50 protein-coding genes and 4 tRNA genes (2 of these 54 cut by a window edge) are annotated in these 57,671 nt (G+C 37.6%); 42 read left to right on the plus strand and 12 right to left on the minus strand.

From position 1 onward, the window contains the following. Together V3Z67_RS11740 and V3Z67_RS11745 are read right to left on the minus strand one after the other, a co-directional pair. Positions 1–1,354, minus strand: partial view of a sialate O-acetylesterase gene (locus tag V3Z67_RS11740; protein WP_330443492.1) — the 5' portion only. Its footprint begins 29 nt before the window's first position; only the first 1,354 of its 1,383 coding nucleotides appear in the window; the start codon lies at positions 1,352–1,354; its stop codon lies beyond the left edge, outside the window. Further along, positions 1,347–2,447 carry an SGNH/GDSL hydrolase family protein gene (locus V3Z67_RS11745; protein WP_330443493.1) on the minus strand — a complete coding sequence of 367 codons (1,101 nt, stop codon included), beginning with the start codon at positions 2,445–2,447 and terminating at the stop codon, positions 1,347–1,349. The genes V3Z67_RS11740 and V3Z67_RS11745 overlap by 8 nt, the downstream gene beginning before the upstream one ends. Before the next feature lie 266 nt (positions 2,448–2,713). Here V3Z67_RS11745 and V3Z67_RS11750 point away from each other — a divergent pair, with 266 nt between their 5' ends. Further along, the gene (locus V3Z67_RS11750; RefSeq protein WP_330443494.1) at positions 2,714–3,424 is read left to right on the plus strand and encodes an SRPBCC family protein; all 711 of its coding nucleotides are present in this window, start codon (positions 2,714–2,716) and stop codon (positions 3,422–3,424) included. A gap of 10 nt (positions 3,425–3,434) precedes the next feature. Here the strand turns inward: V3Z67_RS11750 and V3Z67_RS11755 are convergent, their stop codons facing one another. The 4 genes from V3Z67_RS11755 to V3Z67_RS11770 form a co-directional block, all read right to left on the minus strand. Further along, positions 3,435–3,605 carry a hypothetical protein gene (locus V3Z67_RS11755; RefSeq protein ID WP_330443495.1) on the minus strand — a complete coding sequence of 57 codons (171 nt, stop codon included), beginning with the start codon at positions 3,603–3,605 and terminating at the stop codon, positions 3,435–3,437. Between the two features lie 78 nt (positions 3,606–3,683). Beyond that, entirely contained in the window at positions 3,684–3,950 is a 267-nt protein-coding gene (locus tag V3Z67_RS11760) for a SemiSWEET family sugar transporter (protein WP_330443496.1), read from the minus strand. Between the two features lie 81 nt (positions 3,951–4,031). Further along, positions 4,032–4,295 carry a hypothetical protein gene (locus V3Z67_RS11765; RefSeq protein WP_330443497.1) on the minus strand — a complete coding sequence of 88 codons (264 nt, stop codon included), beginning with the start codon at positions 4,293–4,295 and terminating at the stop codon, positions 4,032–4,034. Between the two features lie 153 nt (positions 4,296–4,448). Continuing rightward, complete coding sequence (locus V3Z67_RS11770) at positions 4,449–4,709, minus strand: hypothetical protein (protein WP_330443498.1); 261 nt, start codon at positions 4,707–4,709, stop codon at positions 4,449–4,451. Between the two features lie 361 nt (positions 4,710–5,070). Here V3Z67_RS11770 and V3Z67_RS11775 point away from each other — a divergent pair, with 361 nt between their 5' ends. Continuing rightward, a complete protein-coding gene (locus V3Z67_RS11775; RefSeq protein WP_330443499.1) occupies positions 5,071–5,934 on the plus strand; it encodes a hypothetical protein in 864 nt (287 codons plus the stop codon). On the opposite strand, the gene V3Z67_RS11780 is transcribed toward V3Z67_RS11775, so the two are convergent. Further along, the gene (locus tag V3Z67_RS11780; RefSeq protein ID WP_330443500.1) at positions 5,920–9,648 is read right to left on the minus strand and encodes a metallophosphoesterase; all 3,729 of its coding nucleotides are present in this window, start codon (positions 9,646–9,648) and stop codon (positions 5,920–5,922) included. The genes V3Z67_RS11775 and V3Z67_RS11780 overlap by 15 nt on opposite strands. Positions 9,649–9,674: 26 nt before the next feature. Here V3Z67_RS11780 and V3Z67_RS11785 point away from each other — a divergent pair, with 26 nt between their 5' ends. Continuing rightward, positions 9,675–10,859: a Pycsar system effector family protein gene (locus V3Z67_RS11785; protein ID WP_330443501.1), complete on the plus strand. Its 1,185-nt coding sequence runs from the start codon at positions 9,675–9,677 to the stop codon at positions 10,857–10,859. Between the two features lie 7 nt (positions 10,860–10,866). On the opposite strand, the gene V3Z67_RS11790 is transcribed toward V3Z67_RS11785, so the two are convergent. Further along, entirely contained in the window at positions 10,867–13,242 is a 2,376-nt protein-coding gene (locus V3Z67_RS11790; RefSeq protein ID WP_330443502.1) for a GAF domain-containing protein, read from the minus strand. Positions 13,243–13,365: 123 nt separating this feature from the next. On the opposite strand from V3Z67_RS11790, the gene V3Z67_RS11795 reads away from it, so the two are divergent. The 3 genes from V3Z67_RS11795 to hemL are packed head-to-tail and all read left to right on the plus strand — an operon-like array spanning position 13,366 to position 16,447. Further along, the gene (locus tag V3Z67_RS11795) at positions 13,366–14,253 is read left to right on the plus strand and encodes a 1-aminocyclopropane-1-carboxylate deaminase/D-cysteine desulfhydrase (protein WP_330443503.1); all 888 of its coding nucleotides are present in this window, start codon (positions 13,366–13,368) and stop codon (positions 14,251–14,253) included. A gap of 5 nt (positions 14,254–14,258) precedes the next feature. Then, entirely contained in the window at positions 14,259–15,158 is a 900-nt protein-coding gene (locus V3Z67_RS11800) for a glucosaminidase domain-containing protein (protein ID WP_330443504.1), read from the plus strand. Between the two features lie 2 nt (positions 15,159–15,160). Next, on the plus strand, positions 15,161–16,447 hold the full coding sequence (gene hemL / locus V3Z67_RS11805; RefSeq protein ID WP_330443505.1) for a glutamate-1-semialdehyde 2,1-aminomutase: 1,287 nt from the start codon (positions 15,161–15,163) through the stop codon (positions 16,445–16,447). A 53-nt stretch (positions 16,448–16,500) separates the two neighbouring features. Here the strand turns inward: hemL and V3Z67_RS11810 are convergent, their stop codons facing one another. Both V3Z67_RS11810 and V3Z67_RS11815 read right to left on the minus strand, forming a co-directional pair. After that, complete coding sequence (locus V3Z67_RS11810; RefSeq protein ID WP_330443506.1) at positions 16,501–16,857, minus strand: hypothetical protein; 357 nt, start codon at positions 16,855–16,857, stop codon at positions 16,501–16,503. A gap of 83 nt (positions 16,858–16,940) precedes the next feature. After that, complete coding sequence (locus V3Z67_RS11815) at positions 16,941–17,381, minus strand: hypothetical protein (protein ID WP_330443507.1); 441 nt, start codon at positions 17,379–17,381, stop codon at positions 16,941–16,943. Between the two features lie 108 nt (positions 17,382–17,489). Here V3Z67_RS11815 and V3Z67_RS11820 point away from each other — a divergent pair, with 108 nt between their 5' ends. The 4 genes from V3Z67_RS11820 to V3Z67_RS11835 all read left to right on the plus strand — a co-directional run bounded on the left by V3Z67_RS11820 (position 17,490) and on the right by V3Z67_RS11835 (position 20,884). Further along, the gene (locus V3Z67_RS11820; RefSeq protein WP_330443508.1) at positions 17,490–17,861 is read left to right on the plus strand and encodes a hypothetical protein; all 372 of its coding nucleotides are present in this window, start codon (positions 17,490–17,492) and stop codon (positions 17,859–17,861) included. A 145-nt stretch (positions 17,862–18,006) separates the two neighbouring features. Further along, complete coding sequence (locus V3Z67_RS11825; protein WP_330443509.1) at positions 18,007–18,834, plus strand: MbnP family protein; 828 nt, start codon at positions 18,007–18,009, stop codon at positions 18,832–18,834. A 47-nt stretch (positions 18,835–18,881) separates the two neighbouring features. Further along, on the plus strand, positions 18,882–19,925 hold the full coding sequence (locus V3Z67_RS11830; RefSeq protein WP_330443510.1) for a cytochrome-c peroxidase: 1,044 nt from the start codon (positions 18,882–18,884) through the stop codon (positions 19,923–19,925). A gap of 5 nt (positions 19,926–19,930) precedes the next feature. Beyond that, a complete protein-coding gene (locus V3Z67_RS11835; protein ID WP_330443511.1) occupies positions 19,931–20,884 on the plus strand; it encodes a transporter in 954 nt (317 codons plus the stop codon). A 52-nt stretch (positions 20,885–20,936) separates the two neighbouring features. On the opposite strand, the gene lysS is transcribed toward V3Z67_RS11835, so the two are convergent. Continuing rightward, complete coding sequence (gene lysS / locus V3Z67_RS11840; RefSeq protein ID WP_330443512.1) at positions 20,937–22,631, minus strand: lysine--tRNA ligase; 1,695 nt, start codon at positions 22,629–22,631, stop codon at positions 20,937–20,939. A gap of 139 nt (positions 22,632–22,770) precedes the next feature. Here lysS and V3Z67_RS11845 point away from each other — a divergent pair, with 139 nt between their 5' ends. Both V3Z67_RS11845 and lipB read left to right on the plus strand, forming a co-directional pair. Continuing rightward, positions 22,771–23,511: a hypothetical protein gene (locus V3Z67_RS11845; RefSeq protein ID WP_330443513.1), complete on the plus strand. Its 741-nt coding sequence runs from the start codon at positions 22,771–22,773 to the stop codon at positions 23,509–23,511. A gap of 113 nt (positions 23,512–23,624) precedes the next feature. Continuing rightward, the gene (gene lipB, locus V3Z67_RS11850) at positions 23,625–24,353 is read left to right on the plus strand and encodes a lipoyl(octanoyl) transferase LipB (protein ID WP_330443514.1); all 729 of its coding nucleotides are present in this window, start codon (positions 23,625–23,627) and stop codon (positions 24,351–24,353) included. An 11-nt stretch (positions 24,354–24,364) separates the two neighbouring features. On the opposite strand, the gene V3Z67_RS11855 is transcribed toward lipB, so the two are convergent. After that, positions 24,365–24,970 (minus strand): ribonuclease HII, encoded by a 606-nt coding sequence (locus V3Z67_RS11855; protein WP_330443515.1) that lies wholly within the window; start codon positions 24,968–24,970, stop codon positions 24,365–24,367. Positions 24,971–25,173: 203 nt separating this feature from the next. Between V3Z67_RS11855 and V3Z67_RS11860 the strand changes: the two genes are divergently transcribed. The 30 genes from V3Z67_RS11860 to V3Z67_RS12005 all read left to right on the plus strand — a co-directional run. Continuing rightward, positions 25,174–27,096, plus strand: coding sequence for a S8 family serine peptidase (locus V3Z67_RS11860; RefSeq protein ID WP_330443516.1), 1,923 nt, complete (start codon positions 25,174–25,176; stop codon positions 27,094–27,096). Positions 27,097–27,338: 242 nt separating this feature from the next. Beyond that, positions 27,339–30,419 (plus strand): SusC/RagA family TonB-linked outer membrane protein, encoded by a 3,081-nt coding sequence (locus V3Z67_RS11865; protein ID WP_330443517.1) that lies wholly within the window; start codon positions 27,339–27,341, stop codon positions 30,417–30,419. 12 nt (positions 30,420–30,431) lie between these two features. Beyond that, complete coding sequence (locus V3Z67_RS11870; RefSeq protein WP_330443518.1) at positions 30,432–31,949, plus strand: RagB/SusD family nutrient uptake outer membrane protein; 1,518 nt, start codon at positions 30,432–30,434, stop codon at positions 31,947–31,949. A gap of 17 nt (positions 31,950–31,966) precedes the next feature. Further along, positions 31,967–32,809 carry a hypothetical protein gene (locus tag V3Z67_RS11875; protein ID WP_330443519.1) on the plus strand — a complete coding sequence of 281 codons (843 nt, stop codon included), beginning with the start codon at positions 31,967–31,969 and terminating at the stop codon, positions 32,807–32,809. A gap of 32 nt (positions 32,810–32,841) precedes the next feature. After that, the gene (locus V3Z67_RS11880; RefSeq protein ID WP_330443520.1) at positions 32,842–33,693 is read left to right on the plus strand and encodes a hypothetical protein; all 852 of its coding nucleotides are present in this window, start codon (positions 32,842–32,844) and stop codon (positions 33,691–33,693) included. A 152-nt stretch (positions 33,694–33,845) separates the two neighbouring features. Next, on the plus strand, positions 33,846–35,768 hold the full coding sequence (locus V3Z67_RS11885) for a putative porin (protein ID WP_330443521.1): 1,923 nt from the start codon (positions 33,846–33,848) through the stop codon (positions 35,766–35,768). 77 nt (positions 35,769–35,845) lie between these two features. Next, entirely contained in the window at positions 35,846–37,207 is a 1,362-nt protein-coding gene (locus V3Z67_RS11890; protein WP_330443522.1) for a pyridoxal-phosphate dependent enzyme, read from the plus strand. 26 nt (positions 37,208–37,233) lie between these two features. Beyond that, positions 37,234–37,767, plus strand: coding sequence for a 3'-5' exonuclease (locus V3Z67_RS11895; protein WP_330443523.1), 534 nt, complete (start codon positions 37,234–37,236; stop codon positions 37,765–37,767). A 38-nt stretch (positions 37,768–37,805) separates the two neighbouring features. Further along, a complete protein-coding gene (locus V3Z67_RS11900) occupies positions 37,806–39,074 on the plus strand; it encodes a DUF2851 family protein (RefSeq protein ID WP_330443524.1) in 1,269 nt (422 codons plus the stop codon). 30 nt (positions 39,075–39,104) lie between these two features. Beyond that, positions 39,105–39,332, plus strand: coding sequence for a hypothetical protein (locus V3Z67_RS11905; RefSeq protein ID WP_035135473.1), 228 nt, complete (start codon positions 39,105–39,107; stop codon positions 39,330–39,332). Positions 39,333–39,360: 28 nt separating this feature from the next. Further along, complete coding sequence (locus tag V3Z67_RS11910) at positions 39,361–40,245, plus strand: ComEA family DNA-binding protein (protein WP_330443525.1); 885 nt, start codon at positions 39,361–39,363, stop codon at positions 40,243–40,245. Between the two features lie 16 nt (positions 40,246–40,261). Beyond that, positions 40,262–41,404: an acyl-CoA dehydrogenase family protein gene (locus tag V3Z67_RS11915; protein ID WP_330443526.1), complete on the plus strand. Its 1,143-nt coding sequence runs from the start codon at positions 40,262–40,264 to the stop codon at positions 41,402–41,404. Between the two features lie 162 nt (positions 41,405–41,566). Further along, on the plus strand, positions 41,567–42,919 hold the full coding sequence (locus V3Z67_RS11920) for an alpha-amylase (protein WP_330443527.1): 1,353 nt from the start codon (positions 41,567–41,569) through the stop codon (positions 42,917–42,919). Between the two features lie 74 nt (positions 42,920–42,993). Continuing rightward, positions 42,994–43,188 (plus strand): 30S ribosomal protein S21, encoded by a 195-nt coding sequence (gene rpsU / locus V3Z67_RS11925; protein WP_035135481.1) that lies wholly within the window; start codon positions 42,994–42,996, stop codon positions 43,186–43,188. Between the two features lie 71 nt (positions 43,189–43,259). Next, entirely contained in the window at positions 43,260–44,162 is a 903-nt protein-coding gene (locus tag V3Z67_RS11930; RefSeq protein WP_330443528.1) for a tyrosine-type recombinase/integrase, read from the plus strand. A 27-nt stretch (positions 44,163–44,189) separates the two neighbouring features. After that, complete coding sequence (gene hpf / locus V3Z67_RS11935; protein ID WP_330443529.1) at positions 44,190–44,492, plus strand: ribosome hibernation-promoting factor, HPF/YfiA family; 303 nt, start codon at positions 44,190–44,192, stop codon at positions 44,490–44,492. Positions 44,493–44,583: 91 nt separating this feature from the next. After that, a tRNA-Thr gene (locus tag V3Z67_RS11940) sits at positions 44,584–44,657 on the plus strand. A 36-nt stretch (positions 44,658–44,693) separates the two neighbouring features. Beyond that, positions 44,694–44,774, plus strand: a tRNA-Tyr gene (locus tag V3Z67_RS11945). Between the two features lie 32 nt (positions 44,775–44,806). Next, a tRNA-Thr gene (locus V3Z67_RS11950) sits at positions 44,807–44,878 on the plus strand. A 56-nt stretch (positions 44,879–44,934) separates the two neighbouring features. After that, a complete protein-coding gene (tuf, locus tag V3Z67_RS11955; protein WP_035135485.1) occupies positions 44,935–46,122 on the plus strand; it encodes an elongation factor Tu in 1,188 nt (395 codons plus the stop codon). Positions 46,123–46,184: 62 nt separating this feature from the next. Continuing rightward, positions 46,185–46,255 (plus strand) — tRNA-Trp (locus tag V3Z67_RS11960). A 16-nt stretch (positions 46,256–46,271) separates the two neighbouring features. Beyond that, positions 46,272–46,469 (plus strand): preprotein translocase subunit SecE, encoded by a 198-nt coding sequence (secE, locus tag V3Z67_RS11965; RefSeq protein ID WP_157481341.1) that lies wholly within the window; start codon positions 46,272–46,274, stop codon positions 46,467–46,469. A 10-nt stretch (positions 46,470–46,479) separates the two neighbouring features. Continuing rightward, positions 46,480–47,031 (plus strand): transcription termination/antitermination protein NusG, encoded by a 552-nt coding sequence (nusG, locus tag V3Z67_RS11970; RefSeq protein WP_330443530.1) that lies wholly within the window; start codon positions 46,480–46,482, stop codon positions 47,029–47,031. 68 nt (positions 47,032–47,099) lie between these two features. After that, entirely contained in the window at positions 47,100–47,537 is a 438-nt protein-coding gene (gene rplK, locus V3Z67_RS11975) for a 50S ribosomal protein L11 (protein ID WP_035135491.1), read from the plus strand. 21 nt (positions 47,538–47,558) lie between these two features. After that, on the plus strand, positions 47,559–48,248 hold the full coding sequence (rplA, locus tag V3Z67_RS11980; protein WP_330443531.1) for a 50S ribosomal protein L1: 690 nt from the start codon (positions 47,559–47,561) through the stop codon (positions 48,246–48,248). A gap of 22 nt (positions 48,249–48,270) precedes the next feature. Next, a complete protein-coding gene (gene rplJ, locus V3Z67_RS11985; RefSeq protein WP_330443532.1) occupies positions 48,271–48,792 on the plus strand; it encodes a 50S ribosomal protein L10 in 522 nt (173 codons plus the stop codon). Positions 48,793–48,855: 63 nt separating this feature from the next. Next, the gene (gene rplL, locus V3Z67_RS11990) at positions 48,856–49,230 is read left to right on the plus strand and encodes a 50S ribosomal protein L7/L12 (protein ID WP_035135497.1); all 375 of its coding nucleotides are present in this window, start codon (positions 48,856–48,858) and stop codon (positions 49,228–49,230) included. A gap of 130 nt (positions 49,231–49,360) precedes the next feature. Continuing rightward, positions 49,361–53,173: a DNA-directed RNA polymerase subunit beta gene (rpoB, locus tag V3Z67_RS11995; protein WP_330443533.1), complete on the plus strand. Its 3,813-nt coding sequence runs from the start codon at positions 49,361–49,363 to the stop codon at positions 53,171–53,173. A gap of 72 nt (positions 53,174–53,245) precedes the next feature. Then, the gene (rpoC, locus tag V3Z67_RS12000) at positions 53,246–57,544 is read left to right on the plus strand and encodes a DNA-directed RNA polymerase subunit beta' (RefSeq protein ID WP_330443534.1); all 4,299 of its coding nucleotides are present in this window, start codon (positions 53,246–53,248) and stop codon (positions 57,542–57,544) included. Positions 57,545–57,550: 6 nt separating this feature from the next. Next, positions 57,551–57,671, plus strand: the 5' portion of a protein-coding gene (locus tag V3Z67_RS12005) for a DUF3467 domain-containing protein (protein ID WP_035135501.1). Its footprint extends 191 nt past the window's final position; only the first 121 of its 312 coding nucleotides appear in the window; its start codon is at positions 57,551–57,553; the stop codon falls past the right edge of the window.

Here is a 57,671-nt window from a genome sequence, read left to right on the forward strand (position 1 = left end):
ATCCTGCACCGTTAAATAAATCGGGCTTAGCGGTGTTGTGCCATGCATAACGTACAGTAACCGGTTCTTTTACCTTTTTGGATGAAACTACTACAGTATTGTTTTTTATGGTTGCAGTTGCAGGGTAAAATTTACCGTCTTTTCCGGCTACTTCAAACAGTTCTGATTTCCTGGAAGAAAAATACAGTCCTTCGGCATAATCAAAACGTATGGTTACTTTGTTTTTACTTATAGTGATGTCCTTATAAAGCGGACCATATACCACTCCTGTATCAATACCGTATTGTGATTTTAATACAAGGTTACCCAGTCTCTCGCCTACGGTTCTCTTATCACGCGGGTGTATATCATCGGTAGGGCTAACATCACCTACAACCACCATTCCTGTCTTTGGAACTTCGTTAAGTACTTTACGTTGTGAGTTACGTATTATTACACCTCCGTAAGTATCGTTCTCATAGTTAAACGGTGCTATTTGTATAAAATAGAAAGGGAAATCATCTCCCCATGCCTCACGCCATGATTTGATAAGTCCTGCCAGTGTTTTATCGTATACAGTACTACCTACATTGCTTTCTCCCTGATACCATATAGCACCTGCAAGTTTAAAGCCAACAAATGGATTTATCATGGTGTTATAGGTACGCCCCGGTTCTGTAGGGCCCCATGCAACCGGAGTAAGTTTTGCGGCAGCTTCGGCAAGTATAGGGTCTTTGGCAATATAATCTTCAGGCATCCATATCTCTGCCGGAGTACCACCCCAGCTGGAGTTAATAAGCCCTATTGGAACATCTTTCAAATCTTTTTGTAAACGCTCGCCAAAAAAGTAAGCTACAGCACTAAAGTATTTCATGGTTTCCGGAGTACATTCCTGCCAGTTCCCTACAATATTCATTTGAGGTGAAGTACCTGCTACCTTTGGAGCCGTAAAGAAACGTATGTTAGGATAATTTGCTTTTGCAATTTCAGCCTCGGCATTGTCTATTCCTATTGAGGCCGACCATTCCATATTTGACTGCCCTGAACATAACCATACCTCACCAATCATTATATTTTTAACGGTAAGTTCATTGTATCCTTTAAAATGCAGGGTATAAGGTCCGCCTGCTTCAGGAGTTTTGAGTTTTACTTCCCAGTGTGCCTGATTATCGGGCTTGATTTTAATTTCTTCTTTAGACCAACCTACCGTAAGGGTAACATCTTCAAAAGGACTTGCCCATCCCCAAATGGTAACTTCACTGTTGCGTTGCAGTACCATGTTGTCTGAAAAAAAGGAAGGCAGTAATACATTTGCTTTTGCTGTTCCTGTAATTAGCAGAATGAAAAGCGATAAGTAAAAGCTTATTTTATTCATTTAAAAGTGATTTTAAGAATGGAGCTAACTCGTTTGCCATTTCCTGATGATCTTTTACATCAGGGTGGTAACCACAACCGTGAGGAGTGATGTCGCTAAATTCAAAAAGCTGAACCGGTTTATGTTTTTTATCGTCTTTATAAGCTTCCTGTACACGCTTAAGGCAATTAGCAAAGATTTTGGCTTTTTCTCCTTTAACCATTGGACTGGTTAATAATACGATTTGTGTGTTAGGGGAGTGGCTATAAACGGTTTTAATAAAGTTTACATAGCTTTCCACATACTTATCAGTATTAAACGGAAGCCTTTCCTTTTTGCCATCTCCGTCAGAGAAATCATTAGTGCCAAGTGCAATACAGGTAATATCGGGGTTGAACCCGAATTTATAAGGAACTGTTTTATCTGAATTGTTCAGGTAGATGTTCTCGTAAACATCGGGCATTATTTTTTCCTTTTCGTGCTCATCGTTCCAGTTACGGTAAATACCGATACCTGAAACCGAACTTAATACAAAATCGGCATCAAGAGCTCTTGAAGTAACAGGGCCATATGCAAAATAAGCATTATGCTGGTCAAACCATTCGCCTGTACCACACGGAATCTCTTCGGTTTCATTACCCATACCACAGGTAATAGAGTCTCCTATAAATTCAATTTTCTTTTTCCCTTTTTCTTTTTTGGTTTTTACAATATTTCCTTCGGCACCAGAGAAGATAATATTTCCGTTTCCGGCTTCGGTAGCTTTGTAAACCGTTACCTTATGAATGTCGTTTTCACCACTTGGTATGTTTATAAAAACATTGCCGGGTTTGATGTTTACTTTTTCTTTCCCCATGTATTTACCGTCAACCTCAATAACTATATAATCATACTGGTTGTAGTTGTTAAGTGACTGTGCATTAATGGTGCATTGAGAGCCTTTATAGCTAAAGGTAACAGATGATCCCGGTCCTACCAGTATTATTCTGTTGTCTTCGGTTTTATCGGTACGCCCCTGTGTAGTGTATAAGTTGGATTTTGAGGTAGGTTTGCCTGCAGATAATGCTAATGCAGAAACCAATAGTAAACAAAGTGTTTTTTGTAGTATTCGCATGGTAATTTTTATAAGAAAGTAAATGTAGGTAAAAATGACCATTTGCTCATGTATTATAATATCAATTCGTTATAAAATTTAAACATCTCGTATATTTTGATGAGGTTATTTGTGAACTGCATAAAAAACACCTCTTAAAAAGTGTTAATAATTAACAATGAGGTGATTGGGTGGTTTTTAGTTGCTTTTTATGCTACTAAGGTTGTGTTAAAGTGATAAGAGTTTATTTTAGGCTTTAGTATTTTTAAGGTAAACAATATATACCTATGAAAAAGCTAAATGAAATAAACCTGCCTGCTGTTAAAAAGAACATTAGTGTGATGGAGCAGCTGGTATCGGTATTGGGAGGTAGTTATCTTTTATACGATTCGCTAAGGCACAAAAGAGGAGTGGCAGAATATGGAGCGGCAGCCTTTATGCTCTTTAGGGGTATTAGTGGTTTTTGTCCGGCGAGCGAATTAGGACATCGACTGTTAGATAAAAATTACAAGCATAATTCAAACGTAAATATACATACCCGAATGGTGATTGATAAACCTATTAATGAGGTATTTAATTTTTGGCGAAACCTAAACAATTTACCGCTTTTTATGGAGCATCTTAAAAGTGTGGAAACAATAAACAATACAACATCAGAATGGATAGCTGTATTACCGGGCGGACTGGGTACTGTACAATGGCAGGCAGAGGTTGTAGGTGAGGAAACTAACCGTTTTATAGGTTGGCAGTCATTACCGGGAGCCGAAATTAGGAATGCCGGGAAAGTACAGTTTAAAGATGCCGGAGAATTAGGAACGCTTATACATATTACCTTTTCCTATCATGCTCCGTTTGGTGCTATGGGGCAGGAAATAGCCAAACTGCTTACGCCTGCTTTTGAGAAAACCATAACTGAAGATATAGCTGCCTTTAAAAGCTATATAGAAACCGGCAGGGTAATAAAAACTAAAAAGAAGCAGTCAAGGATTTATTCTTAAACTGATTGGATTAGTCAGTACAAAAATCTTCCGGATTGTATTCGTGCTGTAAACCAGGACTAAATTTTTCCTTTATTCTCCTGTTTCTTGATTCGTTATCGACATGAATCTGTTCTTTACCCGAGTTTAAAATACCTTCTTTCTGTGGGTAGCTGTTGTGGTTTTTGTCTGGTTGGTTCATGGTGATATTTTTTTTGGAAGCATAAGGTAATGAATTTATTTTTAACGAGTTATGTTGGTTTTGATTGTTAATACAGACTTAACCTGACTTGCTTTTTACAAACAGTTTCATAAACAGTATTATTCCGCACAGGCTACCGGCAACAGCATTGGCTAGTATAATAGGGGTGTCTTTGCGTAATATGCCATATATAACCCACGATATCATTCCGGCAAAGAGCAGGGCGTAGGTAGCTGCCGAAAGGCTTTTTGTAGATTTTGTTTTTATAACCTTAATGGCTTGGGGTATATTAGCTCCTGTAGTTAATATGGCAGCAATGAGTCCGAGTATCTGAGTATAGTTCATTTTTCAGGATTGGGTTAGGTTAAGGGCAAAAATAAAGGCTGTTTAGACAGCCTTTTACATGGTTAATGAGTTTTGTTACCTTTACATATAACCGTCTTTATCTGGATGGTTATCAGTTCGTGTAATGTGTTTACTCTGATCGCAATAATGATGATGATGTGGATGGTGATGAGCGATATCCTTCCTTATTTGTTTAGGGAAGGTCGCAAGTTCCTGTGGATTTACTTTTGCCGGGTCTTCGTACGGTAAATATTCATACCCCCACATTTTGCCATACATGTTTACGCCTTCATTTGGTGCGCCCTGATTGCCTGGATCCTGACGCCCGAAAAATTCATTTGCCATAATCGCTTAAGATTTAATTAGTTAAATATAATAAAAAATTAACGATTTAGCAATTTTTTAATGTTAAGAATGTGTATATGTAATATAATTATTGTAAAAAGTAATAATATTTTAATACAGAAGTGTTAAAAAAAAGCCCTTTTGGGGCTTTTTCTACATGTAACTGTCTCTTTCCGGGTTATCATTAGTATTTGTAATGTTACGCCCGCTTCTTACGCCTGACTGTTTTCTATTAGTCATATGGTTTTCTCTTTCCTCTTCCAAATCGGGATTCTCTGTTTTTTTCTGTTTTGGGAAAGTTGCCAGTTCTACCGGATTTATAATTGCCGGATCGTTTGTCGGGATTAACTGCTCATCCGGATTGTTTAGTGCATTGTCGGGTTTGTTTGCCCTTTTTTTATCATCAGTTGCCATAACTTTCAAATTTTAATGGTTATTAATTTTTTGGAACAATCCTGCTATGATTGCTACTATAAATTTACTAAAAGCTTACAGTGTAAATGATAATATTTTTCCAATTAACTCATCATTAACAAGTTGTGTGTTTTGTGGGCGTTTTATCCCAAAAAAACTGCATTTTAACGTTTTTTTGGAAGAATAGTCGGCTTGTAAAAATTACAAGTGTATGTTTGTGACAGGTTAGTTACGCAGAATTATTTTTTTCCAATTTGATTTAATCATAGGACACATTGATTTTTTTAGTAGTTGTGCCATCGGCTTTTTAGCCGATGGTTTTTTATTTATAACTTTACTGTATTAATAAAGTATACAGTTTATGAAAATCGTGTTTTACCTCCTGTCCCTGTTTTTACTTTCCTGTAATTGTAATGATGCCCTGCAGGAAAAGGGTAAGCTTGAACTTAAAGAAGCTTCGGGTATTGAGTATATACACGAAACCGGAAAACTATGGGTACTTGAAGATAGCGGAAACAAAAACAGTCTTTACAGTATAGATGAGAATGGGAAAACCGAAAAGAAACTAAAAATCACCAATGCTAAAAATAAGGACTGGGAAGATTTAACTTCTGATAAGGAAGGAAACATCTATATAGGTGATTTCGGTAATAATGATAACGACAGGAAAGATCTTGCTATCTATAGGATAGATAAAGAAGAACTGGAAAAGAAAGAAGCGAAATCATCCTACAAGGTTTCGTTTTATTACCCTGAGCAAAACGAGTTTCCGCCCAAACGATCTAAAATGCTTTTTGATGTGGAAGCTTTTTTTGAACTTAACGGAAACTTCTACTTATTTACCAAAAACCGAAGCGCAAAATTTGACGGAACCTTTTTTGTTTACAAAGTACCTAATAAAGAGGGAGAGCATGCAGCGCAACGTATTGCCGAATTAAATAGTTGCAAGGTATACAGCAAGTGTGCTATTACTGCTGCAGATATTAGTTCTGACGGGAAAACGGTAGTTCTCTTGTCGTCTGACAAAGTATGGTTGATTACCGATTTTGAGAATGATAATTTCAAACAGGAAAACATGACACAATACCCTTTGGGACATATGTCCCAAAAGGAAGGTATTTGCTTTAAGGATAAGTATACCCTTTATATTGTTGATGAAAAAGACAGCAAGGCAGGTGGTTACTTATATGAGGTAGGCATGGAAAGATTATTAAAATCCGAATAATAACCCAAAGGCTACCCTGCCACCATCTGACCCATGGAAATAAAATGCTTTTGCTGTAAGGGCATCTACACCATTTATCCATAAACCACCACCGGCAGACTGGTGCCATTTTCTTGAACTATCGTTTTCTATCCATACACGACCATAGTCATATCCGCCAAATATTCCATATTTGAAAGGGATAATACTGCTTCTAAAGTTTCCAAGGGTAAGTCTTAAATCAGTGCTCTGTAAGTAAGATTCCTTACCTGTGAAACGCTGATTTCTGTAACCGCGTAAGTCATTGTCACCTCCAAGAGTAGCCGCCTGATAAAATTCAAAATTATTATTAAACAGTACATGCCCTTTAAAAGTGGTGGCAAACACTAGGTTTTCATTACGGGTAATTCTGTGGGTAAAACCAAGAACACTTTGTACATGCGGGAAATTCCTTTCAGCCTGATCTAAGCTCATGGTCCATCCACCCGATATAGAGAATAACATTCCCATGGCAGGGAGTGATTTCAGGTCGTAATTTTCAAATTTGTACTTACCGTTTATAGTAGCATACTGCCTGTGTTCCTGTAAATAATCAGGTATAACTCCCGGTTGACTTACTAAGCGGTTGTTGCTTTCCTCTACCTCAATAGTTCTGAACATGGTGTGTATTTCAAAGTAACTACCGTTTGGAGTTTCTTTAAAAAGTGCAGGGGCTACGCTAAAGGTTTGTAGTTTTACCCTGTTGTAGTTCATGCCTAACTGGTCGTCGTTATTAACGGTTTCATTTCCGTAACCAAAGTAGTTAATACTAAAGGTAGGGCTTGTAAAGTGAGCATTGAAGCCAAAATTCCATTTGCTGGCTATATTCATAAACTGACCGGTGTAATCGAGCTCAAAACCGCCTGTGGCAAAATATAGGTTGGCTTTAATGGTATGCTTGCGCGAAAAAGGTCTGCGGTTAAAACTGTTTACAGTATAGTTTGCAATCAATCCTAATTTAAATCCGTCATCAGGATTGTAACCTACAGTAGGTAAGCCGGTATAAGCATTATAGGCAGGTTTTTTAAAACTATAAGTGTTGGTTTCATAATCATCGGTTAATAACAACTTGGTTTTACCGTCTACTTCATAAGTGTTTTTCTTGCTTTTAAAGTCGTATATCTTAACCTTTTTACCATTTTCAACAATGTATTTATCGTTGTTTTGACCACCTAGTAAACGAACAAGTATTGGCTGCTCAGGTTTGCCTTTTACCTCAAAAACATCATCGTCATCAAGACCGTATATCCAAAGTTCTTTGGTTTGCTTGCGGTTATAGGTGTTGTCACTAATAAGTTCTTCGTGGTGTTTTTTGATGCTGTATATCTGTACTCTTGTTTGTCCTTCCGGAAGACGGGTAATTACAAAGTGTTCGTCTTTGTCAGTTCCTGTAATAAGTACGGTTCTCAGTAAAACAGCACGATATTCCAGTGCATATTTTTCTACATCTTCCCGTCTTTTTTTTAGGTTAGATTTAATTTTTTCAATGGTTTCATCCTGTACTTCCGGTGGAAGTTTACTAAAGGCTTCATCGATTACTTCATCTGTAAGGTTTGCTTTAAGGTAGCGGGCTTCTTCCAGCCATTCCTGTTCACTGGCATTTTTTATAAGCGCCATATCCATTGGGTAAGGCTCAAAAGCAAGCCATTTTACGCTTCTGATGTGGTCTTTGTAATCCTGCATATAGCGAAGCACGGGTACGCTCATGATAAGAGGTAATAATGTACCGCCATAATGAGGGAAAGCCTGATCACGGTCACGAGGTATAGGCCTATAAATTACACTATCATTCTCATTAAAACGCGACCAGCGCCATTGGTCAGTATGCCTGTCCCAGTCGCCAACAAGCATATCAAATAGTCTTACACGGATAAATGCTTTTTCATCTATTGTGTATTTTGAACTTTTTCTTAGATTGTCCAGTACGTCGTCGGTACTTTCAACATCATCGGGGCTGCCGAAGCTTTTAAGATTTTTAAACTCACCCATAGGGCGTTCCTCTACCATGTAAAGGGCATTGCCGTATTCAGCATTGTATTCCTGTAATGCAGCCTGTTTAGGTATGTAAAACAACTCAGGGTTTGTATGGTAAATACCCAAAGCCTCCTGCATATCTCCTATAATAAACGGAGTGTATGGATGAGAGGAGGTGTAAAAATCCATAAGGAAGGCCTCAGTAAGGGTATTGTTGAAATCATCTCCTATGTATTTGGTTTTAAAGGCAACGGTTTGCAAAAAACGGTCGGCACTTTTCTTTAGTCCTCTCATAACAAACTCCCTGCCTTGGGGATCCTGTAACCTTACCGAAAGCGACTGGTGTCCACCTCCTTCCCTAACAGGTGTAAGTCCTCCGTGTAGCGTGTCCAAATTAACCGTATTTGCTTCAATAGGAATGCTGAAGTATTTACGATAGTAATTGCCGAACAGGAATTTATAAAATCCGCTTTTTTGGGTCATCTCAGGAGTGTATACTGATGCTTTTACCTTTGCCGGGAAATTGGAATCAAACTTTTCGGCTACATATTTCTTTGGCTTTGTCCGTGTAATGTATTTTTCAAATACTTTATTCTCTACACCTTCTTTAACTGCATAGTATGTTATTTTAGAGGTGTAAGTGTCATATACATCTAATACTGCGTAACCGGAACCTCCATAAGAGAAATCCTGAGGATTTACAGTTGTTGCCGCTTCGGCTTTAGATCCTGCGCCGCTTATAATCTGGTTAATGTTGTCTTTATAGATGTATTGCAGGTTGTGGTCGTGGCCTGAAACCACTATTACGTTGTCTTTGCCCTGTACAAGGGTTTTAACTCTTTTGGTAAGAGCATTGTATTGTCTTCCCTGTATATCCTGCGGACTAGCCCCCGATGTTTTCCTGATGAAGTTTAGAACAGAACCCAGTACCGGTAACGGAATGTTGCTTTCCAGCGGGAAAAGTTGTTTTCGTAATGAGAAATACCCGCCGTGCGAACCATTACTCATTAACGGATGGTGAATGGCAAGTATAACGGTTTTATTCTGGTTTTTGTTTAACAGGCTTTCCAGTTCATTTAGCATGGCGTCGTGGGTTTTAATATCGCAATCGTCATTAATGGTAGGGTAGCGGTCCCAGTCTTCAATAAACCATTCGCTGTCAATAGCTATAACGGTAAGGCTGTCGTTTACTTTAAGGTCGTCTATTCCGCATCCGTTACCCGGCAGATAAGCTTTTTTCTGGTCAAGATAGTCTTTTACAAAATCTTCCTGTTCTTCAAGGCCTTTTAATCCGCTGTACCAATCGTGGTTACCCGGTATAAAATGAGTTGTCCCTTTAAAAGATTCAGATAGTTTTAGCTGAAACGTAAGACTTTCTTCGGCAGCTTCTCTCCCTTTTTCACCTTTTGCAGGCATGCCATGAGGGTAGATATTATCACCAAGATAAAACAGAGAGGTGTTTTTACCTGTCTCCTGTAGTTTTTCTTTGGCATAAGCCAGTACCTGTTGTGAGTTAGGGCGTGCGGCATAACCCGCATCGCCTATAAGTACAAAGCGGTGAGATATTGTATAGTTAAGTGTATCCTTTATGGGGAATTTAAAAGCTTCTTTCCCGTATTTAGCCTCATAGGAAGCACATGAAAAAAAGGTGAACACAATAAAAACAGGTAACAGGAGTTTAATATTTCTGCACCTTATAATGTTAACCAAAAAGAATTTCATAATTTGGTAGTGTTAATTGCATACTTATGAATGTTGTCCAAAAAGCCGAAAGCTACGTTTTTAACTTATTCAAAGATAAACTATCTCCCGATTATATTTACCATAATTTCATCCATACTTTACGTGTAGTAAACAATGCAGAGGTTATTGCCGGTAATGAAAATGTAACAGGAGAGGAGGAAGAAATGCTTTTGCTGGCAGCATGGCTTCATGATACAGGCTACATTGTAAGTGACTTGGATCATGAGGAAGAGAGTGCTAAAATAGCCGACGCTTTTTTAAAGGAGAATGGGTATGATGAGTCTAAAATAGCTAAAATACAGTCGCTTATTAAGGTGACTAAACTTGGGGTAGAACCTCAAACCCATTTAGAGAAAATAATTAAGGATGCTGATTGTTCGCATTTTGCCTATAAGGATTACTGTAGTCTCTCGGAACTGCTTAGGGCCGAATGGAAATTAACCCACAACAAAAGCTTTTCTGATTTAGAATGGGCTACTATAAACAGGGGAGTGCTGCTAAATAAACACCGTTTTTTTACAGCATATGCCCAAAGGGAGCTTCAGCCTCTAAAAGAAGCTAATATTACAGAACTGCAAAACGCAATCAATAAGCTGGAAAAAGGAAACAAAAAGAGTGCTAAAGAAAAAATAAACCAGAAAAAACTGGAAAAAATGGATAGGCCTGAGCGTGGTATTGATACCATGTTTAGGGTGACACTTAATAATCATACAAGGTTAAGTGATATTGCCGACAGTAAGGCGAATATCCTGCTTTCTGTTAACGCTATTATCATATCCATTTCACTTTCTACCTTAATTCCTAAACTTGATAGTCCTAACAATGCCCATCTTATTATACCTACACTGGTAATGATGCTGTTTGCAGTGGTTTCTATTGTATTTGCTATACTTTCTACAAGACCTAAGGTGACCAGTGGTACTTTTACCCGTAAGGATATAGAGGACAAAAAGGTAAATCTGTTATTTTTTGGTAACTTTTATAAAATGCCTCTTGATGAGTATGAGTGGGCAGTAAATGAGTTAATGAAAGATAGGGATTACCTGTATAACTCCATGATTAAAGATCTGTACTTTCTGGGGAAAGTGCTCCACAGAAAGTACAAGCTTTTAAGAATAACCTATACTATTTTCATGATTGGGATAATAGTATCGGTAGGGTTATTTATATATGCGTTTAAAATGATGTAGCGTAAAGTTATTTCGTAGTCATTTCTTTTAAAAGGTCCTGGTAGCTGTATGTTCCCGATGCATCAGTCTCGTCATAGATAATCTCTACTCTTAAGGCTCTTAGCCCGGTAACACCCTGTAAATCTTCTACCTCAAAATTTTCAATAGTCTTGCCCAGCATATTTTTATGCTGCAGGTATTTAATATACCTTCTGTACTCGGCTTCCTCCTGCTTTTGGGAGTACACAATGGTAATTTTACCCTGTTGTGTAATCCTTTCCTGAGTGCCTTTAATGTACGACTTGTCAATACGTTTTTTAACCACCTCATAGCGGGCATTATAAGTGCCGTCTACGTCAAAACGTTTTTCGTCCATCCTGAAACGTATTGATATAGGAGTGCTGAAAACCAGTATCAGTGAAGTGACATCAAGGTCGTATGGAAGGGTAGGGCGAAGTTTATGGTATTCATTTTCCATTTCGCACATTGCCTGTAGCTGCCATAACCTAAGATTATTTAGGTATAACGGATTATAAGACAGTTTAGGAGCTATAGACGCGCCTATGTACAGATTATGCTCCACTCCGTCGGTTTTGAAACGCTCATAGTAATGCGGGAAGAACGATTGTGCTTCGGCTTGTTTTTTATCCAGTACCTCGGCCATTTTCTTATTGATTACAGAAAGAGCATCGTCAAAGTCCTTACGATTTTCATAAACCATTTTTACCTTACCGTCAAGGCTTTCAAAATATTCTGAAATCCTTTCGTGTATCTTGGCGTTTGTAGTGTCAAAATGTCTAAGCAGTACATGGATTTCATTAATTATATATCCTTGTACTACAGCTTCGGTATCGGCTTTAAGCTCATGTTTTAAGTCTTCCTGTATTTTTTCCAGTTCATAAGTGTGCTGCTCTATAAGCGGAAGCTTTTCAAGCTCATTAATGAATCGGAACAGAACTATCAGTTTTTCTATCTGACGGATAAGGTCTTTCTCGGTCGATTCGTTACGTGCCGTAGATGAGCCTTTAATATCAATTTGTCCGTAAAGCGGATACACCTCTTTAAAGATAATTTCTTTATAGGCTAAGTCAGGGCTGTTACCGGCCTTAATATGTGCCAGTGCTTCTTCCCTAAATTTCCAGTATACACTGTTGTGTATAGCGGTGTACTCATTTTGGATAATGGCATCAATTTCGTTTTGGAGCTCAGAGTAATACCTTTCAAGCGTATCGGTAAGAAACGGAAGGATATAATTAAGCTTAATGGCATTGATACTGTTAAGCTCTTTAGGGGTAGAGGAAACCAGTTCAATAAAGCCCAGCGTCCTGTCGTTTTTAATAATAGGAGCCAGTATACAGCTTTTTATATTCTGTTCCAGTAGCCTGTCGGCAAAACGAGTGTCATCTGGGTTGTTAGCCTTATAAGCTTCCACGTCTGATATGATAAGCTGTTGTTTTTCTCCCATCATGCTTTTTAGGGTAGAGTCACAAAACAGTTTATTACAGTTCATTTCCTCACAATCTTTAAGAATGTGGCTTTTAATATCCTTAAAGGATGCCATAGTGAAAATCTGGTCACTTTCGTTAACTTCGGTAAAACCTATTTTTAGGTCGTGTACTTTATATATTGACTTAAAAATACTTTCAATATCATCCTTAATTACTTCCTTAAACTCATGAGGTAGTAATAGGTTTGATTTAAGGTTAGATATAGCATTCTCTACCGTAGCATCAAATAATGATATTATACCAAACCCTTTAGAGATCCAGCTGTTTTGCGGGAATTTCTCTTTCCATAACTCCAGGTTGTCAAAATTATCTATAAGGATATCTATATCTTCCTGTGTTATTTTTATGGCTTTATCTGTAGGGATAATTTCAAGGAAATCAGCATTGTACAAAATGCGGTAATGTTTCATTATACCCTCGGCATCGGGTATATCGTAGAACAAAGGCTTGCTGAAGTCAAAATTATAACCATAATACATGTTTAAAATTAAACAACAGCAAAAAACATAAAACTGATGGTCGTCAAAATTTCTTATTTCAATATCAAAATCCTCACCGGCATTTTCAAGTATTTTATTAAAACGCTCGGTATGGTTAAAGGTAATATTGAAAAAAGGTATCGCAGCCGCTTTTATCTCATTATGAGTAAGGGCTGTCGGGAAAAGATCGGCTAGCAGGTTTTTTATCAGCAGCTTGTGCTTTTCAAGAAGCGCAAGGTCGGTAATACCTTCGCGAAGTTCCGGGAAAGGCTCTGTGTGTCTAAGTAAGGCTTTAGCGTAGTCTGATCTGTAATCAACGTCCGATTCTGCTATTTCTTCGAGTTTTTCCAGTACTTTATGAAAGGATATCCGCGCAATTAAAGGGGTACATATTTCTTTAGAGCAGTCCATTTTCATGTGTGTAAAAAGTACATCAAAGTTACAAAATTTTAAGATACAGTTTAGAAAAGACTATGTTTAACACATTTCATGATGTTTTTTAGATATTTTGTGCTTATTTTGTGGTGTCTTTTATGTTTTATGAATCAAACGGTAGAAATTCGATTTCCAAAGAATATACATCTCGCCATAAAACGGGAAGACCTCCTTCACCCCTATATATCCGGTAATAAATTCAGGAAGCTTAAGTACAATGTACAGGAAGCCAAAAGGCAGGGCAAAACCATGCTGCTTACCTTTGGCGGAGCTTATTCTAACCATATTGCGGCTACGGCAGCGGCAGGGAAAGAGTACAGACTTAAAACACTGGGTGTAATAAGAGGAGAAGAGCTTGTTGAAAAGGCTAATGATAACCCTACACTGAGCTTTGCCAGAGCTTGCGGAATGGAATTTGAGTTTGTAACGCGTGAGGCTTACAGGCAAAAAAACGAAGAGGCGTTTATTGAGGCTCTAAAGCAGAAGTTTGGTGATTTTTATTTAGTGCCCGAAGGAGGGACAAACAGCTTTGCTGTAAAAGGATGCGAAGAAATATTAACACCGGATGATACTGGGTTTGATTACATAGCCTGTGCTGTAGGTACCGGTGGTACAATATCGGGTATTTCAAATAGTGCCGAAGATCATCAAAAAGTACTTGGGTTTCCGGCTTTAAAAGCAGATTTATCTGCCGATATTGCTAAATTTGCCATAAAAGATAACTGGCAGCTGATAACGGATTATCATTTTGGCGGTTATGCCAAAACCAATGAAAGCCTTATAGCTTTTATTAATGATTTTTATGCTAAAACCAATATACCTTTAGACCCTGTTTATACGGGAAAAACGGTTTTTGGTGTTATAAATATGATTGAAAACGGATATTTCCCGGAAGGTTCCCGTATACTGGTTGTACATACGGGTGGGCTACAGGGTATAGCCGGAATGAATAAAGAGTTACATAAAAAAGGATTGCTTACAATTAAAACCTGATGCAAATGATGAAGAAAATTTTAGTTTTATTTTTACTTGGTTTAGTGGCTAGTTGCGGCTCACACAAATCGCGCATTCAAACCACTAAAAACGGAACTGTAAAGCACAGGAAAAAAGACAAAAAATCAAGATCTAAAATAAGTACTACCGATTCGCGTAAGGCTACGGCTTCAAATTCATCTAAAACCGAAACACTTGAGTCCAGCTCAAAAACAGTAGTATATGCTGATGTGGTTAGTAACTACATTAATACATTTAAGGGAACAGCAGAAGATAATATGAGGCGTCACGGTATACCGGCAAGTATTACGCTGGCTCAGGGTATACTGGAGTCTGGTGCCGGTAGGGGTACACTTTGTGTTACTGCTAATAACCATTTTGGTATTAAATGCCATACTGATTGGGATGGTGATAAAGTATATCATGATGATGATGCAAAAGGCGAATGTTTCAGGAAATATAATGACCCTGCTGGTTCGTATGAAGATCACTCATTATTCCTTACCACCAGAAAGCGTTATGCTTCGCTTTTTGAATTAGATCCCGATGATTATAAAGGATGGGCACACGGGCTTAAAAAAGCAGGTTATGCTACAGATCCTAAATATCCTAATAAACTGATTGATCTTATTGAACGCTATAACCTTGATGCTTTTGATGCAGAGGTATTGGGTAAAAAAGGAAAGCATCGCAGGGAAGTTGAAAAAGAAATAGAAAAGAACAGGGAAGAGGCTGTGGCTCAAATATCGTCACCTTCACGCTCTTCAAAAACATATAAGGTAATGCAGGGAGATACTTTGTATTCCATTTCAAAAAAACATAACCTGACAGTAGACGAGCTTAAGAAAATGAATGACTTATCAAGTAATGCAATTTCTATAGGACAGATTTTAAAAGTTAAATAAACATGTTATATCAAAGAAGCAGCCAGCTGTTTGCTGAGGCTGAAAAAGTGATTCCGGGAGGTGTAAACTCTCCGGTACGTGCATTTAAATCGGTAGGAGGTACTCCAATTTTTGTGAAAGAAGCAAAAGGGGCTTACCTGTATGATGAAGATGATAACCGATTAGTAGATTATATTAACTCGTGGGGACCTATGATTTTAGGTCATGCTTATGAGCCTGTAGTAAATGCAGTTATAGAAAGGGCTAAAAAAGGAACCTCGTTTGGTACTCCTACAGCCTTGGAAACCGAAATTGCCGAACTGGCAGTGAGTATGGTTCCTAATATTGATAAGATTCGTTTTGTAAACTCGGGTACCGAGGCATGTATGAGTGCTGTAAGGCTTGCCAGAGGTTATACAAAGCGTGAAAAGATTATAAAATTTGCAGGATGTTACCACGGGCATTCTGACTCGTTTTTAATACAGGCGGGTAGTGGTGCAGTAACTTTTGGATCGCCAAACAGCCCGGGTGTAACTCAGGGAACAGCAAAAGACACTTTGCTTGCTACATACAACGATTTACAAAATGTAAAAGATTTGTTTGAAGCGAATAAGGATGAGATTGCAGCTATTATCATAGAGCCTGTTGCAGGTAATATGGGGTGTATACCTCCGTCAGAAGGTTTCCTGCAGGCGTTAAGAGAGGTGTGTGATGCTAACGGAGCGCTGCTGATTTTTGATGAGGTGATGACCGGTTTCCGTCTTGCAAAAGGTGGTGCTCAGGAACTATTTGGAGTTAGAGCTGATATTGTAACTTTTGGTAAGGTTATAGGTGGCGGACTTCCGGTAGGTGCTTTTGCAGGTAGAAATGAAATAATGAATTACCTTGCTCCGGTTGGGCCGGTATATCAGGCGGGTACGCTTTCGGGTAATCCATTAGCAATGGCAGCCGGACTTGAAATGCTTAAGGCTTTAAATAGTGATGAGGCAATATTTAGCAGGCTTGAAGAGAAAACTGCTTACCTTGAAAAAGGTATTCGTGAAAAACTTACAGATGCTAATTTAGCTTATACCATAAACAGGAAAGGTTCTATGATTTCGGTTCACTTTGATGCTAATCCGGTAACTGATTTTAAAACCGCTGCAAATGGTGATAACGAAACGTTTAAGAAGTTTTTCCACGGTTTGCTTAAGGAAGGGGTGTATATAGCGCCATCAGCTTATGAGACCTGGTTTATTACCGATGCTCTTACGTATGAAGATCTTGATTTTACAATCAAAGCTATTGAAAAAGTAGCTAAAGAGTTATAAAAAGAAAGCTCCCTGAAAAGGGAGCTTTTTTTATGTTAGTACATTATATACTATTAATGACTTAAAACTTTAAGTAAGCCCGGTGTAGCAGCAATTTTTTTGTTTTGCTCTGGTGTCAACGTAGAAGAGATTTTAGATTCAACTGATTCAGCTAAAATATCTTTACGCTCCTGGCTTAGGTCGTGAGATAAAACCTCATGTTTGTAAATGAAAAGATCCATGAAGGCTTTTTCCTGACTTCCCTGTAGTTCAACAACTTCTTTTAAGGCTTTAAGGTCTTTTTCTGCAGATGCTTTAAAACTCTCTTGTGTTTTGGCTGCAACTACCTGATTAGACGGAGCTTTTTTCTGGGCATTGGCGTTAAGACCGAAAGCCAGCATTACAACGAATAAAGCAATTATTTTTTTCATGATTAAACTGGTTTTTGTTTAGTGTTATGTACGCCAAATCTAATTAATTTATAAAACAACTCAAAACTTTAACAGAAAAAAAATTATCTTCTCTTTTCTTTTTTAAAGTTTTTACGTTGACCTTTAAAATTATCTTTTCTTTTTTCGTGCATTTTTTGCCATTTTTCAAATTGTTCGTCATTTAAAACTTTTTTCATTTCGGCTTTCATGGCAATCTGTTCGTCCAGTTTTTTGCTTTGCATGGCAAACCTTTCGTCTTTTGTTGGAACTTTACCTGCTTCCCTGTCGGCTTTACGTTTAGCCATTTCGGTTTCGGCATTTTTATTTCGGTTTAAAACCAGTTTTTGTATGTCAGCCTTTTGCTTATCTGTAAGGTCTAGTTCAAGAGTCATCTTTTTAACCTGAAGTTCGGTGCGCTGTTCTGCGGTTAGTTTTTCTCTTTCTCCATGATGTTTACCTCTTCCCGGTTGTGCAAATACACCTGTGCTAACACATAATACTGCTACTAAAATCCATGTTTTCATAATCTTATTTTTTTAAGTTACATACTGTTAAGACATTTTTAAAAAGAAAAAGTTTAAAATGTTGAGCAAAAATTTTTTCGATAAGCCTTTTGATAGTACTTTTGTGTCGTGAAAAAATTAGTAGTCATATGTTCTATGGTGATATTCTTTAAACCGCTTATGCCGGTTTTTGAATATGTTTTTAACTATGACTATATTGCTAATGAGCTTTGTGAAAATAAAGCAAAACCAGAACTTCACTGTAACGGTAAATGTCACTTAATGAAGGAGCTTGCTAAAGCTGCCGAAGACGAAAAGCCGGTATCAAGCAAAAAAACTTCACATCAGGAAGCTGAAGTACTATTTTTTCAGGATTCATTTGATTTTACTTTCAATGCTGTAGTGCTTCAGCCTATAGAGAAAGTTAAAATTCCTTATACAAATCTGTATTCTCATAATAATACAGGAGCTGTATTTCATCCACCCACATTTATTGGTTAAATAACTATGTAATCAGGCAACACAATATGTTTTGTGCGTGCTTAAGGTACTTTGCGGTTATCTTATGGCTGTAGTAGTACAATTGGTCTGCGTGTATTTTTATGCGTAGCCGGGAAACATATATAAACGTAACAAATAAATTAAAATGAAATTTCAGTTAAAAAACACCATAGCCATATTGGCACTTACTTTCCTTTTTGTATCATGCAGTAATGACGACGATTCTTCTTCGGTTACAGAAGGGACATCGGGCGATGTAGAATTGTATTTTGATAACGGCGTTAATGGTGATGCTCTTATACTAGGAAACACCTATACAAACTCTAATGGAGAGAGTTTAACAATTAACAGACTTAACTATATAATAAGTAATGTAGTGCTTATTAAGGCAGATGGTAGCGAATACACTTACCCGAAGGAAGAAAGCTATTTTGTTATTAGTGCCGAAGGCGATTTGCTAACCGCTCATTTAGAAAATGTACCAGCCGGAGATTATACTCAGCTTAGGTTTGGTGTTGGTGTTGACGAGCAACGTTACCTACAGGGGGAAACGGCTCAGCAAAGCTTTTGGGATTTAGCTACAGAATATAACCTAACATGGACATGGTCTACAGGATACCGTTTCATAAACTTTGAAGGGACTTATACTTCACCTGAAGTTGATGGCGAAAAAGCTTTCCAGGTGCATCAGGGCAGTAACACTGCTACAGATAATTACAGGGAAGTTACCTTGTTACTACCTACTACTGCAAGAGTTAGGGAAGGTGAAATGCCTAACATACACCTTAAAACTGATGCTAATGTAATTCTTGACGGGGTAAACAAAATAAAACTGGCAGATAACATTAACGAAGCACAAACAGCTACGGCTATTATGGGAGGTGAAAATCTTATAACTATTGCCGAAAACTCACTGGATATGTTTGTTGTAGATCATGTGCATAACGGAGGCCATTCAAGTCATCAAGACTAATTGTTAATGCCTTGCTACAACCTGTAGCAAGGCTAACTTTTTATAGTATGAGAACAATTATTTTATCCCTTTTACTGGGGTGTCTTTTCGTGTCGTGTTCTAAAGAAGAGGAGTATACCGAAGTTGATAAGCCGTTAGATTTTCAGGTTCCGTTAAATTTTCCACCCTTAGCACAGGATATATCCTATAATATGCCTACAGAAAAAGGCTTTGAGTTGGGAAGGAAACTTTTTTATGACGGACGATTATCTGCCGATAATACCATTTCATGTTCTTTTTGTCATGAGCAGGGGTATGCTTTTACACATCATGGGCACGATTTCAGTCACGGGATATATGATCAGATAGGGACGCGTAATGCTCCGGCGGTTCAAAATATGGCTTTTCAAAGCGAATATTTTTATGACGGAGCTTCAAATAGTATTGAAATGCTTTCTATAGTGCCTATTCATAATCCGAAGGAAATGGAAGAGACCCTGCAGGGTATAGCTGAAAAGCTCATGCAGGATGCAGAATATGTAAAACTCTTCGGACTTGCTTTTGAGGATAAACAGGTTTCGTCGGGTAATATATTAAAGGCGCTTGGGCAGTTTATGACTATGATGGTTTCGGCCAACTCCCGTTATGATAAGCATGTGCGTAATCAACCGGGGGGTAATTTTACCAGCGTGGAAGAGCAGGGTATGGAACTGTTTCAGCAAAAATGTGCCGTGTGCCATAAAACCGATTTGTTTACCGATAGTGCTTTTAGGAATAACGGACTTCCGCCTAATCCTAATCTTAATGATTTAGGTAGGGAAATAGTAACCGGTTTTGCAACCGACAGGTATAAGTTTAAAGTTCCTAGCCTGCGTAATGTGGAGCTAACTGCTCCCTATATGCACGATGGACGCTTTGGTTCGCTAGAGTCAGTGCTTAACTTTTACGCTAACGGAGTTATTGATTCTGAAACACTGGATGAGGAGCTAAGACATGAAGATGTTTTAGGTATCCCGCTTACACAGGAAGAGAAGGATGCTCTTATCGCTTTCCTGAAAACACTAACTGATGAGGAGTTTATCAATAATCCTTTGTTTTACTATCAAACTTAATTAAAATGAAAAAATATATAATAGGTGTATTGCTTTTGGCTGCTCAGTGTTTTTATGCCGAGACAGTAAGAGATACGCTTTATCCAAATTTTAGGCAGTATGCTTATGAGTTTGAAGATTTTTGTGATGCCTGTGGCTGTTCTGCCAGTGGCGGGAGTATGGGGTTTAGTTCCATGCTGGATCAAAACTTTGTTGGTTTGCGCTATATGTATCAAAGCTACTCGAGCCGTGAAGGGATATTTAATAACTCGCCTTGGATAGACGAGAATTTTAATACCATACAGGCATGGGCGAGAATTCCGGTATTTAAAAATTTTCAGGTATCGGCATTAGTACCTTATCATTTTAATAACCGCACGCCTTCAACAGGAAAACAAACTATTGATGGAATAGGTGATATCACTGTATTAGGTATGTATACCGTGTATCAGACTAAAGCAGATAGTGTGGCTTATAAACATACACTTCAGGCGGGTGTAGGGGTAAAGGCTCCAACCGGGGAATATAACGGGAGTAATAACGGGAGTATAAACCCGAGTTTTCAGTTAGGTACCGGTAGCTGGGATTATATGCTTGCAGCCGAATATATTCTTAAAAAAGGGAATTATGGTTTTAATACCATGCTTAACTATACTTTTAAAACCGAAAACAATCAAAACTATCAGTTTGGTAACCAGTTTAATTATGGCGGAACTTTGTTTTATGTGATACAGGGGCAAAAGCTGGTAACGGTACCTCAGGTAGGTGTGGCTGGTGAGGTTTATGCTTCAAACAGGCAGTATGGTGAAGATGTTCCCGATACCAAAGGTGATATCTTTTTTGCTAAGGCAGGGGTAGAGGCCGGTATGGGTAAGTTTTCTGTAGGTGTTAATGCAATGGTCCCGGTGAATCAAAACCTTACGGGAGGTAAGGTTGAGGCGAACTATAGGTTGGCAATAAATCTTAATTATAGCTTATAAAAAAAGGAACCGATAAGGTTCCTTTTTTTATACATATATAATAGGTGGTATATTATGCTTTAAACTCTACAGTTTTTACATCACCATTAACAACAACTTTTACAAGTCCGTGTTTCGATAAGCCTTTCATGGCAGCATCCCATTTTTTACCGCTTAGTCCGGCTTCGGTTTTTAAAGCTGCCAGTTCAATTGAATTGTTGGCTTTAAGTATTTCGGTAATCAGCTTTTCATCTTCGGTAAGTTCAGGTCCTTTTTTCTCAGGTCTCATTTGAGGGAAGAATAATACTTCCTGTATAGATTGGTTGTTGGTTAAGAACATAATTAATCGGTCCATACCAATACCTAAACCTGATGTAGGAGGCATACCATACTCTAAAGCTCTAAGGAAGTCAAAGTCAATAAACTGACCTGCTTCATCATCACCTCTTTCGGCAAGTTTAAGCTGTGCTTCAAAACGCTCTCTCTGGTCAATAGGGTCGTTAAGCTCTGAATAAGCGTTGGCGATTTCCTTACCGCAAACCATAAGCTCAAAACGCTCGGTTAGTTCAGGGTTATCACGGTGCTCTTTACAAAGCGGACTCATTTCTTTAGGATAATCGGTAATGAATGTTGGCTGAATAAAGTTGCCTTCACATTTCTCACCAAAAATCTCATCAATAAGTTTTCCTTTACCCATGGTTTCGTTTACGTCGATTCCCATCCCTTTTGCAGCCTCAAATATTTCGGCTTCAGTTTTTCCGGTAATATCAAATCCGGTAAACTGTTTAATGGCATCGGTCATGGTAACACGGGCATACGGAGCTTTAAAGTCTACAGTGTGTTCGCCAAAAGTAGCAACGGTAGTTCCGTTTACTGCTGTTGCACAATGTTCAAGCAGGTTTTCGGTAAACTCCATCATCCAGTTGTAGTCTTTGTAAGCTACATATATTTCCATAGCCGTAAACTCAGGGTTATGTGTTCTGTCCATCCCTTCGTTACGGAAGTTTTTACTAAATTCATAAACACCATCAAAACCACCTACTATAAGTCTTTTAAGGTAAAGCTCGTTAGCAATCCTCATGTATAAAGGGATGTCTAAAGAGTTGTGGTGGGTAACAAACGGCCTTGCGGCAGCACCACCCGGTATTGGTTGTAATACAGGTGTCTCAACTTCAAAGTAACCTTTGTCGTTAAAAAAGCTCCTCATGGCGTTAAAAAGCTTTGTTCTTTTAACAAATACTTCTTTAACCTGAGGGTTAACTACTAAGTCTACATAACGCTGGCGGTAACGAAGTTCAGGGTCGTTAAAACTATCATATACTTTACCGTCGGCATCTGTTTTTGGCATTGGTAAAGGTCTAAGCGTTTTGCTTAGTAGTGAGAAGTTGGTTACACGTACTGATTTTTCTCCTACCTGAGTAGTGAAAAGTGTACCTTCTACACCTATAAAGTCACCAAGGTCAATGAGTTTTTTAAATACCTCATTGTATTTGGTTTTATCTTCACCCGGGCAAATTTCATCTCTGTTGATATATATCTGTATACGTCCTTCACTATCCTGAATTTCGGCAAAAGAAGCCTTTCCCTGAATACGGAATGACATCACGCGACCTGCAATAACAACCTTCTTTCCTTCAGCAAAATCTTCCTTAACCTGTTTAGATGTATGGTCTACAGGAAATAGGTTAGCGGGATACGGATTGATGCCGAGGTTTCTCAGCGTGTCCAGTTTTTCTCTACGAATGATTTCTTGTTCTGAAAGCTGCATGTTATTAATGTTTTTTTAAGCCCGCAAAGATAGTGATTATTAATAAATAATCAATTTGCATTTTTAACTGTATCAGTGCTTTTTGTTAGGTTTTAAAAATATTATCTTTGGCTTAAGATTAACAAAACAAACACCAATTATGAAAACAAGATTTTTTTACGGGCTAAGCCTGTTAATGCTGATGTTTGCCACATCGTGTAATTTTACCGAAAGAGTTACTGTTAAAGATGACGGAAGTGGGCAAATGAGCCTAGAGGTAGATGCGTCTCAGTTAATGGCTATGGCTGGAGAGGAATTGACTAAAGATGGAGGAGAGAGGAAAGATTCTACTTTTACCTTTAAAGAGATTCTGGACGAAAAAAGGGATAGTATAGCAAAATTGCCTAAGGCAGATCAGGAGCGGTTAAAAAAGCTGGAGAATTTTAAGGTACATATGATGATGGATCCTAAAACTTCTGAGTTCAAGATGGATATTTTTACCGATTTTCAAAAGGCAGAAGATATTACCGATATCATGCAGGCTTTTAGTGAACTTAATAAGATGAATAAGGCAGGTGGTGCTCCGTCGGGGATGAGTTTAGAGAAAAAAGAATCTGATGTGAAGTATTTTTATGATGGTAATAAGTTTGTAAAAACCATAAAGCCTGCTAAAGCAAAAGAGGAGGAGAAAAGAGATGAAGATGCTGCAGGTGAAGAGATGATGAAATCGATGTTTGAAGAGTCTACCTACACGGTTATTTATCAGTTTCCAAAGCCTGTGAAGTCTGTTTCAGATAAATCGGCAGTAATAAGCGATGATAAAAAAAAGGTAACGGTTACATACTCTTTGTTGGATTATTTTGATAAGCCTGAAGATATGGGGCTTGAAGTTAAATTTTAATGAAGATTTAAATGATATTGTTAAACCGGGCAGCCTCAAGAGGTGTCCGGTTTTTTTATGAGGTTAAACCGAGAGAAGTTTTGTAATTTTGTAATGAATTAGATATTACAATTATGAATAAGCAGGTACAGTTCCTTGATTTAGGAATGAAAGACTATAAGGAGGTTTGGGATTTTCAGGAAACCCTTTTTAGCGGTATACTTGATGTTAAGGTGAAAAACAGGCGTGAGGAAAAAAATGACAATACGCCAAATTACCTTTTGTTTACGCAGCATCCTCATGTATATACATTAGGTAAAAGCGGAGATATGCAAAACCTGTTGCTTAATGAAAAACAACTTGCAGATAAAGGAGCTGCTTTTTATAAAATAAACAGAGGTGGTGATATAACTTATCACGGGCCCGGTCAGGTGGTAGGTTATCCTATATTGGATTTAGAAAACTTTTTTACTGATATACATAAATATCTTCGTTTTTTAGAAGACGTAATTATAAAGGTAATGGCAGATTATGGTCTTGAAGGAGTTAGGAGTGAAGGAGAAACCGGAGTTTGGCTTGATGTAGGTACACCGTTTGCCCGTAAAATATGTGCTATGGGTGTTAGGGCTTCGCGCTGGGTAACCATGCATGGTTTTGCTTTTAATGTAAATGCTGATTTAGGGTATTTTGATAATATAATTCCGTGTGGTATTAAAGATAAGGCAGTTACTTCTCTTAATGTGGAATTAAGGGTTGATAAGGTGGATGAAGAAGAAATTAAGCAAAAAATACTGAAATATTTCACTGAGCTTTTTGAAGCGGAAATAGTTAATACAAAAGAAGAGCTTTTGCTGAAGGTTTAGTTAAAATTTAATTAAATCCCAAAATTCAGTTCCAGTTGGTCAGGTAATAGTCTGAATGATTTACGGTGATACTTTGTTATACCATACTTCTTAATGGCTTCACGATGCTCAACGGTAGGGTATCCCTTGTTTTTCTTCCAATTGTACATAGGGAATTCTTCATGAATTTTATTCATATACTCATCTCTGTAGGTCTTTGCAAGTACTGAGGCTGCTGCGATGCTAAGGTATTTGCCATCCCCTTTAACAATGCAGCTGTAGGGTATATTGTTTACAGGTTTAAATCTGTTGCCGTCAACTATTATATATTCCGGTGTGGGGGTTAGTTTAGTGATGCAGTCCTGCATTGCCTTAATAGAGGCGTTTAATATGTTTATTTCGTCAATAATCTCTGGCTCAATATTTGTTACATGATAACATAAGGCCATTTCTTCAATAATTGGTCTTAATTGTTCTCTTGTTTTCTCAGTAAGCTTCTTAGAATCGTTCAGGAGTTTTAGTTCAAAATTATCAGGCAGGATAACTGCGGCGGCTGTCACTGGTCCTGCAAGACATCCGCGGCCAGCTTCATCAGTGCCGGTTTCTAGGGAGAATTCTGAAAATTTTAGGGATAACATAAAACGGAAAATGTATTTTTTACGTATAAAATTATACGCAAATGTAATTTAGTTGCGTTAAAATTAAAATTAATATAGGTTAATTTCTAATTATTTATATTTTTGCTTTTCTTTTTTAAAAAGATTTTCAAATCTTTTGGTTTTGAGATTCTTGTAAAGAAAAGGTCTATTGGTTGTTTATTATTAAATTTTTAAAAACAGTTATGAAAAAAAATACTGTATCAGCTTTAATGCTTTTGTCGGTTGGGTTAATGGCAGGTTTTTCTGCTTCAGCTCAAAGTACGCCAGAACAAAGAGCTAAGATAGTTAGCCACTATAACAAGGCTGAAGTTAAGAAAGTAATTGAAGGGCTTGAGGAGGAGAATTTAAGAAGTTATGAAAGAGCTCTTGAGTTAGCGGAAGCTAATGGCTGGCCGCTAAAGGTTACTAATAAGAATGGTGTTGTTGCACGTTTAATGGGTGTTACTTCTCATGATGAACCTATTTATAAAGCTCCTGATAATAATTTAGGGCAAAAAAGTAGTGCCGCTACCTCAATGGTTACACATATTAGAACAGGAGGAGATATGGGGCTTGATCTTAATGGTCAGGGAATGCTTCTTGGTATGTGGGAAATTGAAGGTTGTTTGGATGATCATGAGCAGTTAGTTGGTAGAGTTACTATAGGTGATAATGCATCTTTTAATGAAGAGGATTTTGAGGCTTCAGGTCACGCTACTCACGTTGCGGGTACTCTTATAGGTTCTGGTGATGGTGATATTGGTGCCAGAGGACTTGCGTATCAGGCTGATTTACTTGCTTACGAAGCTTCTTTTGATAATAATGAAGCTTTAAGTGCGGCAACAGATCCAAATGTTGCTCTTCTTGTTTCTAATCACTCTTATGGTATACCATTAGAGAATGCTGCAGGTTGGATGCCTGGTGCTTATTCAAGTGAAAGCCGTGCGTGGGATCTTATTCATTATGCGGCTCCTTACTATCAGGCTGTAATATCTGCCGGTAACGATAGGGAGGGTGAGACAAGTGATTTACTTATTGGTAATAAAACATCTAAAAATGCCATTGTTGTTGCGGCGGTTAAGGGTGTAAGAGATATTCTTGCAGATCGTGATGTTAATGATATTTCAATGACTTCTTTTAGTAGTTATGGTCCAACAGATGATAAGAGGGTTAAGCCGGATATTGCTATGAAAGGCGAAGGAGTTTACTCTTCATATCCTACTGCTGGCGGTGGTAGTGGTTATGCTACATTACAGGGGACTTCAATGGCTTCACCTGGTGTTGCGGGTACTCTTATTTTGCTTCAGGAGCATTATTATAATACTAATGAGGAGTATATGCGTGCTGCTACTCTTAAAGCCTTAATGATTAACACTGCAGATGAAGCAGGTTCTTGGGATGGTCCTGATCATAAGTTTGGTTGGGGGTTAATCAATGCTCAAAGAGCGGTAGAGGTTATTAATAATAATGGTGTAAGCTCGCTTATTGAAGAAAATGTTTTAGATAATGGAGGTGTTTATACAAAACAGGTAACTGCTCAGGGTGATCAACCTTTAAAAGTAACTGTAGTTTGGACAGATCCTGCTGCCGCTGCATTAGAGCAGGCGAATCAAAACAATCCAAGACTTATAAATGATATTGATGTAAGGGTTATAAAAGCAGGAAGTATATTGCCTACGTTTCCATGGAAGCTTTCTAGTAATGTTATACTGCCTGCTGTAAGATCTGACAATGACAGGGATAATGTTGAGTATGTTGAGTTAACTGATGTTACTGCTGGTGTTTACACTATTACAATTAATCATAAAGGTAGTCTTTCAGGAGGCTCTCAGGCTTATTCATTAGTTGTTAATGGTATAACTGATGAATTAAATGTAGTGGATAATCAATTTAATAAGGTGGCAATCTATCCTAACCCTGCTTCAGATATAATCAATATTGATATGGGTGCGCTAGGTCAACCATCTGAAGGAAGTGTGATTATGTATGATTTACAGGGGCGTGTTGTAAGACAGTTTGATTCTGTAGTTAGTACTGTGGATGTTTCTTCGCTTAATGCTGGTATGTATGTTTTAAATATCAACTATGATGGTTATACAGAAACAAAAAAAGTAATAGTTAAATAATGTTTTATTTAACAGATTAAAAATATGTTAATAATTGAAAAACTGCCTTTTAGGCAGTTTTTTTTGTTTTCATAAAAAATCAACGCAACCTTTTAACAAAAAAAGTATCTAATAACTATATGATTGGCAAATTCTTGATAATGCAATTTTGCGTCTATTTAACATTATTATTCCGAAGTAATATTTGTTTTATTAATAAATTATTAAGAAGTTTGCGGTTAACTAACTCAAATTAATAAAGTATGAGATCGAAGTTTACTTGGATTATGACGCTTTTAATGGCGTTGACAATTAATTTCTCTTTTGCGCAGGAGAAAGTAGTGAGTGGTACGGTGTCGGATGAAACCGGTCCTCTTCCAAGCGCTAATGTATTAGTAAAGGGAACTCAGCGTAGTACTCAAACAGACCTTGATGGTAATTTCTCTATCAAAGTTAATGTGGGTGAAACTCTAGAGTTTACTTTCGTGGGTCACACTACTCAAACAGTAGTTGTGGGGGCTCAAAATTCGTATAATGTTATACTTCCGGAAGGGACTCTTTTAGGTCCTGTTGTAAAAGACGTTTACCGTAGTATAACTAAAGAAAAATCAGCTATGGCTGTTGCTGGTATTACGGCAGAAGCTATTGAAGATAGAGCAAATGCTTCTGTTCTTCAAAACTTACAAGGTCAGATAGCTGGTCTTAATATTGGTACAGGATCTGGTCAGCCAGGTGCTGATAGTACAATTATTCTTCGTGGTATTGGTACAATTAATGGTAATGTAGAGCCGTTATTTGTTATTGATGGTGTACCGGTAGATGAAGATGGATTTAGAAGTATTAACCAGAATGATATTGCTTCTGTTCAGGTTTATAAAGATGCTGCTGCAACTTCTATTTATGGTAATAGAGGTGCTAACGGTGTAATCGTTATTACTACTAAAAGAGGTGGTTATGATGAGAAAATGGAGTTTAGGTATACATCACAATTTGGTTACAGTGAACTTCAGCCGTTAAATATGGAGTTGATGAGCTCGAAAGAGTTGCTAAGCTTCCAGAAAAGAGTTGGTGATGGTTTTGGTTCTACTTTATCTGATGCTGAAATTGATTTACTTTCAAAGCAAAATAATACTTACTGGTCAGATATTTTCTTTAGAAAAGGTGTTACTCAATCTCATAACTTAGCTATTACTACAGGTTCAAAGAATACAAATAACTTTACTTCGTTAAGTTACTTTGAGCAGGATGGTATCTTTATCAATACAAACTTTAAACGTTTCAGTGTTAGAAATAACTTCTCTGGTAAATCAGAAGATGGTAAGTTTAATTACTCATTTAACTTCAGTGGTAACTTCTCTAGATCAAATGGTGTAGATGGTGCAGGTTCAAATGCTATCTATTTTGCTCCTTTTAGAGCAGCTTTACATGGTTTACCATATTTATCGCCTTATGATGCTGACGGTAGTGTGACCAATACAGGAAGTCTTGTGTATGGAGATCCTTCTTCTATCGCGGTAGATAAAGCTCCTTATGTATTACTTAACTCTGTTCACATGAATACGGATGTTGAGGACGAGATCAAAATTCTTTCTAGCTTTGCTGCAGATTGGAATTTTGCTAAAAACCTTACTGCAGGTTTCCAGATGGGTGTTGATTTTTCTAGTTTCAGAGCTCTTGAAATCTTGCATCCTAACAGTATTTTAGGTCCTTTCCAGGTAACAAGTACAGATCCTAATGATGAAGATGGTTATGCTGAATTTGGAGGTGTTCACAGTGAGTCGACTAGTAGAGATTTTAGATTTAACTCTGTTGCAAGATTAAACTATAACAATCAGTTTGGAGATCATACTATTGATGCTACTGCTTTTGTTGAGTATAATAAAGCGCATCTTGATGGTATTAGCTTTTCTCAACGTGGTCTTGATCCAAGGTTAGTTGGTACAGGTGCTGCATTTATTGATGGTACTGTAATTGAAGGAGAAGGTCAACCATATGTTCCTACTGTTGGTTCAAGTAAGGTTTCAGAAGGATTATTCTCTTACTTTGGTAACTTTGATTATGATTATAAAGGTAAGTATGGTGTTACTGCAACTGTAAGACGTGATGCTTCATTCCGTTTCATCGACGATAACAAATGGGGTACATTCTGGTCTGTAGGTGGTAGATGGAATATCGATCAGGAAGATTTCTTTAGAAATAATTTAAAAGGTGTTGATCTTAAAATTAGAGCTTCTTACGGTACTTCTGGTAACCAACGTATAAGTAATGCTCAATATAGTTCTCTAAACTTAACCCGTAGTTTATATGGACAAGGTGGTACTTATGACGGATCTGTAAGTACAGTTCCAACTCAAATTGGTTACACTGGTTTAAGATGGGAGCAAACAGCTCAAACTAACATAGGTGTTGACTTTGGTGTATGGGAAAATAAACTTTCTGGTAGTGTAGATGTTTATAGAAAACGTACTACAGATCTATTCCAGCAAACTCCTGTATCTCCTGTTAATGCTACTTCAGGTATCAATACTAACATTGGTGCGATGGAGAACAAAGGTGTTGAGGTTACTTTAAAATATAACGTATTCCGTAATGAAGATTGGACAATACTTGTTAATGCTAATACTTCATACAATAAAAACTTCATTAGAGATTTGCCGGATAGTTACAATGGTTTAGTATTCAGTAATGGTTCTACTTCATTAATCGAAGGTTCTCCATTCAGTACTTTCTATGTGATTAAGTATGCTGGTGTTAACCCTGCAAACGGTAATCCTTTATTCTACACTGCAGACGGTGGTTTAACTGAAACTATTGATGATTCTGATAGGGTTAATACAGGTAAATCTACTTACCCTGCATGGCAAGGTGGTTTTGGTACTGTTGTGAAATATAAAGGTTTCGAATTTAGTACTCAGTGGAGTTACTTTGCAGATCTTTACAGAAATAACCTTGATTACGCAGAATTAGAAGAAACTAGTAGTATATCTGATGGTTCTAACAGGGTTTCAACTACAGCAAACGCTTGGCAAAATGTAGGTGATATCACTTCAGTTCCTAGGATAAATGCTCCTTATGGTGCTGTAGATTACATTAACTCAACTGACAGATACCTTGAAGATGCGTCTTTCTTAAGACTTAGAAATATTTTATTCGGTTATTCATTCAGTGATGAGTTATTACGTGATTTGCCAATTTCAGGTTTAAGACTTTATGTTCAGGGAGAGAACCTTTTAACTTTCTCTTCATACAGAGGTTGGGATGCTGAAGCTGGTTTCCGTTCTACAGACAGGGGTAACTATCCAACTCCTAAGATTTATACTTTTGGAGCTGTAATTAATTTCTAATAAAAGACAACTATGAAAAAAATATTAAGAATAAGCTTACTAGCAGCAATTATAGGGATGACTTCCTGTGAGGATGCGACTGATATAATTCAGGAGTCAGAATTATCTGAAGATGTAGCATTTCAGACAGTAAACGATTTACGTTCTGGTTTGTATGGAGTTTATGCAGCATACAGTCCTGATAGCGGAGGTAATGGTAGTGGAGATCAAATTTTATTTAATGATCTTTTTACTGACAACATAAAAAGAGGTTTTGCTAGCTCTAATCAGGGTAATCAAACTTACAACTTTATCCTTCAGCCGGGAAGTAATTTCCCAACAACACTATGGGGTGGAAGATATGCGGTTATCAACTTTTCAAACAGGGTTCTTAGAGCTTGGGATAGAATATACCCAACACTTGAAACTGCTGATGAAAGAGTAGCAGCTGACGAAATTAAAGCTCAGTTATTAGCTATGAGAGCATTTTGCCACTTTGAGCTGATGCAATACTTTGTTTCAGATTATCAAGACTTAACTGCTCCTGGTGTCATTATTATGGACTTTGTGCCTGAAGTACTAGATGTATTTCCTCGTAACTCTGTAGGTGAAGTATTTGAATTTATTGATAATGATCTGCAGGAAGCAGCTTCTTTAATGGGTGATACTTTTGATACAGTTGGATCTTATGCAGGTGCAGCCGGAGAACAGAAGTTTTATGTTAATCCTGATGTAATTGTAGCAATGAAGGCTAGAGTAGCATTGTTTGAAGGAGATTATGCTACTGCTTTAAATAACGCTAATAGATTAATTGATGGAGTAGGTATTGAAGGTAGTTATAATCTTTCTGATGATGATGAGTTAACTACTTTATATGTAAATGATAATGTTGAAGCAGCTGAGTTAATTTTTGCTCTTTCTCGTCGTCAGGGTGATAACCAGATTATGGATCTTTGGTCTGCAAATGGTGACGGTATTGATGGTAGTCCATTCTTTGAAGTTTCTAACGGCTTATTTAATACATTATCAGCTAACGATATCAGAAGATATATCCTTATTCACTCTCAAAGTGTTATTGAAGGTTTTAACTCTCCTGATAACGTTCTTCTTCAAGGTAAGTATATGGGATCTAATGATAATCAATTCATTAATGATGTTAAAGTTTTCAGATTAGCTGAGATGTACTTAATCAGAGCTGAAGCTCAAGCACGTGCTGGTAACTTAAGTGCTGCAGCTACTGCTGTTAAGGCCTTAAGGGATGCTAGGTTAATTAGTGGTACTTCTACTCTACCTACTTATGCTAATTTAAATGCTGCATTGCAGGATGTTTTACTAGAGAGAAGAAAAGAATTTGCTTTTGAAGGTCACAGATACCTTGACTTAAAGAGGATAGGTACTGAAATTGGTATTGGTGTTAGTAGAGAAAGTGTTGACTGTGCTTCATTTAGTTCTGACTGTGATTTAGCTCCAACGAGCTATAAGTTCACTTTGCCTATTCCTAACTCGGAAATAAGTGCAAACCCTACTATACAGCAAAATCCTGGATACTAAAATTTAAAAAAAAGAGTATGAAGAATTTATTAAAAATATTTTGTCTGGCTGCTATTGTCGCTTCATGTGACGATGTTGAGCCAACGGTTTTCAATGGTGAAGACCCATCAAATGCAACTCTATTATCATTCTCAAGTGATGTTTATTCATTACCTGTAGAAAGAGATGCAAATGGTATTACTACTATTACTTTTACTTCAAGTACTTTATCTAGCTCAGACAGAGTTTTTAATATTGAAGTAATTGCCGGTACTGCTAATGCTGCTACTTATAATGTTCCTGCCTCGGTAACCATTCCTGCAGGTGGTTATGTAGGTACTATGGATATTACTGGTCAGGATAATAATCTTGTTGATGAGGAAATTAAAGACTTTACAATCAGAATTCCTGATTCAAACTTTGGTAATGAATCTCTAGGTTTTACAGAAGCTCAAATCAGAGTATATGAGGTTTGTCCTCTTCTTTCAGAATTTACAGGTAGTTATACAGCTTCGGCAACAGAATCAATGTTTACAGATCCGGTAATATTTGATGATTCAAATGTTACGCTTTCTGTAGGTGCAAATGCTTATGAGCGTGTTTTTGATATTAACCCTTACCCTGGATATGTGGGTTCTTCAAGAACTGTAAAAATAAACTTCCAGTGTGATTATCTTAATTTAGGAGGTACTGTTAGAACAGGTCTTAGGTGTAATGACGACGGTGATAAGCAATTTACTTGGGGACCGGTAGATACTGGTGATCGTGCTCCCTACAATACTGAAGATGATTCTGTAATTAATGTTAACTTTATTGAGAACACTACTAGCGCTTGCGGGTATGGTCCAAATCAAAGTTCATTTACATTAACAAAAAACTAATTAAGATATAGTAAAATAAATAAATTTAAATTATGAAAAAATTTATATGTGGTTTATTAGGTTTTGCAGCTATATCTTTAACTAGCTGTGATTATAATGATCCTAATAGCGATAAATTTGGTAACGATTCATCATCAGGATGGGTTCAGTTTGAAAGTGAAGGAGTAACTTATGCTAGTGTAATTCAGGGTACTGAATCAACTGTAACAGCTTCAATTCCTCTTGTAATCAAATCTGTTGATATAGTAGATTTAAATGGTAAGGTAACGCCTAATAATCCTGTTAATGAAGGATTAACTGTTAATTATACAATTGAAGATATTGATGGGTCATCGTCTTACATAAACATACCTGGATCTGTATACATACCTAAAGGGGAGTTAAGTACTAACATCTCTTTTACGGTTCCTGCTTCAGCTCAGGTTGCTTGTTCTCACTTTAAAGTAACTTTAACATCTACAAGTAAATCTAATGTTACTGTTGGGTTTGAAGATTCTGATTTCCCTACACAAGAATTTGTAGTAAGTGCTCTTGATATTAATGATCTTGTTGGTACTTATAGTGCAGTTCGTGATGGTTCTACTCAATACACGTCTAGCATTCAGTTAGGTGCTGAGGAAAACCAATTTATCATAAACAATATATATGGAGCTAACGGTACTACTACTGTTTACCTAAACAATGATGGTACATTTACTTATCCATCTCTTGAAGAGAACTTCCTTTTTAATGACGGAGGCAATGGAGGAGTTGGTGATGTATTTGTTGACGGTATTAATGGTTTTGCAACCTGCCTTAATGGAGGTACAGTCAATGTAAACTATAGGTTAGTATTTTCAGGAGGTTCTACTAATACTATCAATGTAGTGTTTACGAAACAATAATATAGAAATTGTTTATATAAGTTAAAAACCCGCTTTATAGCGGGTTTTTTTATATGTTTATATATCTTTAAAAAATTATCTTTGTCAGAAATTCCAAATATTCAATGTTGAAGAAGCATTTCATTTTGTTGTTGTTTTTTTTTCCTATGCTTATGTTTTCACAAATAAGGGGAAAAGGAGCTGTAAAACCTAAATCAACCATCACACAAGAGCAGGGGTCTTCTGTGCAACCTGATAATACTTCGACTTCAAAACCTTCAGGAGTTAAAGTTTCAGATACGATAGCTACTGTTGATATGTATAAGATAATTACTATTGACAGAGACACTACTTATGTAGATACCACTTTAACTGTTCAAAACGATTATAAAGCTAATTATTTAAGGAAAGATAATTTTGGATTATTAGCTTTCCCTAATGAAGGGCAAACCTATAATGTGTTAGATTACGGGCTTACAGAGTATAATGCTTTTCCTGAGTTTGGATTTAGAGCAAAACATGCAGCTTATATGGAGGTTAATGATATAAACTATTATCATGTGCCCACACCATATACTGATTTGTTTTATAAATCAGTTTTGTCACAAGGGCAAATAATGGATGCCTTAGCTACCCTTAACACTTCAGATAACCTAAACTTTGCTGTTGCATACAAAGGTATACGTTCAATAGGTAAGTACATAAATTCGATTTCCAGCAACGGAAATTTTAGGTTTATTACCAGCTATAATACTAGTGATAAAAGATATATCTTAAAACTACATTTTACAGGTCAGGATATTTCTAATCAGGAAAACGGAGGTATTACTGATGTTGATTTTTTTGAAAGCGGTGAGCCACTTTATACAGACAGAGAACGACTGGATGTTTATAATAAAGACGCTACATCTTTAATGAAAGGTAACCGTTTTTTTATAGATCATACTTTTAGATTGAGTAAAACGAATCCTAATAGTTTGGTTTTTCATCATCAGTTTAATTATGAGAATAAATCATTCCTGTACACTCAGCCTACGGCTAACCAAAGGTTTGGTGATTTTTATACTTCATATATTAATAATAAAACCCGTTATAATAGGTTATATAATATGCTTGGTGCTGCCTACAGTAATGAGGATATTGGTATGATTGAGTTTTACCTTGAAGATTATACCTATAATTATTTTTATAAGAGGATTATTTTTGGGGATGATTTTATACCTAACGCTATTAACGATAGGATTAATACATATGGTGCACGTTACACCTATCATAAAGATAAACTAAAGGGTTCTGTTTTATTTTCAAACTCTATAACTAATCAATCATTGGCTAATATTCAGGCATCGGCCAGATATACTTTTGATGAAAAGAATGTTTTAAGTTTCAGGTACCAAAATATGAATAAGTTGCCGGATCTTAATTACAGGTTATATCAAAGTGGTTATATTGACTACAACTGGTTCAATGAATTTAAGAACGAAAAAATAAACAGTTTTGAGTTTGAAGCAAAAACCAAATGGCTCGATGCTTCCATGCAGTATACTGTACTTAATGATCATTTGTATTTTGAAAGGAATGAAGTGGCTTTTGATGAAGATGAAATTGAACCTGTAATTGTTAGCCCTGCGCAGTATGACGGTACTATAAACTACCTTTCCATTAAAGCAACTAAAGAGTTTAAGTTTGGTAAGTTTGGGCTGGATAATACAGTGCTTTATCAAAATGTTACCCAAAGTGATAAAATACTTAACGTACCTGATTTTATTACCCGTAATACATTCTATTTTTCTGAACATTTATTTAAAAAAGCTTTGTTTATCCAAACTGGTGTTACTTTCCAGTACTTTACAAAGTACTATGCTAATGATTATAATCCTCTATTGGGAGAGTTTTATGTTCAGGATAAGAAAAAGATTGGTGATTTCCCTTTAATGGATTTCTTCCTTAATGCGAAAATCAAGACTTTTAGAGTGTTTCTTAAATACGAACATTTCAATTCGTCATTTTCGGGGTATAACTATTTCTCGGCACCAAGTTACCCATACAGGGACGCAGTTATCCGCTTTGGTGTGATTTGGGACTTCTTCTCCTAAGAATCTTCACATTAACTGTTTTTTAAACATTATCTGTATATCTTTGTCCTCATATTCAGGACACATTAATTATTGAAATGAAATACGCAAACAATATACTTGAAACCATTGGTAACACACCTTTAGTGAAACTTAACAAAATAACTAAAGAGGTAAACGCTTTGGTTTTGGCTAAGGTAGAAACGTTTAATCCGGGTAATTCTGTAAAAGACAGAATGGCTGTAAAAATGATTGAGGATGCCGAAGCAGACGGTCGCCTAAAACCAGGTGGTACTATTATAGAAGGAACATCGGGTAATACAGGTATGGGACTTGCTCTTGCAGCAATTGTTAAAGGGTATAAACTTATTTGTGTTATTTCAGACAAGCAGTCTAAAGAGAAAATGGATATTCTGAGGGCAGTTGGAGCTAAGGTTGTAGTTTGTCCTACAGATGTAGAACCAACAGATCCCAGATCTTATTATTCGGTTTCAAAAAGGCTTTCGGAAGAAACTCCTAATGCATGGTATGTAAACCAGTATGATAATCCTTCTAACACGTTAGCACATTACGAGCAAACTGGTCCGGAAATTTGGGAGCAGACTGAAGGGAAAATAACCCACTTTGTTGTTGGTGTTGGTACAGGTGGTACCATATCGGGTGTTGCTAAATACCTTAAAGAACAAAACCCTAATGTTAAGATATGGGGAGTTGATACCTATGGTTCGGTTTTCAAGAAATACCATGAAACAGGAGTATTTGATGAGAACGAAATTTACTCTTATATCACAGAAGGTATAGGTGAAGATATTCTTCCTAAAAATGTAGATTTCTCCCTTATTGATGGGTTTACTAAAGTAACCGATAAAGATGCTGCAGTATTTACCAGAAAGCTGGCTTTAGAGGAAGGAATATTTGTAGGTAACTCTGCCGGGGCAGCTATAAAAGGAGTGCTTCAGCTTAAAGAGAACTTTAAGCCGGAGGATGTTGTAGTAGTATTGTTCCATGACAGCGGTAGCCGTTATGTAGGAAAAATGTTTAATGACGACTGGATGCGCGAAAGAGGCTTCCTTGATGAGGAGCTTACTAAAGCTGAAGACCTGATTAAAGATCATGCTGATAAACCTCTTGTAGTAGTTAGGACTGAAGAGTTGGTATCTCACGCTATAGATCGTCTTCGTAAATATAAAATATCACAAATCCCTGTTATTGATGCAAACGGTTTTGTAGGATCGGTTGATGAGACCGATTTGTTTAGAAGCTATGTTGAAGATAAAGATATAGCCGAAAAACCTATCAGGGAGGTTATGGGTAAGCCTTATCCGGTGGTAACAGCAAATACTTCTATTGAAGAAGTTTCAAAACTTATCAATAAAGATAATCAGGCAGTGCTTGTTGACCTTGGTAACGGTAGACACCACATTATAACCAAACACGACATTATAAGTTCAATAAAATAATATTGAGTATATTTGAAAAGAGCCTTATGGCTCTTTTTTTATTTGTTATGAGTACGTTTACAGCTATAGATTTTGAAACTGCAACAGGGCATCCTTATAGTGCCTGTGCTGTGGGTATCGTGACTGTTGAACACGGAGTGATAATAGAGGAGTACTATACTTTAATTCAGCCACCTGATAATGAATACTGGTACAGAAATATTCAGGTACATGGTATACAGCCAAACGATACTTTACAGGAACCTACGTTTTATCAGCTTTATCCAGAAATAAGAAAGCGTTTGCTGGGTAAAAAACTTGTGGCTCATAATGAGGTGTTTGACCGTAATGTACTTTCTAAAACAATGGGGTTTTATGGCTTGGATTATGATGAGCTTAATCTGGCGGAAAGATGGGAGTGTACCTGCCGCATTTACAGGAAAAAAGGATATAAACCTGCTAACCTTAAATACTGCAGTGAACGTAATGGTATAGAGCTTACACACCACGAAGCACTGTCTGACGCACGTGCCTGTGCTAAATTATACTTATTGGTGCATAATCAAATTAAGCTTTTTTAAGTTTTTTCTGTATTTTAGGGGCTTATAACCACATCCTCATGAAAGAAGACTTCCTGCATTACTTATGGCAGTTTAAAAAGTTTGATATACTTAATCTGCACACTGTTAAAGGAGAAAAAATAGAGATTATCAATTCCGGACAATATCTGCAACAGGCCGGTCCCGATTTTTTTAATGCCCGCCTTACTATTGGTAACCAAAAATGGGCAGGTAATGTTGAAATACATTTAAAGTCATCTGACTGGTATATACATAATCATGAAAATGACTCAGCCTACAATAATGTGGTGCTACATGTGGTATGGGAGCATGATACGGAGGTATACAGGAAAGATAATACCGAGATTCCTGTTTTACAGCTTAAGGATTTTACTGATAAAGCAACTGTTGAGAACTACAGGATGCTTACTACTCCCAAAACATGGATTTATTGCGAAAAGGAACTGGCTTCTATAAATAGTTTTGTGATGTCTAACTGGAAAGACAGGTTGTTTTTTGAACGGTTGGAACGAAAATCAAAACCAATATTAGAACTGGCTTCCGAAACGGCTAACGACTGGGAAGCGGTGTTGTTTTGTTTTCTGGCAAAAAACTTCGGACTCAATACTAACGGTGAGGTGTTTTATAAACTTGCAAAATCAATTCCGTTTGCTGTGATACGAAAAGAGGCTTTTGAAGCCGAAAACCTCGAGGCGCTTTTTATGGGCAAAGCAGGTTTGCTTAAAGCTGATAAGGAAGATGTATACTTTAAGGATTTAAAAACAAGGTATAATTATATAACGCATAAATACAGGTTGCCGGAAGTATATCTGGACGAACTCCAATTCTTTAAATTAAGACCTGATAATTTCCCAACCATACGATTGTCACAACTGGCACAGTTGTATCACCTGCATCAAAACCTGTTCTCTAAACTTATAGAAGCTAATACGCTTCAGGAGATATATGATTTGTTTACCTTACAGGTAAGTGAATATTGGAAAACACATTATCAGTTTGATAAGGAAAGTGCCAAAAAACGAAAAGCATTGTCTCCTGCTTTTATCGATTTAGTTATAATTAATACCATAGTACCGTTTAAGTTTGCATACAACCGCTATATAGGTAAAGAGACTGATGATGAAGTGCTGGATTTACTTACTGTTTTAAAGCCTGAGAAAAATGCTGTAATTGATAAGTTCAGGTTTTATAAGGTAGCTGTAGAGTCAGCTTTTGATACTCAGGCGCTACTTCAGCTTAAAAAAGAATATTGTGATTATAAAAAATGTATGCAATGTGCTTTAGGGCTAGAGCTTATTAAAAGTTAATTGTGTAAATTTGGAATCTAAACTAAAGCTATGTCATTTGTAACAAACATCAGGCATTTTTTTGAAAGGAACGGCTTTCATGTTTCCGCACGTCTTTCCGATAGGTTAGGTATGAGGGTGACTAATGTAAGGCTGTTTTTTATTTATATTTCCTTTTTCACTGTAGGGCTTTGGTTTGGTGTGTACTTAACACTGGCATTTTGGCTAAGGTTAAAAGATGCCGTTTATACCAAGCGCAGTTCGGTGTTTGATTTGTAAACAAAACTTTCCTTTAAATTTTTACTTAATGAAAAAGCCTTACGATTTCTTTTTGCGTTTTACCAAACAGCAGCAAAAAGGAATTGTTGCATTATTGCTTTTAATATTGGTTATCCAATTAGGTTACTACATATATGTTTCGGTTTTATTTACCGGAGATAAATTTACTGCTGAGCAGGAAAAAGAGTGGCTCTCCCATCAAACGGAAATAGACAGACTCCAGTCACAAAAATCACAAAAGCGGGATACTATATTTCCTTTTAACCCTAATTATATTTCAGACTACAAAGCATATGTTTTAGGGATTAATCTTCAGCAATTAAATAAGCTAAAGGAATATAGGAAGAGCGGTGCATTTGTAAACTCGGCTCAGGAATTTAAAAATGTAACCGGTGTTCATGATACTTTATTGGTAAAACTATCTCCTTATTTCAGATTTCCGGTTATGCCGGTTAACAAGCAAAGAGGCGAAGAACAGAATGTTGTTCCTACATATACTCACAAAGACGAAATAACAATCATCGATATTAATAAGGCTACCAGGGAAGACCTGATTAAAATACACGGTATAGGTGATTATTATTCTAAACTTATAGTAGAGAGGAGAGAACAATTGGGAGGTTATGTGAGTATGGAGCAAATGGATGATTTTTCTCAAATTCCCCAACAAGCTATAATACTTCTAAAGGAGCGTTTTCAGGTTATAGAAGTACCACAAACCTTAAAGATAAATGTGAATAACGCCTCGTTGAGTCAGCTGTCCCGTTTTCCTTATTTTGATAAGGAACTGGCGAGGGCGATTATTACCCATAGGAGCATGTTGGGAAAATTCGTTAAAATTGAGGATTTGTTAAAAATAAATGGTTTTCCTGTTCAAAAAGAAAAAATAATTGCGTTATATTTGGAATTCTAAAAAATAATCAGTCAAAATGAATTTTGAATATAACGAAACGCAAAAAATGATCGCTGACTCTATCAAAGATTTTGCAGAGCAGCACATACGTCCTAATATTATGGAATGGGACGAAAAACAACATTTTCCTGTAGATCTTTTTAAGCAGCTTGGTGAGATGGGCTATATGGGGGTTTTGGTTCCTGAAGCTTACGGAGGATCTGGTCTTGGTTATCATGAATATATTACAGTAATAGAAGAAATATCAAAAGTAGATCCGTCAATAGGATTATCTGTGGCAGCACATAACTCATTATGTACAAACCATATTCTTACTTTTGGTAATGAAGAACAAAAAAAGAAATGGTTGCCTAAACTGGCTACTGCCGAGTTTATAGGTGCATGGGGATTAACTGAGCACAATACTGGGTCAGACGCCGGTGGTATGAATACTACAGCAGTTAAAGATGGTGACCATTGGATTGTTAACGGTGCTAAAAACTTTATCACGCATGCTAAATCAGGAGATGTGGCTGTGGTAATTGTTCGTACCGGAGAGAAAGGTGATTCAAGAGGTATGACAGCTTTTGTTTTTGAAAAAGGAATGGAAGGTTTTACCAGCGGAAGAAAAGAAGATAAACTGGGTATGCGTGCCAGCGAAACTGCCGAGCTTATTTTTGATAACTGCCGTATACCGGATGCTAACAGACTAGGTGAAGTAGGAGATGGTTTTATTCAGGCTATGAAAGTGCTTGATGGCGGAAGAATCTCTATTGGTGCGTTATCATTAGGTATTGCTAAAGGAGCTTATGAGGCGGCTTTAAAATACTCAAAAGAGCGTTACCAGTTTGGTCAGCCTATTAGTAGTTTCCAGGGTATTGCTTTCAAACTTGCCGATATGGCAACTGAAATCGAAGCTTCAGAGTTGTTACTTCATAAAGCGGCTTATCTTAAAAATACAAACCAAAAAGTTACACTTGCAGGAGCAATGGGTAAAATGTATTCTTCAGAGGTTTGTGTTAAGGTTTCTAACGAAGCAGTACAGATACACGGAGGTTATGGTTATACTAAAGATTTTCCAGTTGAGAAATTCTACAGAGATTCTAAATTATGTACCATAGGGGAAGGAACTACTGAGATTCAGAAACTTGTAATTTCCCGTAACCTTCTAAAAGAATAGTTATTTATATTTTAAATAATTTAAAAAGAGCAACTTAGATTAGGTTGCTCTTTTTTTGTATAATTTATTAACATTACAACGTTGTAGTTGAGTTAAAGATAAAAAATTCGTAAAAATTTAAGGTTAAATTTTTAGATTAAATAAAATTTAACCTTTTTAATTATGAAGTACATATCTGTTTTATTGCTTGTTGTGGCTTTTGTAAGCTGTGGCGAGGAAGCGGATGTTGAACAAGACATCCAGACCAACAATGAAATCCCGACAACCGAGTTTAATACCAAGGCTGCGGGGGGTAAAGTAATGATGCAGGCTTTCTATTGGGATGTGCCTGCAGGAGGAACATGGTGGAACACTGTGCAGGGGAAAGTTTCTTCCTGGAGCAGTGCCGGTTTTGATGCTATCTGGCTTCCGCCTGCAACCAAGGCGCAAAACGGAGGTTATTCAATGGGATACGATCCGTTTGATTATTTCGATTTTGGTAGCTATAATCAAATGGGAAGCATAGAGACCCGCTTTGGGTCGCTTAGTGAGATACAGGCGCTTATATCGGCAGCACATACTAACAATCTTGATGTAATCGCTGATATTGTTATTAATCATAACAGTGGGGGAGCTTCACAGTACAATCCTTTTACAGGAGGTAATACCTGGACTGATTTTCAGCCGGCCTCTGGTATGTTTACAAGGTCGTACTATGATTTCCATCCTAACGATTATCATTCGGCAGATGCAGGAGCTTTCGGAGGCTTCCCTGATTTGTGTCATGATAAGGCATATGTTCAGGATTGGCTCTACAATAATTCAAACTCCATAGCCAAGTATTATAAAAACGTAATGGGTTTTGATGGTTGGCGTTTTGACTATGTGAAAGGTTTTGAGCCATGGGTAGTGAAAAACTTTAAAAACGCTGTAGGAGGCTTTACGGTGGGAGAGTATTGGGATGGTAATGCTGCTACACTGGAGTCCTGGGCTAATCAGGCCGAGGCTAGCGCATTTGACTTTGCCTGTTATTACAGGATGCGTGATGCTTTTATGGGGAACGATCTTACTCAGCTTAACGGAGATATGCTATTAAAACGTAATTCATATAAGGCGGTTACATTTGTAGCTAACCATGATACCGATGAAATTTATAACAACAAACTATTGGCATATGCATATATAATGACTCATGAAGGTTATCCTTGTGTGTTCTATAGAGATTACGAGGAATGGCTTGATAAAAATAAAATGAATAACCTTATCTGGATACATAATAATAAGGCATCGGGTACTACATCATACCTGTATGCTGATAATGATGAGTATGTTGCCAGAAGAAACGGAAGTCCGGGGCTTATAGTCTATATTAATAATAGTGACTCATGGCAGGAACGATGGGTAGATACCAATTGGGCTAATACTGTTATTAAAGATTATACGGGTAATTCAGGATGGGAGCCAGCTACTCAGGCTGATACATGGGTTAAGGTAGAAGCACCGCCACATGGGTACACGGTGTGGTCGGTAAAATAAAAATTGAAATTAATTGGTTGGTAATCAAAAAATATTTTATAAGTTTGCACCCTTAACGAGAGGAGGTGTTATATATGTTGATTATACCAATTAAAGACGGAGAAAATATTGATAGAGCTCTAAAGCGCTATAAGAGAAAATTTGATAAAACAGGAGTTGTTAGACAACTAAGAAGTCGTCAGCAATTTACGAAACCTTCTGTTGTAAGAAGAGCTCAAATCCAAAAAGCAGCTTATGTTCAGGGACTAAAAGACGCTCTAGAGAGCTAGTAGTTTTTTTGAACTAAAAATAATAACCGTTAGCAGAAAAGTTGATTAACTTTGCTGTTAACGGTTTTTTTATGGTTAATTCTAAACACGCATACGCAGATTATTTATTAAAAGAGAAAAATTATTCTCTTTTAACGCTTCGGGCTTATACTAATGATCTTTCTGATTTTGAAAAGTTTATAAAACAGGAAGATGAAAGTATGGTGCTTGAGGAAGTGGTGTATGCGCATATAAGAGGGTGGATTGTTTTTCTGGTAGAGCAGGGGCTGTCTAATCGTTCTGTGAACCGAAAAATATCTTCGCTTAAATCATTCTATAAATTTCTGTTGCGTTCAAAACAAATAACTGTCAATCCGCTGCAAAAACATAAATCGCTTAAAACTGAAAAAAAAGTCCAGGTTCCTTTTTCTGAAAAAGAGCTTCAGGAGGTGTATACTGAAATAGAGTATTCTGACGATTTTGAGGGGGTAAGGGATAGACTTATTATTGAGCTTTTTTATACTACCGGTATGCGTAGGGCAGAGCTTATTGGTTTAAAGCTTTCGTCATATGATAAAAGTGCGGGTACTTTAAGGGTTTTAGGGAAGCGTAATAAAGAAAGAATTTTACCTGTATTGCCTTGTACGGCTGAACTTATTACTAAATATCTTACAGAAAGAAATGAGCTTGAAAGCTTTGTAGACAGGGATGTGTTAATTTTAAATAAGAGGGGGCAAAAAGTGAGCGAATCTTTTGTTTATAGGTTAATAAATAGTTACTTTAGTGTTGTCTCTGTGAAGGTAAAAAAGAGTCCGCATGTGCTTAGGCATACTTTTGCGACCCATTTGCTTAATAACGGGGCAGATTTAAACTCAGTAAAAGAATTATTAGGTCACGCAAGTTTGTCTTCCACTCAAATATATACTCACAGCAGTTTATCGGAACTTAAAAAAGTGTATAAGGACGCGCATCCCCGTAACCGAAATAGTTCGTAATGTTTAATTATATTAAAAGTTATGTTTATGAAAGTAAATGTTCATGCAGTCAACTTTAATGTTGACAGAAAGCTAATTGGCTATGTACAGGCAAGGTTAGATAAGCTTGAGAAGTATTACGACAGGGTGGTTCATTCTGATGTGTTTTTTAAACTGGATAATACGAGTGCAAAAGTGAATAAAATTGCAGAGCTCAAAATTAATGTGCCGGGTGATGAATTTATAGTTAAAAAGCAGTGTAAAACATTTGAAGAGGCTGTAGAATTGGCAGCTGACTCGATGGAGCGTTTATTAGTAAAGAGGAAGCAAAAAATCAGAGCGCACTCATAACTGAAAAAAAAGTTCAAAAATGTTTTGATTAAAATAAAAAATCTATACATTTGCAGTCCGTTAGAAATAGCGGACTTTTTTATTGTAAGTTGCCGGTGTAGCTCAGCTGGCTAGAGCAGCTGATTTGTAATCAGCAGGTCGTGGGTTCGAGTCCCTCCATCGGCTCAAAGTTTTTTTGAAAAGCAACTGAAAATAAGGTTAGGGGAGATACTCAAGCGGCCAACGAGGACGGACTGTAAATCCGTTGGGAAACCTTCGCAGGTTCGAATCCTGCTCTCCCCACTAAATTGAAGGTAACGAGCCTTCAGGGTTAAGCCGGTGTAGCTCAGGGGTAGAGTGCTTCCTTGGTAAGGAAGAGGTCACGGGTTCAAATCCCGTCATTGGCTCGATATTAGTAAATATTTGAACACTAATTATATAACTAAGATTAAATTATTAAATCATGGCAAAGGAAACTTTTGATCGTTCCAAACCGCACTTGAATATTGGTACTATTGGACACGTTGACCACGGTAAAACTACATTGACTGCAGCTATCACTAAAGTATTAAGTGATGCTGGTCTTTCTGAAGCAAGATCATTTGATCAGATTGATAATGCTCCTGAAGAAAAAGAAAGGGGTATTACTATTAATACATCTCACGTAGAATATGCAACTGCTAAGCGTCACTACGCTCACGTTGACTGTCCAGGTCACGCTGACTACGTTAAGAACATGGTAACTGGTGCTGCTCAGATGGATGGTGCTATCCTTGTTGTTGCTGCGACTGATGGTCCAATGCCACAAACTCGTGAGCACATCCTATTAGGTCGTCAGGTTGGTGTTCCAAGAATCGTTGTATTCATGAACAAAGTTGACATGGTGGACGATGCTGAGCTTTTAGAGCTTGTTGAAATGGAGATCCGTGATCTATTATCTTTCTATCAGTATGATGGTGATAATGGTCCTGTAGTTAAAGGTTCTGCTCTAGGTGCGCTTAACGGTGAGCAAAAATGGGTAGATACTGTAATGGAGCTTATGAATGCTGTAGATGAGTGGATCGAAGAGCCAGTACGTGATATCGAGAAGCCATTCCTAATGCCGGTTGAAGACGTGTTTACAATTACAGGTCGTGGTACTGTTGCAACAGGTCGTATCGAAACAGGTGTTGCTAACACAGGTGATCCTGTAGAAATCATCGGTATGGGTGCTGATAAATTAACTTCTACTATTACAGGTGTTGAGATGTTCCGTAAAATCCTTGATAGAGGTGAGGCTGGTGATAACGTAGGTCTACTTCTTCGTGGTATTGATAAGGCTGACATCCGTCGTGGTATGGTAATCTGTAAACCAGGTTCTGTTAAGCCACACGCTCACTTCAAAGCTGAGGTTTATATCCTTAAGAAAGAAGAAGGTGGTCGTCACACTCCATTCCATAACAACTACCGTCCACAGTTCTATGTGCGTACAACTGACGTAACTGGTACTATTAACTTACCAGCTGGTGTTGAAATGGTAATGCCTGGTGACAACTTAACTATCGACGTACAATTACTTAACCCAATCGCTCTTAGCGTAGGTTTACGTTTCGCTATCCGTGAGGGTGGTAGAACAGTAGGTGCTGGTCAGGTTACTGAAATTCTAGACTAATTTATTAGTTTAAATAAATAAATTAAAGCCGGCGGCTTTTTGTTCGCCGGCTTTTATAACAAACGGGTGTAGTTCAAGGGTAGAATAGCGGTCTCCAAAACCGTTGATGGGGGTTCGAATCCCTCCACCCGTGCAAAAACTAAAAATATATGGCAAAGGTTACCAATTATGTATCAGAGGCATTTGCAGAATTAAAGACAAATGTAACGTGGCCTGAGTGGGCAGAAGTTCAAAAGCTGACCATTATTGTTGCTCTTTTTTCAATTATATTTGCCTTGGCAACATTTGGAGTTGATAGAGGGTTTGAAGTTGTTATTGCGAATATTTATAGTTTCTTAAAAAATTAATTTTATTACGATGACTGATAACAATGTCAAAAAATGGTATGTGGTTAGAGCGGTAAGCGGTCAGGAGAATAAAGTTAAAAACTACATCGAAACTGAGATAAGTAGGTTAGGAATGTCTGACTATGTTTCTCAGGTTCTTGTGCCTACAGAAAAAGTGGTGCAGGTTAGAGATGGTAAAAAAATTAGCAAAGACAGAGTTTATTTTCCGGGATACGTTATGGTTGAAGCTAGCCTTACCGGAGAAGTTCCTCACGTTATAAAATCAATCTCCGGAGTTATTGGTTTCCTTGGTGAAACTAAAGGCGGAGATGCTGTGCCTTTACGTATGTCTGAAGTTAACAGGATGCTTGGGAAAGTTGATGAGCTTTCTGTTAAAACAGATAATGTTGCTATACCTTACACTGTTGGTGAAACGGTTAAGGTTATAGATGGTCCTTTTAATGGATTTAACGGTACAGTTGAAAAAGTAAATGAGGATAAGCGTAAGCTTGAGGTAATGGTGAAAATTTTCGGAAGAAAAACGCCGTTAGAGTTAAGTTTTATGCAAGTTGAAAAAGTATAATTTTTGTTACACTAATATAAAATCACATCATTCGCTTCCAATGAAGATGTGCTAAATCTTTTAAAGAAATGGCTAAAGAAATTAGTAAAGTAGTTAAACTACAAGTTAAGGGAGGTGCTGCGAATCCGTCGCCACCGGTTGGACCTGCTTTGGGGGCTGCTGGGGTTAACATCATGGAGTTCTGTAAGCAGTTTAATGCTAGAACGCAAGATAAACCTGGCAAAGTGTTACCAGTTCAAATTACTGTGTACAAAGACAAGTCTTTTGACTTTGTTGTTAAAACGCCACCTGCAGCTGTTCAGTTATTAGAGGCTGCTAAAATCAAATCAGGTTCAGGGGAACCAAACCGTAAAAAGGTTGCTAGCGTTACCTGGGATCAAATCAAAGCTATCGCTGAAGATAAGATGCCTGACCTGAATGCTTTCACAATCGAAAGCGCAATGAGTATGGTTGCCGGTACTGCAAGATCTATGGGTATAACAGTATCAGGAACAGCTCCTTTTTAATCTAATTAAGAAAAAAAAGACATGGCAAAATTAACAAAAAAGCAAAAAGAGGCTGCTTCAAAAATTGAAAAGAACAAACTGTATTCTCTGAAAGATGCATCTGCATTAATCAAAACAGTTTCTTCTGCAAAATTTGATGAGTCTGTTGATATCGCAGTTCGTTTGGGTGTAGATCCAAGAAAAGCGAATCAAATGGTAAGAGGAGTTGTAACACTACCACACGGTACAGGTAAAGATGTAAGAGTTCTTGCTCTTGTAACTCCTGATAAAGAAGAAGAGGCTAAAGCTGCTGGTGCTGACTATGTAGGTTTAGATGAATATCTTCAGAAAATCAAAGACGGTTGGACAGATGTTGATGTTATCATCACTATGCCAAGCGTTATGGGTAAACTAGGTCCGTTAGGTCGTATTTTAGGTCCAAGAGGTTTAATGCCTAACCCTAAAACCGGTACTGTAACAATGGAAGTAGGTAAAGCGGTTCAGGAAGTGAAAGCTGGTAAAATTGACTTTAAAGTTGATAAAACAGGTATCGTTCACGCTGCTATCGGAAAAGTATCTTTTGATGCTGATAAGATCACTGAAAACGCTCACGAAATAATTCAAACATTAGTTAAATTAAAACCAACTGCAGCAAAAGGTACATATATCAAGAGTATTCACATCTCTAGTACTATGAGTCCTGCTATTGCTTTAGACCCTAAGGCGGTATAATTGGTAGTTAAAAAGTTTTATTATGACCAGAGAAGAAAAATCAAGAGTTATTGAAGATTTAACTGCACAATTAGCCGGAACAAACGTAATCTACGTTGCTGATATTTCAGGTCTAGATGCAGAAACTACTTCAAACTTAAGAAGAGCTTGCTTTAAAGCGGGTATCAGGCTAGAGGTTGTTAAGAACACCCTGCTTGAGAAAGCGATGGAAACTTCTGAGAACAATTATGGTGACCTTCCTACTACTTTAAAAGGAAATACGTCTATCATGATTGCAGAGATAGGAAATTCTCCTGCTAAAGTGATAAAAGAGTTCCGTAAAAAATCAGACAAACCTGTTTTAAAAGGAGCTTATATAGATGAAGCAGTATTTATTGGTGATGAGCAACTAGAGGCTCTTGCTTCACTTAAATCTAAAGAAGAGGTTATCGGTGATATCATCGGATTACTTCAGTCTCCTGCTAAAAATGTTGTATCTGCTCTTAAATCAAGCGGTGGTAAACTTGCAGGAATCATTAAAACATTATCTGAGAAAGAAGGATAATATTTACAGCGTGTACGCACTTAATAAATTATATATTTTTTAAAATTATTAAAACGATAGAAAATGGCAGATTTAAAACAATTCGCAGAACAATTAGTTAACTTAACAGTTAAAGAAGTTAACGAACTAGCTACAATATTAAAAGATGAGTATGGTATCGAGCCTGCAGCTGCTGCTGTAGCTGTTGCTGGTCCTGCTGCTGGTGGTGGTGAAGCTGCTGCTGAGCAAACTGAGTTCACTGTAGTTCTTAAAGAAGCTGGTGCTTCTAAATTAGCAGTAGTTAAAGCTGTTAAAGAACTTACAGGTCTTGGACTTAAAGAAGCTAAAGACATGGTAGACTCTGCTCCGGCAAACGTTAAAGAAGGCGTTGCTAAAGATGAGGCAGAAGGTCTTAAGAAAGCTTTAGAAGAAGCTGGTGCAGTAGTAGAGCTTAAATAAGCATACTCTTCGGTTTAAAAAACCCAGGTTTAGGCCTTGAGAAAGACTCTCAAAGGCCTAAACCATTTTTCGTATAATAACGTTTATACGTTTTCTTATAAAACTTTTTTAATCAAAATTTTGTCCATTGATGATAACAAATCAGACTGAGAGATTAAATTTTGCCTCTACGAAAAACATTCCTGCATATCCGGATTTTCTAGATATCCAGGTGAAGTCTTTCAAGGATTTCTTTCAACTGGAAACCAAATCTGACGAAAGAGGCAACGAAGGTCTTTACAACACCTTCATGGAAAACTTTCCGATTACTGATACCAGAAATCAGTTTGTACTGGAGTTCCTTGATTACTTTGTTGATCCGCCAAGGTATACAATTGAAGAGTGTATTGATAGGGGTTTAACTTACAGCGTGCCGTTAAAAGCAAGGCTTAAGTTATATTGTACAGACCCAGAACATGAGGATTTTGAAACAATTGTGCAGGACGTGTATTTAGGTACTATACCATACATGACTCCTAGCGGTACTTTTGTTATCAACGGTGCAGAACGTGTGGTTGTATCTCAGTTACACAGGTCTCCGGGTGTTTTCTTCGGTCAGTCGTTCCATGCTAACGGAACAAAATTATATTCGGCCAGGGTAATTCCTTTTAAAGGTTCTTGGATAGAGTTTGCAACCGATATTAATAATGTGATGTATGCGTACATTGACAGGAAGAAAAAGTTACCGGTTACAACATTATTTAGGGCAATAGGTTTTGAAAGGGATAAAGATATCCTAGAGATATTTGACCTTGCAGAAGAGGTTAAGGTTTCTAAAACCGGTCTTAAAAAGTATATAGGCAGAAGACTTGCTGCACGTGTTCTTAATACATGGCACGAAGATTTCGTGGATGAAGATACAGGTGAAGTTGTTTCTATCGAGCGTAATGAAATTATATTAGACAGGGATACTATCATTGATAAGGATAATGTTGAGGAGATTATCGATTCTAATGTAAAAACAATTCTGCTTCATAAAGAGGATAATAATCAGGCAGATTATGCTATTATCCACAATACTTTACAAAAAGACCCAACAAACTCAGAAAAAGAAGCTGTAGAGCACATCTACCGTCAGCTGCGTAATGCAGAACCGCCGGATGAAGAGACTGCTCGTGGCATCATAGATAAATTGTTCTTCTCTGATCAACGTTACAACTTAGGTGAGGTAGGTCGTTACAGAATGAACAAAAAACTTAATCTTGACATCCCTATGGATAAGCAGGTGCTTACCAAAGAGGATATCATTACTATTGTTAAGTACTTAATCGAGCTTATCAACTCTAAAGCAGAGATTGATGATATTGATCACTTATCAAACCGTCGTGTAAGAACTGTAGGTGAACAACTTTCAGCTCAGTTTGGCGTAGGTTTGGCTCGTATGGCGAGAACCATTAGAGAGCGTATGAACGTTAGGGATAACGAGGTGTTTACACCAATTGACCTTATCAATGCTAAAACATTGTCATCAGTTATCAACTCTTTCTTTGGTACTAACCAGCTTTCTCAGTTCATGGATCAAACCAATCCACTTGCTGAGATTACGCACAAAAGAAGATTGTCTGCACTAGGACCTGGTGGTCTTTCGAGAGAGAGAGCAGGTTTCGAGGTGCGAGACGTTCACTATACGCATTACGGACGTTTATGTCCTATTGAAACACCAGAGGGCCCAAACATTGGTTTGATCTCTTCTCTTGGTGTTTATGCTAAGGTAAACGGAATGGGCTTTATCGAAACTCCTTACCGTAAAGTTGAAGACGGTAAAGTTGATATTGTTTCAGAACCTATTTATCTAAGTGCAGAAGAGGAAGAAGGTAAACTGATTGCTCAGGCAAACATTGAGATGAACGATAACGGTACTATTACTGCAGAGAAAGTAATTGCCCGTGAGGAAGGTGACTTCCCGGTTGTTGAGCCAAATGTTGTACACTATACAGACGTTGCTCCTAACCAGATTGCTTCTATCTCAGCTTCGTTGATTCCTTTCCTTGAGCACGATGATGCGAACCGTGCACTGATGGGATCAAACATGATGCGCCAGGCCGTACCATTGTTACGTCCTGAGTCTCCTATCGTGGGTACTGGTTTAGAGCGTCAGGTAGCTTCAGATTCAAGGGTACTTATCAATGCCGAAGGCAATGGTACTGTTGAGTATGTAGATGCTAATGAGATTACTATTAAGTATGACCGTACTGACCGTGAGAGAAGTGTAAGCTTTGATACGGATGAGAAAACATACAAATTAATTAAGTTCAGAAAAACTAACCAGAGTACAAGTATTAACCTTAAACCTATTGTTAGAAAAGGTGACAGGGTTGCTAAAGGACAGGTACTTTGTGAAGGTTATGCAACTCAAAACGGTGAGCTTGCTTTAGGTAGAAACCTAAAAGTAGCGTTCATGCCTTGGAAAGGGTATAACTTTGAGGATGCGATTGTAATTTCTGAAAAAGTTGTTCGTGATGATATCTTTACATCGATCCACGTAGACGATTATTCACTAGAGGTAAGGGATACTAAATTAGGTAACGAAGAGTTAACTAACGATATTCCTAACGTAAGTGAAGAGGCTACTAAAGATCTTGATGAAAACGGTATGATCAGGATTGGTGCAGAAGTTAAACCTGGTGATATCCTTATCGGTAAGATTACTCCAAAAGGAGAGTCTGATCCAACACCTGAAGAAAAACTACTTAGAGCAATCTTTGGAGATAAAGCAGGTGATGTTAAGGATGCTTCGTTAAAAGCTTCTCCATCATTACATGGTGTTGTTCTTGACAAAAAATTATTTGCAAGAGCCGTAAAAGATAAACGTAAACGTACAAAAGATAAAGACGATTTAACTAAACTTGAAATGGAGTTTGAAGTTAAGTTCACTGAGCTTAAAGACAGACTTATTGATAAGTTATTTAACATCGTTAACGGAAAAACTTCTCAGGGAGTAATGAATGATCTGGGTGAGGAAATTTTACCAAAAGGTAAAAAATACACTCAGAAAATGCTTTATGCTGTTGAAGATTTCGCTCACTTAACAAAAGGACAGTGGACAACGGATGACGAAACCAATGCAATGGTTAACGACCTTATCCACAACTATAAAATTAAGCTGAACGACCTTCAGGGTGCATTAAGAAGAGAGAAATTCACTATCACTGTAGGAGATGAGCTTCCGTCAGGAATATTAAAACTTGCTAAGGTTTACATCGCTAAGAAACGTAAACTTAAAGTGGGTGATAAAATGGCAGGTCGTCACGGTAACAAAGGTATTGTTGCTAAAATAGTACGCCACGAGGATATGCCATTCCTTGAAGACGGAACTCCGGTAGATATCGTTCTTAACCCACTAGGGGTACCATCGCGTATGAACATTGGTCAGATCTACGAAACTGTACTTGGATGGGCAGGTATGAACTTAGGCAAGAAATTTGCAACGCCAATTTTTGACGGTGCTTCTCTTGATGAGATCAACGCGCTTACTGATGAGGCAGGTGTACCAAGATTTGGGCATACATATTTATATGACGGAGGTACAGGAGAGCGTTTCCACCAGCCGGCTACAGTAGGTGTAATTTATATGCTTAAGCTGGGTCACATGGTAGATGATAAGATGCACGCACGTTCTATTGGTCCTTATTCGCTTATCACGCAGCAACCTCTTGGAGGTAAAGCACAGTTTGGTGGTCAGCGTTTTGGAGAGATGGAGGTTTGGGCACTTGAGGCATACGGTGCTTCAAGCACACTGAGAGAGATCCTGACAGTTAAATCGGATGACGTTATAGGTAGGGCTAAAACTTACGAATCTATCGTTAAGGGTGAAACCATGCCGGAACCAGGGCTACCGGAATCATTCAATGTATTGATGCACGAGCTTAAAGGTCTTGGACTAGACATCAGATTAGAAGAATAAATTTCCACGGGAATGGTGCTTTTAGCGCCATTCCCTTTACAGCGTTTTTAATATAATTGATAGATTCATATCATGACGAGATTAAAAGATAAAAATACCGTTAAAAGATTTAACCAGATATCGATAGGTCTTGCTTCTCCGGAGTCCATCCTTGCAGAGTCAAGAGGTGAGGTTCTAAAGCCGGAAACCATTAACTATCGTACTCACAAACCAGAAAGAGACGGACTTTTCTGTGAGCGTATTTTCGGTCCTGTAAAAGACTTTGAATGTGCTTGTGGTAAGTACAAAAGAATCCGTTATAAAGGGATTGTTTGTGATCGTTGTGGTGTAGAGGTTACGGAGAAAAAAGTACGTCGTGACAGAGTAGGACACATCAACCTTGTTGTGCCTATTGCTCACATTTGGTATTTCCGTTCATTACCTAACAAAATTGGTTATCTTCTTGGTCTTCCGTCTAAGAAATTAGACATGATCATATACTATGAAAGGTATGTGGTTATCCAGGCAGGTATTGCTAAGGGACCTGATGGGGAACCGCTTAAAGAACTAGACTTTTTAACTGAAGAAGAGTACCTGAACATTGCAGATACCCTTCCGATGGAAAACCAATATTTAGATGACACAGACCCTAACAAGTTTATCGCTAAGATGGGGGCTGAGTGTATTATGGACTTATTGGCAAGAATTGATCTTGACCAGTTGTCATACAACCTTCGCCACAGTGCTAATACCGAGACATCTAAACAAAGAAAAACTGAAGCACTTAAAAGACTACAGGTTGTAGAATCTTTCCGTGAGGCTAACCTTAACAGGGAAAACCGCCCAGAGTGGATGATTCTTAAAGTTATTCCTGTTATCCCGCCAGAGCTTCGCCCGTTAGTACCTCTTGATGGTGGACGTTTTGCTACGTCTGACCTTAATGACCTTTACAGAAGGGTTATTATACGTAACAACCGTCTTAAGAGACTTATGGAAATCAAAGCGCCGGAAGTTATCCTTCGTAACGAAAAACGTATGCTTCAGGAATCTGTTGACTCGTTATTCGATAACACAAGAAAAGCTTCTGCTGTTAAAACAGAATCAAACAGACCGCTTAAATCGCTTTCTGATTCATTAAAAGGTAAGCAGGGACGTTTCCGTCAAAACCTTCTTGGTAAACGTGTTGACTATTCTGCACGTTCGGTTATCGTTGTTGGACCTGAAATGAAACTTTTTGAGTGTGGTTTACCAAAAGATATGGCTGCTGAGCTTTACAAACCATTCGTTATCCGTAAGCTTATCGAAAGAGGTATTGTAAAAACAGTTAAGTCGGCTAAGAAGATTATAGATAAGAAAGAGCCTGTAGTATGGGATATCCTTGAAAATGTAATTAAAGGTCACCCGGTACTGCTTAACCGTGCTCCTACTCTTCACCGTTTAGGTATTCAGGCATTCCAGCCTAAACTTATTGAAGGTAAAGCGATCCAGCTACACCCATTAGTATGTACGGCATTTAACGCCGACTTTGATGGTGACCAGATGGCGGTTCACTTACCTCTAGGGCCGGAGGCTATACTTGAGGCACAGCTATTAATGCTTGCTTCACACAACATTCTTAACCCTGCTAACGGTGCACCTATTACTGTACCATCTCAGGACATGGTTCTTGGTCTTTACTATATGACCAAAGAGCGTTTGTCTACTGAGACACACAAAATTTTAGGTGAAGGCCTTACTTTCTATTCTGCAGAAGAAGTAAATATTGCTTTAAATGAGGGTAGAGTAGAGCTTAATGCATCTGTTAAGGTTAGAACTAAAGACTTTAATGATAAAGGAGAACTTGTTTATCAGGTTATCAAAACTACAGCAGGTAGGGTATTATTTAACGAAGTAGTACCAGAGCAGGCTGGATATATCAATGAGGTATTAACTAAAAAATCGTTAAGGGATATTATCGGTAAGATTTTAAATGCTACTGATGTACCTACAACGGCTGCCTTCCTTGATAATATTAAAGATATGGGTTACCGTTTCGCATTTAGAGGTGGTCTTTCTTTCAGTTTAGGTGATATTATTATCCCTGCAAGAAAGCAAGAACTTATTAGCGATGCAAACGAGCAGGTTGATGGAATTACCATGAACTATAACATGGGTCTTATCACTAACAATGAGCGTTACAACCAGGTAATTGACGTTTGGACTTCTACCAACGCACTTCTTACTGAGCTTGCAATGAAGAACATTAGAGAGGATCAGCAAGGATTCAACTCGGTGTACATGATGCTTGACTCTGGGGCGAGGGGTTCTAAGGAGCAGATTCGTCAGCTTACAGGTATGCGTGGTCTTATGGCTAAGCCTAAGAAATCTACTGCCGGTGGTGGTGAGATTATTGAAAACCCTATCTTATCTAACTTTAAAGAAGGTCTATCAATCCTTGAGTACTTTATCTCTACTCACGGTGCTCGTAAAGGTCTTGCGGATACGGCTCTTAAAACGGCCGATGCGGGTTACCTTACAAGGAGGCTGCATGACGTTTCTCAGGACGTTATCGTAAACTCTGTAGACTGTGGTACATTAAGAGGTATAGAAGTAACAGCACTTAAGAAAAACGAAGAGATTGTAGAATCTCTTGGTGAAAGAATATTAGGTCGTGTAGCACTACAGGATGTTGTTAATCCGCTTACTTCTGAGGTTCTTGTTCACGCTGGTGAGCAAATCACAGAGGCTGAAGTTAGAGCTATTAATGCTTCTCCGGTAGAGAGCGTTGAAGTACGTTCTCCACTAACATGTGAGGCTAAAAAAGGTATTTGTGCTAAATGTTATGGTCGTAACCTTGCAACAGCCAAAATGACACAAAAAGGTGAGGCAGTAGGTGTTATTGCAGCACAGTCAATTGGTGAGCCGGGTACACAGCTTACACTACGTACGTTCCACGTGGGTGGTACAGCAGGTAACATTTCTGAGGAGTCTAGTATCATTACTAAATTCCGAGGTAAGCTTGATATCGAAGATCTTAAAACAGTTAAAGGTGAAGACAACGAAGGTAACGAAGTGGATATCGTGGTATCACGTTCTACAGAGTTAAAACTTGTTGACGAAACTACAGGAATTGTATTAAATACACATAATATACCTTATGGTTCCAGTATCTACGTGAAAAACGGAGATGTTGTATCTGAAGGAACTGTAATATGTAAATGGGACCCTTATAACGGTGTAATTATTTCTGAATTTACCGGTAAAATTGCTTACGAAGATATCGAACAGGGACAAACGTTTATTGTTGAAATCGATGAGCAAACAGGATTCCAGGAAAAAGTAATCTCTGAGGCTAGGAATAAGAAATTAATCCCAACCTTATTAATTTACGGTAATGACGGAGAGTTAATCCGTTCTTACAACTTACCGGTAGGTTCTCACCTTATGGTAGATAACGGAGAGAAAATTAAGGCAGGTAAAGTACTTGTTAAGATTCCTAGACGTTCTTCTAAAGCGGGTGATATTACGGGTGGTTTACCAAGGATTACAGAGCTTCTTGAAGCACGTAACCCTTCTAACCCGGCTGTGGTTTCTGAAATCGACGGTGTTGTATCATTCGGTAAAATTAAGAGAGGTAACCGTGAGATTATAGTTGAGTCTAAGTTTGGTGAGATCAAGAAATATCTTGTGAAACTTTCTAACCAGATTCTTGTTCAGGAGAATGACTATGTGAAAGCGGGTCTTCCACTTTCAGACGGTGCTATTACTCCGGATGATATCCTTAGAATACAGGGACCATCTGCAGTACAGCAGTATCTTGTAAACGAGATTCAGGAAGTTTACCGACTACAGGGTGTAAAAATCAACGATAAGCACTTTGAGGTTGTTATCCGCCAGATGATGCGTAAAGTTAAGATTGAAGATCCGGGAGATACATTATTCCTTGAAGATCAGTTAGCTCATACTAGCGACTTTATCGAGGAGAATGATAAACTGTACGGAATGAAAGTTGTAGAAGATGCAGGTGATTCTGATACTCTTAAACCAGGTCAGATTATTACTCCACGTCAGTTAAGGGATGAGAACTCAATCCTTAAGCGTGGTGATAAAAACCTTGTTGTGGCAAGAGACGTTGTTCCGGCAACGGCTACTCCAATACTACAAGGTATTACAAGAGCATCGCTACAAACTAAATCGTTCATCTCGGCAGCATCGTTCCAGGAAACAACTAAAGTACTTAACGAAGCAGCTGTAGCTGGTAAAGTAGACGGACTTGAAGGACTTAAAGAGAACGTTATTGTAGGACACAGAATACCTGCTGGTACAGGTATGAGGGATTACGACAACATTATTGTAGGTTCTAAAGAAGAGTATAATGAATTATTAACTCCTAAAGAGGAATTTAATTACTAATACAACATGAGTGATCAAAAACAGCAACCGGGGCAAATTAACATTGAACTGGATGAAAAAACAGCCGAAGGTATTTATTCTAACCTGGCAATTATAAACCACTCGGCTTCCGAGTTTGTAGTGGACT

It is taken from the genome of Flavobacterium sp. C4GT6, from assembly GCF_036347315.1.
Taxonomy (GTDB): Bacteria; Bacteroidota; Bacteroidia; order Flavobacteriales; family Flavobacteriaceae; genus Flavobacterium.

Coding starts and splice junctions, on each gene's coding strand:
- V3Z67_RS11920 (WP_330443527.1), top strand. CDS start 41,567: ATGAAGTACATATCTGTTTTATTGCTTGTTGTGGCTTTTGTAAGCTGT.
- V3Z67_RS11870 (WP_330443518.1), top strand. CDS start 30,432: ATGAAAAAAATATTAAGAATAAGCTTACTAGCAGCAATTATAGGGATG.
- V3Z67_RS11905 (WP_035135473.1), top strand. CDS start 39,105: ATGTCATTTGTAACAAACATCAGGCATTTTTTTGAAAGGAACGGCTTT.
- nusG (WP_330443530.1), top strand. CDS start 46,480: ATGACTGATAACAATGTCAAAAAATGGTATGTGGTTAGAGCGGTAAGC.
- rpsU (WP_035135481.1), top strand. CDS start 42,994: ATGTTGATTATACCAATTAAAGACGGAGAAAATATTGATAGAGCTCTA.
- V3Z67_RS11810 (WP_330443506.1), bottom strand. CDS start 16,857: ATGAAAAAAATAATTGCTTTATTCGTTGTAATGCTGGCTTTCGGTCTT.
- V3Z67_RS11785 (WP_330443501.1), top strand. CDS start 9,675: ATGAATGTTGTCCAAAAAGCCGAAAGCTACGTTTTTAACTTATTCAAA.
- lipB (WP_330443514.1), top strand. CDS start 23,625: ATGAATAAGCAGGTACAGTTCCTTGATTTAGGAATGAAAGACTATAAG.
- rplK (WP_035135491.1), top strand. CDS start 47,100: ATGGCTAAAGAAATTAGTAAAGTAGTTAAACTACAAGTTAAGGGAGGT.
- rpoB (WP_330443533.1), top strand. CDS start 49,361: ATGATAACAAATCAGACTGAGAGATTAAATTTTGCCTCTACGAAAAAC.
- hpf (WP_330443529.1), top strand. CDS start 44,190: ATGAAAGTAAATGTTCATGCAGTCAACTTTAATGTTGACAGAAAGCTA.
- V3Z67_RS11900 (WP_330443524.1), top strand. CDS start 37,806: ATGAAAGAAGACTTCCTGCATTACTTATGGCAGTTTAAAAAGTTTGAT.
- V3Z67_RS11815 (WP_330443507.1), bottom strand. CDS start 17,381: ATGAAAACATGGATTTTAGTAGCAGTATTATGTGTTAGCACAGGTGTA.
- V3Z67_RS11830 (WP_330443510.1), top strand. CDS start 18,882: ATGAGAACAATTATTTTATCCCTTTTACTGGGGTGTCTTTTCGTGTCG.
- V3Z67_RS11745 (WP_330443493.1), bottom strand. CDS start 2,447: ATGCGAATACTACAAAAAACACTTTGTTTACTATTGGTTTCTGCATTA.
- V3Z67_RS11860 (WP_330443516.1), top strand. CDS start 25,174: ATGAAAAAAAATACTGTATCAGCTTTAATGCTTTTGTCGGTTGGGTTA.
- V3Z67_RS11895 (WP_330443523.1), top strand. CDS start 37,234: ATGGCTCTTTTTTTATTTGTTATGAGTACGTTTACAGCTATAGATTTT.
- V3Z67_RS11835 (WP_330443511.1), top strand. CDS start 19,931: ATGAAAAAATATATAATAGGTGTATTGCTTTTGGCTGCTCAGTGTTTT.
- V3Z67_RS11790 (WP_330443502.1), bottom strand. CDS start 13,242: ATGAAAATGGACTGCTCTAAAGAAATATGTACCCCTTTAATTGCGCGG.
- V3Z67_RS11755 (WP_330443495.1), bottom strand. CDS start 3,605: ATGAACCAACCAGACAAAAACCACAACAGCTACCCACAGAAAGAAGGT.
- tuf (WP_035135485.1), top strand. CDS start 44,935: ATGGCAAAGGAAACTTTTGATCGTTCCAAACCGCACTTGAATATTGGT.
- V3Z67_RS11890 (WP_330443522.1), top strand. CDS start 35,846: ATGAAATACGCAAACAATATACTTGAAACCATTGGTAACACACCTTTA.
- rpoC (WP_330443534.1), top strand. CDS start 53,246: ATGACGAGATTAAAAGATAAAAATACCGTTAAAAGATTTAACCAGATA.
- V3Z67_RS11930 (WP_330443528.1), top strand. CDS start 43,260: ATGGTTAATTCTAAACACGCATACGCAGATTATTTATTAAAAGAGAAA.
- V3Z67_RS11775 (WP_330443499.1), top strand. CDS start 5,071: ATGAAAATCGTGTTTTACCTCCTGTCCCTGTTTTTACTTTCCTGTAAT.
- V3Z67_RS11800 (WP_330443504.1), top strand. CDS start 14,259: ATGATGAAGAAAATTTTAGTTTTATTTTTACTTGGTTTAGTGGCTAGT.
- lysS (WP_330443512.1), bottom strand. CDS start 22,631: ATGCAGCTTTCAGAACAAGAAATCATTCGTAGAGAAAAACTGGACACG.
- V3Z67_RS11765 (WP_330443497.1), bottom strand. CDS start 4,295: ATGGCAAATGAATTTTTCGGGCGTCAGGATCCAGGCAATCAGGGCGCA.
- V3Z67_RS11880 (WP_330443520.1), top strand. CDS start 32,842: ATGAAAAAATTTATATGTGGTTTATTAGGTTTTGCAGCTATATCTTTA.
- V3Z67_RS11760 (WP_330443496.1), bottom strand. CDS start 3,950: ATGAACTATACTCAGATACTCGGACTCATTGCTGCCATATTAACTACA.
- V3Z67_RS11795 (WP_330443503.1), top strand. CDS start 13,366: ATGAATCAAACGGTAGAAATTCGATTTCCAAAGAATATACATCTCGCC.
- V3Z67_RS11845 (WP_330443513.1), top strand. CDS start 22,771: ATGAAAACAAGATTTTTTTACGGGCTAAGCCTGTTAATGCTGATGTTT.
- V3Z67_RS11875 (WP_330443519.1), top strand. CDS start 31,967: ATGAAGAATTTATTAAAAATATTTTGTCTGGCTGCTATTGTCGCTTCA.
- V3Z67_RS11770 (WP_330443498.1), bottom strand. CDS start 4,709: ATGGCAACTGATGATAAAAAAAGGGCAAACAAACCCGACAATGCACTA.
- rplL (WP_035135497.1), top strand. CDS start 48,856: ATGGCAGATTTAAAACAATTCGCAGAACAATTAGTTAACTTAACAGTT.
- V3Z67_RS11885 (WP_330443521.1), top strand. CDS start 33,846: ATGTTTTCACAAATAAGGGGAAAAGGAGCTGTAAAACCTAAATCAACC.
- V3Z67_RS11910 (WP_330443525.1), top strand. CDS start 39,361: ATGAAAAAGCCTTACGATTTCTTTTTGCGTTTTACCAAACAGCAGCAA.
- secE (WP_157481341.1), top strand. CDS start 46,272: ATGGCAAAGGTTACCAATTATGTATCAGAGGCATTTGCAGAATTAAAG.
- V3Z67_RS11825 (WP_330443509.1), top strand. CDS start 18,007: ATGAAATTTCAGTTAAAAAACACCATAGCCATATTGGCACTTACTTTC.
- rplJ (WP_330443532.1), top strand. CDS start 48,271: ATGACCAGAGAAGAAAAATCAAGAGTTATTGAAGATTTAACTGCACAA.
- V3Z67_RS11780 (WP_330443500.1), bottom strand. CDS start 9,648: ATGAAATTCTTTTTGGTTAACATTATAAGGTGCAGAAATATTAAACTC.
- rplA (WP_330443531.1), top strand. CDS start 47,559: ATGGCAAAATTAACAAAAAAGCAAAAAGAGGCTGCTTCAAAAATTGAA.
- hemL (WP_330443505.1), top strand. CDS start 15,161: ATGTTATATCAAAGAAGCAGCCAGCTGTTTGCTGAGGCTGAAAAAGTG.
- V3Z67_RS11750 (WP_330443494.1), top strand. CDS start 2,714: ATGAAAAAGCTAAATGAAATAAACCTGCCTGCTGTTAAAAAGAACATT.
- V3Z67_RS11865 (WP_330443517.1), top strand. CDS start 27,339: ATGAGATCGAAGTTTACTTGGATTATGACGCTTTTAATGGCGTTGACA.
- V3Z67_RS11915 (WP_330443526.1), top strand. CDS start 40,262: ATGAATTTTGAATATAACGAAACGCAAAAAATGATCGCTGACTCTATC.
- V3Z67_RS11855 (WP_330443515.1), bottom strand. CDS start 24,970: ATGTTATCCCTAAAATTTTCAGAATTCTCCCTAGAAACCGGCACTGAT.